Raw genomic sequence first — 53,553 nt, 5'->3', positions numbered from 1 at the left:
CCGACGACCAGGTGTTACTGCAACGGTGCTTCCCCCTAAACAGGCAACTACAGCTACTTTGAGCGGGGGAACTTCCGTTCTCTTTTTCTTACGGAAAAAAATATAACCATTCTCTGAAATCTCGTCAAATCGTCTTTGGGCGCTCTGAGTAGGTCGCCTTTTTGCGGTTGGCCTAGGGCCCTGCCTTGCAGGACACCCTGGCGGCAGGCGGGCCGCAGCCACTATAGAGCCGGCTTACAAACGTCCGGTGAGGGATCCACTAGCGGGCATGCCTCAGTCAGATTCGTCGTTCGCAGTTGTCTCGATCCAATCGAGCGCCTCGTCGGAGAGGTAGAAGCCTTCAGGTCCCGACTCCCCAATCCACGGCTCGCCCGACGTGACAAGGCCGCCGGCAGCCGCGATCTTGTTCAGCACCTCCGGGGTGACCGCTTCACCATTGTGTGCAATAAGCCACGCCTGCGCATCAGGGTCCAACTTTGGCCACCACTCGATCGTCTCCATGCTGCAAATTCTTCCACCGGGGAAAACAGACCGAAACCGGTCACCGGTGTTGAAGCTACCTGCTCTCACTTGGCGTCGCAGGGAATGACCGAGGGGAACGCCCAGGTCATCTTCACCGTGCCCGTAAAGCGATCCCCTCGCTGGGACGCTGTCTAGTTTGGGGCCGTCAGAAGGAAAACATCGCTTCGGCACGGCATTACCGCTAAATTTGGCGCCGCTAAGCCGCTGGTACTCTGACGTTTTGTGCAGGCGACTCCTGACCAAAGTGACGCTTTGTGCAGAGGACTTCGAACACCCAGATGTCCATACCCGACTGCACAACTCCCGTAATCTCGGGGCAGTTTGTGCAGACGACTTCGGAAAATGACAGTTGGACCAGTCAGCGGACACGCTCGGCCCGGCTGAACCGGGTCCGGGCGCCGGCACCGATATGGATCAGCACGGGGGTCCTTTTGCCCAGCACCGTGTCCAATGCGGTCACCAAGGCGGCGACCTCTGCCGCAAGGAGGTGCGGCGCAACCCCCTGCCGCGGCTGGAGCTTGACCTTCACGGCAGGACGGCCGTGGACATCGTAGGTAACCACGGTGGCCCCTGCCAGGTCAGGCCGTTCGCCGAGGGCATGCTTGAGGGCCTGCTCAGCGACGCCTCCACCGATCCTGACATCTCCGTCCACGCTGCCGGGGTCATATTCCACCACCAGCAGGTTGCTTCGGCCCTTCCCTTGCTGGGCGATCCAGGCCACCATCAGCCCGATCAGCACCAGCAGGGCAACCGCTATCACGATCCAAAGCCAGCTTTCGGGGCGGCCCGGGAACCGCGTGTCGTTGAAAGCCTGGTTGATTCCCCTCCAGACCGAACCGGCCCACGAATGCCACCAGGTGGCCACGGCCGGAACAGTTGCCAGCAGCATCAGCAGCAGGCCCACAGCCAGCAGTTTGACGCCCAGGATGCCGATCAGTATGCGGTTAAGGAGCGTCGGGGTGCTGTTCACGCGCCAATCACCCCGGACGTTGACACATTGATCCGAACCTGCGGCGCGGGGATCAGAGCCATCTCGTCGAGCTCTTCCTGGACCGCGGCCAGCACTGATGTTTCGTCCACCGGCACTCCTGAGGTTGGACGGACATTCACGATGACCTGGCGTTGGGAAACCACCACCATGACCTGCTCCGGCGTGACGTTGGCGGCGAGCCGGGCACTGCGTGCCAGTGCGGATGCGATGACCTCATCGTCCACCACTACCGAGGGCCCGTTTCCCGGCCCTGCCGGTAGGTCTTCTGTTCCCGGGCCTGCTCCGGATGCCTGTCCCCCGTACTGGCCATTGAGCAGGTGCCGGGCACGCCGGCCGGGAAGGACCGCATTAAGAACAAAAAAGAGCCCGGCCATGGCCAGCACAGCTCCGATGACCCCTAGCAGGACAGGGGATATTCCGCTGGGCAGCGCCGCCATGCGTTCGGCTGCCACCTGGGGCTCGATCAGCCAGGCGGGCTGGCCAATGGCGTGCACGCCCGCTTCCAGGAGTCCATAAGCTGCCAACACCATGACAAGGACGGCCGCCACCGTCGCGACGGCGGCACGCGGGGAGTGGGTCTCCCGGTAAATAATCCTGCGCATGTCCGGTCCGTTGGCCGCTGAACGTTTGCCCACTGGTGCACTGCTCACTGCACTCTGCCTCCTTCGCTGATCCTGACACCGCTGATCCGGATGTCCACCCTGCTGAGGTTGGCACCGCTGAGGGTGGAAACCGTCGCGAGGATCTGGGCCTTAGCGGCAACTGTCCGGTCCCAGACCGATCCCCCGATCGCCGCCACGCGGCTGGCGTCCCGCGCCACTGCCTTCAGAGAGGGAGTTTTGATCGGCGCCACGAGGGACAGTGCCAGCAGGCCGTCGTCGTCCGACCAGTCGGCCCGGACATCCTGGGCTTCAACGCCCAACGCCTCGGCCGCCGCCGCCTTGGCAAGGCTGGTGAGGGCCTGTGTGCTGATACGGTTGTGGCCGCTCAGTACCCTCCCCCGCAGGGCCGGTGCAGGCGAGCTCATGAGGAGGAGCGCCTACCGATGATGGCGTCCAGGACGCCGCGAAGGTCCAGTTTCCCTTCAGCAGCACGGCCCAGCATTGCACCGATGGCCATGAAAAGAAGTGATCCCAGGAAGGCCCAGAGCCCGAACTGGAAGGACATAAAGGCCACAAAGGCGCCCACGGCGATTCCCACTACGGTCAGGTTCACAGCAATCCTTCCCTTTCGCTGGTGCCCCCGGCGCCCACAACGGTGTGCTTCACTGGCGGCGCCACGTATACATCGGTGATTTCAACGTTAACCTCGATGACCTGAAGGCCAACGAGCTCCTCGACCGCCCGGAAAACAGCGGCTCTGACCTGGTCTGCCAGGGAATGGAGGGGAGTGCCGTACGTGGCCACCAGATTGATGTCCACGGCCACTTGGGTCTCCCCGACCTCGGCGTGCACCCCTGCGGCATGCTCGGAACTGCCTACCGCGTCCCTGATGGCTCCGAGGGTGCGGGAAGAACCGGTGCCCAGGGAGTGGACTCCTGGCACCGCCCGGGCCGCGATGCCCGCAACCTTGGCCACAGCAGCTTCAGAGATGACTGTCCGGCCCTGCCCTGGAACCGGCAACTCTGCCTGATAGGCGGCAATGTGGTTACGGGCACCCGGATCGGGTTGTGGGTCCTGGTATTCCATCTGGCACTCCCCCTTCTGTTGATCCCAACCCTATCGCCTGCCTGTAACAACGCGCTGGAATCGAGGGCAGTCAGCCAGGGATATTCCGCCCGGTCACAGTGAACCGGGCATTTCCGCCCTCGCTGAACACCGAGGCGCCCGTATCGGCCCATGCGGGGAGAAACAGGTCCGTAATGACAGTGCCGCTGTCTGGTGCGAACACCTCCACTGATGATGAATCCAGCAAGATGCGCAACTTGAGTTTTCCATCCGTCAGCGGCACACTCACCTGCTGGTAGGGGCTGAACTTGTCCGAAAAATTGGAGGTCCCTGCCGCGGACCGGTCAATGGTGAGGCTGCCCGACTGCGCTCGGTAGCTGATCCTCAGGCCCTGCTGGCCTTCTGCCGAACCATCAGCTGAAGGGCTCTCTGCACCCCGCAGCACGATGCCGGCTTCCGTCGCGGTGTCCGGTGTGAGCTCGACGTCCAGGAGCTGGGAGCGGGACGAGAAATCCTGTCCCAGTGGCTGGCTGCCATCGTTGAGCTGCATGCGCTGCTCGTAGGGACGTCCGCCTGACAGCTCAGCCGCCGGAACGGCGGCGATGGACGAGCGCAAGGCCGCCCTGCCGCCGTCGGCGCTGGTGATGGAAGTGTTGCTGGAGAGCGTCAGTTCGCGGGGAACAGCCATGGTGCCACGCCACGGAGTGGTGGGGATCTTTTGGGCGTAGTCCCAGTTTCCCATCCAGCCGAAAAGGACGGGCTTGCCGCCGGGGGCACCGGAAATGGTGGTGGCCGCGTAAAAGTCGGCGCCGTAATCCACCCATTGGTGGTCCTGGAGCGGAGCCTCCGGACCGGCCGCTCCCTCCGCACGGAAAGTCACGCCGTCGAAATCGCCGGAGAAGTACTGCATCCCGGAGCCGCCCGCGATCCCACCGGGATTGATGCTGAGGAGCATGACCCAGCGCCGCTCATTTGTCCCCTCTACCGGGACTTCCAGGAGTTCGGGCATCTCCCACAGCCCTCCTTGTGCCCCCACGCCGGAAAAGTCGCTGAGGAAATCCCAGTGCAGGAGGTCGGTGGACTTATAGAGCTTCACCACATGCGCGTCCGCTACAACAGTGGTCATGACCCAGTATTGGCCCGGCTCGTACCAGGTGACCTTGGGGTCACGGAAGTTCGGTGAGGCCGGTTCAAGGTTCACCACGGGGTTGCCCTGGTGCTTCTTCCAGGTGTGACCGTGGTCCAGGCTGTACGCGAGCGACTGGGCCTGCGAACCCTTCGGGAGCGGGGCGTTGTCCTTGTAGGCGCTGGTATAAAGGGCCACCATGGCGGGCGCCTCCTTACTGCCCAGCCCGGACCTGTCTTCCGTGTCCATCACGATGGAACCGGAGAAGATTTCCTCCATGTCCGTAGCTTCCATGGCGACGGGCTCCTCCGTCCAGTGCACCAGATCGGTGCTGGTGGAATGGCCCCAGGACATGTTGCCCCAGTCGTTGCCCTTGGGGTTGTACTGGTAAAAGGCGTGGTACGTCCCGTTTTCGTACACCAGGCCGTTGGGGTCGTTCATCCAGTTTCTGGACGTCGTCAGGTGCGCGGCCGGCCGCCATGGTTCGCTGGCCGACGGCGACGGGGCACCCGGGCCAGGGCTTGCGGATGAGCGGTCAGGGGCGTCCGGGGTCTCCTTGGCCGGGGTGCAGCCGGCGCCGATCACCGCCAGAAGCAGGGCGACGACGGCGGACAGCACCGGTCTGCGCGGCCTGCGCTTGTCCGGGCCGCAGCTGTATGGCCGGGGAGCGGCGGAGAAGAACATGGGGGATCCTTAAATTTGAAGGCGGGGACGCCCGTGAATGCCACGGACGCCCCCGCTTACTGCTGGCAGCTCCGGGGACGGAGCCGCGCTGCCTGCTTGAGGCCGCTTGCTACTTGTACAGACCCTCGCCGCCGACGCGGACGTTGGTGGGCAGGTAGCCGAACGGGCCAAGGCCGTTCTGGCCGAAGGAACGGTCAACCGTCGAGACGCCGTTGCGGAAGTTGATCTTTACGGTGGGTGACAGGGACCCGCCGCGGACGCCGTTCACGTTGTCGATGAAGGACTGCACCAGGCCGCCCGGCTGCACGTAGTGCGAGTACGCCTGGAACTGCCGGCCGTTCTGGCGGGGATCCGGCCCTTCAGGCGCATTGGCCTGCATGTTCAGATCGGTGGGGGATCCCAGGGTCAGGCCGCTGTTGTTCATCGGCTGGTAGTCGGAACGGACACCGTTGCCCACAAAGCCATAGACGCCGTCGGGACCCCGCATGCCATCCGCGTAAGTGAACTGGTGGCTGATCGTGAACAGGTAGTACTTGTTCTTGCCGCCTTCGTTCTGGATGAAGATCTGCGGACGCTCAGTCTGGTCGTTGACGCAGTTGGCGGAAAGGACCGGAGGCAGGAAGGACCACTTGGTGAGGTCCTTGTTGTCCGCCACGGCAAGTCCCACGTTGGCCGTCTGGTACCAGGAGCCGGTGCTGTTGACCTGGGAAAGGCTCTCGGCGTTCGGATCGCCCGGCCGGTAGCCCAAGTCCTCCTGCTTGCACTTGTATTCGCCGCGGGTGCCGCCGGTGTTGCCTTCAAAGACCATGAATGTCTTTCCGGGGTGTGCCGGGTCGGCGAAGGTGTAAGGATCGCGGAAGGCGAAGCCCGGGTTCTGCGCCTTGTTCTGGTACATCTTGCCGTCCGGTTCAAGCAGTTTGGTGTGCTCGAAGCCGTCGAACGTGACGCCGTTCTGGTCTGCGTGGATGTTGCCCAGCGCCTTGGCGATGGCAGCATCCGGGGCGATTCCGCCGCCGCCGGCATTGCGCTCAGCCACATCGTAGAAAGTGGTAGCCGTGTAGAAGACGTTGACGTGGTTGCCCTGCATCAGGCGGGTGGAGCCTGACCACTCGGTGTTCCCGATGGACGTGTTGTCCAGGAACAGGTGTCCGCCGTAGTTCCACTTGTCCTTGGCAGGATCAGCGTTGGTCTTGCGGAAGAAGTAGCCGATGCGTGCGTTCCAGTGGCGCTGGTCGAAGCCATAGCCGGCATGGCGGTCCGCCACCAGGGAGAAGATGACGTCGTAGCCCTTGTAGCTGATCTGGTTGGCGTTTTCGTCCGTGAGGGACCAGGTGTCCCAGACCCAAACGTCGTCGTTCATGGCGGGGAAATCCTGGGGGATTTCCGGCATGGTGACGTCGGGGCTCATGGAGTTCTGGCCGGGAGTCACGGTGGAATCGCTTTGGGCCATGATCTGCTTGGCGTCCGCGCGGGTCCACTTTGAGGTGAAGTCCGACGCCGGGTCATACGCCTGCTGCGTGTGCTGGGTGGGGAGCGGGAAACCGGGAGTCGGAGCCGGCATCTGCTGCGTGGTCGGCGGATCCGACGGTTCGTTGGCCTGCGCCGACGGAACGGCCAGGAAGGCCGAGGCCGCAATGGCCGCCGCCAGTGCTGCGGCGGCAGGGCGCCACCGCAGCAACCGGGGTGAATTGGGGTGCTTGTGCATGTTTGCTCTTCTCGCGGAGTTGAAACTATTCGTGGAAGACGGGCAGGTGCCCTGGTTCCCGATACTCCGGCGACCCGACAACACCACAGGCGTCATCGAGGACGCCATCGTGTCGGGGGGGGGGGGAAACGCGGGCTTGGGTAGGGCCAACGAGGTGGCACAGGAGAATCGTGATCCTGGCCGTCTTCTACGCTAAGTGGCTTGGCGAGGGCATATCAAACCGTGTTTCCGGAGGCCAAAAACTATGTGAGCGATAACAAATGCAAGCGCTTACATTTCTGATTGCGCGCGCGTGCCATAAGGGCTTGCAGATCGTCAAATGTTGCAGTTTAAATCTGATTTAGTGAGAATATTCACGTTCTGGCTACCGGGATTTTGCCTAACCAAGCATCCCTCTTAATGGCCGGCGGCGGCGCTTACGCATTCAACATGCGTCACACATGCCCCGGTCAGGACAAGGCTGTGACCCTGACGTCCTGGTAGGCAGCGCGCCCGTCGAAGACATTCAACCCCACCCTGCCCGAAGCCGGGCCTGGGTCCTGCACGTCGATCAGTTTGGTGCCATCCAGCGTCACGGTGAGCCGGTCGCCGTCGGCCTGGGCCTCTAGCCTGTAGCTGACAGCGTGTGAAAGCAGCAGCGGGACACTGGCCAGGATGCTGGTGGCCGGGTTGAAGGAGCCGTTCTCAAGCTTGAAAATTCGCGCCAACCGCAGGTTTGGATCCAGATTGACGTAGTAGGCGGTAGATCCGTCAGCCGAAGCCCGTAGCAGCACCGAACCTGCACCGCCATACCCGCGATCGGCCGCCAGGTCACCGTTGAGCATGGCCCCCGCATAAGGCCCACCGCCGAACCGCACCGTCGCCTCAACCTTCACGTTCGCGTATGTTCCGGCGCTCAGTGCCGTTGAATCCTTGTCGAATGATCCGGCCAGCCCCGCTCCCGAGCTCTCCCACCGGCCGCCGGGCACAACGGCGTAGGCGCCCAAGTTGTGCCGGGCGGTGCCCGTTTCCGGCGGCAGAACGGCCGACGGCGGTGCGCTGGTCAGGCGGGAGGTGTCCGCCAACTGATGGACCTTGACGGTCACCAGCCGGACATTCCCGCCCTCGGCACTGAATGACAACCCGGTGGAGTCCGGTCCGGGAAAGATCAGCGAGGTAATGGCGGCCGTGCCGTCACCTCCAAAGAGTTCCACTGACGATGCATCCACCAGCACCCGCACGTTAATCCGGCGTTCCGTGCCACCGCCTGCCGCGGCAACGGTCGAGGAACTCCACGGCGTACTGGAGTTGTCCGACGGATCACCGGCAAAATACCTCGTGAAATCCTCGCGGCCGGACCGGCTGCGGTCCACGCCCAGTGTTCCGGCAACGCCGTCATAGCGGACCAGGGTCTCCTGACTGGCACCGCCAGCAGAGCCCTTCCGGAGCCCGAAGGAAAAAGCCGACGCGCCGCCGGGTGATGGGATGGCCACTTCGGCTTCCAGCTCAAAGGACCTCCCTGTGACCGCAGCCAGCGGATTGGCGGAGTCCGGGCCGACCAGGACCTCCGTGGCCTGCCACGTGGAGTTCCGTAGGCTGGCGAGTTCGCGGACGGGTTCCTGGGCAAGCCTGAGTCCGGCGCCTGGAACCTCCTTGAGGCTCATCTCACGCGGAACGCTTAACTGCCCGTTCCACCTGCCAGTGGGCGCGCTGAAGGCGTAGTCCCAGTTGCTCATCCATCCCAGCATGATGCGGCGCCCGTCCGGAGCGCCAAAGAAGCTCATTGCAGCGTAGTAGTCCCTGCCGGCATCCGCCTGCAGCAGCTGCTCAGGACCTGAATCGGGGCTGAACGCCGTCCCGTTCCAAGTGCCGGTGACGTATTGGGCGGCCGAGCCGTTGGTGGACCGCACTGCTCCGGTGCTCCACCAGAGTACCCAGCGCTTCACCCCGGGCTGGCCCTCGACGGGAAGTTCGAAAAAGTCGGGGCATTCCAGCACTCCGCCGCGTACCCAATTGCCATAGCCGAAAGTGCTCGCAAAGCTCCATTGCAACAGGTTCGTGGAGGTATAGAACCGCAGATGGTCCCCCGCGGCCACCACCATGATCCATGTCCCGGCCGCGGCATCCCACGTGATTTTTGGGTCCCGGAAGTCCCAGGCACCGCTTGGTCCTCCGGGGTTTTCCACTACGGGCGGGGCCTGGGCCAACTGCCAGGTGCGGCCATGGTCGGCGCTGTAGGCGGCCCGCACAGACTGGTTTCCGTTCGGTGCGTCGTGGTTAAAGCTGGTGTAGAAGGCCACCAGGCCCCGGCCGCCACCAAAGAGCCCGCTGGCGTCCGTGGCGTCCACCACCGCGGACCCGGACCACGACTCCCCTGCGGCAAGGTGCGGCAGGGCGATGGGCAACTGCTTCCAGTGGAGCAGGTCGGTACTCACGGCGTGGGCCCACCGTCCGCGGTCCTGGTGGAACAGGTGGTATTCACCGTCCAAATAGACCAGCCCGTTGGGGTCCGAGCTGTTGCCGGAGTTCTGGCTGTAGTGGTAGCCGGGCTGGTAAAGGCCATTCATGTAAATGGCCACATCATCGGCGCGGACGTTCTGGAAGTGGGCCCCTCCGCCGCTGACGAGCAGCCCGAAGCCTTTTCCTGATGCGGTCCCGGCCGGTCCGCTGAGGGCTTGGATCCCGTTGATCAGGGCGGTGGCCTGCGTTCCCCGGACGGTGAGCTGGACCCGGTTCAACTGGCCGACGGCCAAGCTGTCCGGCGGTACGGCGCTGTTCGCGAGGTCGGTTCCGGCGGCCCGGTCCCTCAGGACCACAGTCCCGGCGCCGGGATCGATCCTCAGCTCAGTGCCGCCGCTGCCGTCTTCATTGCAGCGGACCACGACGGCGGCTGTCGCCGGTGCCGCAACGTCCAGGTCAAGTGATACGACGACGTCCGATGCCACAGCAGGGATGAAACGCGAAGCTTCCCCGCCAACGGGCATGCCATCCGCTGCGCCGCGCAGCCCCCTGACGTCCGGTTCCCAGCTTCCGGAGGCGCTACGCCAGCCCTGGAGAGAACTTTCCAGGCCCTTGAGCGTCAGGCCCTGGAAGGCTGAGTCCCCATTGAAGGACCGAAGTCCCACGTGGCCGGAGCCATGGGCGGCATCCTGGGCTGTGATGACCGGAGCATAGCCGTCCGGGTCAAGGAAGTCCGTCTGCCAATGAACTGCAAGCTGACCGCCGTCGGCCGTCACCCGGAGCCGATAGACGCCGTTGACCGTGATAGCCGTGTTGTAGGTCCCAAGAGTGGTGTTGTCCTCGATCCGATACAGACGCAGCCGCCCGGCGTTCGGGTCCACCTCCGCGGCGTAACCCGCGCTGCCCGCAGCGTTGCTGCGGAACAGGACCGCTCCAACGGCATAGGCAGAATGGATCTGGACGTCGGCGGTGAAATCGGTGACCTGCGGGATCTGCCCGGTGGCAACGGCCCGGAGATTAGCGCCGGTAGCCGCCGTGCCACGCAAGCCGGTGGCGGACGCCTGCCAGCCAGCCCCGGAGGTCGTCCAGCCGGTGACATTTGCCTCGACCGAGCGGGCGGACAGCTGTCCGAAGTGTATCCGGCCGTTGTAGGCGAGCAGGCCCAGATGCCCGCTTTGATACCGCTGGTCCACGGCGTCCAGGCGTTCAATGCCGTCGACCTCAACGTAAATGCGGGGGCCGTCCACGTGTACGTCCACGGAATACTGGTGGCCGGTATCCAGCGGAACGGCCGCCGAAGGAACCACGTCTTCACCGGTGGCGAGGTCAAAGAGCCTGACGCGGTCGAGGTTGGGGTCGAGAGCCACCGCATAGCCGCCGCTCCCGTCTGCGGCGGCCCTGAAGAGCAGGGTCCCCACACCGTAGGGCGTCTCGGGGTCAACAGACACCTCTGCTGTGTACCGGGCAGTGCCGCTGACGAGCTGTTCGCTCATGGCGGCGCCGTTCTCGCCAGGCGGCACGACGGCGGTGTAAGCGCCTTCAGCGGTCCGGGTCCAGGTGCCGCTGTTGGGGAGGGCTACGGCGTCGGGAATGGGACTGGTTGTGCTGTTCAGCGTGATCGGCGCCTGGCCGGCTGCCTGAGCGGGCCCGGCGAGGATTGCCGGGGCAAGCACGGCCCCCGCGCTGAGCGTGCCGAGCCCAAGGGCGGCGGCCGCGATTCCTGCAACAAGTCTCTTCGACATTCAGATCACCTTTGATCTTTGGGAATGTGGGCAGCGGTTTGCTCCCTGCCCGCCCCTCGTGAGCTTCACAACGGGGAGCGTCAAAGGGAAGGCAGGGAGTAACCGCCGGTGTTCAGGGAAAGAGCGGGCGGGGCCCGTCGAAAACGTCTTCCATCCGCCAGGCGTCGAGTTGCCGCAGCCGCACAATCCCGGCTGCGGAAATCCGCACGCTGCCGCCGCCAAGGGTGGGGTATGCACGAGCGGTCAGGGGTTTGCCGTTGGCGAAGACCTCCAGCGCGGAGTGGTCCACGATGACTCGAAGCCGTAGCCCGCCGCCGGGGAGGGCAACCGGACCTGCCAGTTCCCCGGTATCCACCGACGTATCCAGGCTGCTGCGGGTGCGGTCCAGCAGCACATAGGAGCCTTCCGCACCCCCGCCGCCCACGTGGTAACCCACCTCTACGACAGTTTCCTCTGCCATATCCCGGGTTCCGGAGGGCGTGCCAAGAACACCGAGCCTGAAGACGCTCCCGGGTTCCAGCTCGAGGTCCAGTTCCAGGTCCAGTTGGTTTCCCTCGACGCCGTCGACTACTTTGAAGCCGCTTACGGCCTGCGGGCCCAGCCGGATGTGGCCGTGCCGCAAGGATTCGACTTCTGGTACAGGAGCAAACTCCAGCTCCCCCGCCGGGTTAAGGGTGGCCACGCGTGGCAGGCTCATCACGCCTGACCAGCCGGACGCCACCACGGCCTCCTCCGTCCGGCCCTCCTGGAGCCAACCGAACATCACCCGCCGGCAGGAATCGTCGGCGAATGATTGGGGTGCGTAGAAGTACCGGCCGCCGTAATCCAGTCTGTGCAATGCTTGCGGTGTGAACGAATCCCCGCTGTAGCGGCCGGTCCAGTAGAGCGGATGCCGGGTGGCGCCGTCGTCCCAGGCGGAGAACACCAGCGCATCCAGGCTTTGCCCGCCGCCGCCGTCGGCCCCGTCCCCCAGCGTTCCCGTGCCGGCCCGGAAGAGGTCCACGCACTCCCACATGGTGCCCTCCCAGCTGCTGTCTGCCGGATCGCTGGCGGAGGCGTCGCCAATGAGCAGCGGCCCCACATACCTCCACGCCCGCAGGTCCTCGGACTCATAGAGGAAGGCGGTGCCCCCGCGCCCCCGGATTCCGGAGCCCACCACCTGCCGCCAGCGGGAACCTTCGCGCCAGACGCAGTGGTCACGGTAGGCCGTGATCTCGACGCCGGCGGGCGGGCCTGGAATGACCGGATTCGCGTCAGACTTGGTCCAGGCCAGGAGGTCCGGGGAGCCGGTCGCCACGCAGGGAAGTTCGCGTTCACCATGCCGGCCTGAGTAGACCAGGGTGGGCGTCCCGCGGTCGTTCACCAGCACGCCTGACCAGCATCCGTCGGCGTCCGGACCGGGAGTGGGTTCCAAAGCCACCGGCTGGTCCGTCCAGCGCACCAGGTCCTGACTGGTGGCGTGGCCCCACAGGATGCGGTGGTGGAAGGCTCCCTCCGGGTTGTACTGGTAGAAGAGATGGTAGGTCCCGTTCCATTGGCCGACCCCGTTAGGGTCATTGAGCCACCCTGCGGGAGAGACGAAGTGGAAACGCGGCCGGTGCGGGTCTGCCTCGGCACGGGCCACGAGCTCGTCCCGCGGGACTGTGGCCAAGGGATGGGTCAGTTCAGTCATGCGGAAGCCTTGGATTCTGTGAGGGAGCCGTCCGCCGCAATGGAGGCTGACGGGTCGGAGGAAAGTGCGTGGCCGGCCGCGGCAGCTGTCGGCCGGTACAGGTGGCAGCGCACCCAGTGGCGGTTGGCGGCATTGCCCACCAAATGCCGCACGGGCTCGGTGACAGAGCAGCGCTGCTGCCTATCGCCGTCGAAGACACATGACGCCGATTCCATCACCGCAGCCCGCAGCGCAGCCCGATCAGCAGGATCGTAGGAGCCTGTGCGCGCAGGGTCCGGCACCGCCGACACCAGGAGCCGCGTGTAGGGGTGGGCCGGGTTGGCCAGCACATCAAGGGATTCGCCTTCCTCCACGACTTCCCCGGCGAACATCACGGCGATGCGGTCTGCCAAATAGCGGGCGGATGCCAGATCGTGCGTGATGTAAAGCATGGAAATTCCTTGGCGGTCCCGCAGCTGGCGCATCAGGTTGAGGATTCCGATCCGAACGGACACGTCGAGCATCGACGTAGGTTCGTCAGCCAGGATCACGTCTGGCTCCACGGCGAGCGCCCGGGCAATGGCTACCCGCTGCCGTTGCCCGCCAGACAGCTCGTGCGGGTAGGAGTTGAGCATGTCAGGGGTGAGGCCCACGGTAGTCATCAGCTGATCCAGGCGTATCCGCAGCTCATCCGCGGTTCCGGCTTTTCCGTGGAGGGTCAGGGAGCGGGTGAGGAAGTGCTCCACCCGGTGGACCGGATTGAGCGAACCGAATGGATCCTGAAACACCATCTGGAGTTGCGACCGGTATTCCTTGGAGGCCTGGAAGCGGTCCCGTTTCAGGACGTTGATGCCGTTCACCAGGATCTGGCCGGCGGTGGGCTTCTCAAGCCGGGCAACACAGCGTGCCAGGGTGCTCTTTCCGGAGCCGGACTCGCCTACCAGCGCCACGATCTGGCCCTTTCCGATAGTGAGATCCACGCCGCCCAGAGCCCGCACGGATGCCCGGGAGAACAGTCCGCCGCTGTGGAAGTCCTTGACCAGGCCGCGGACTTCCAAGGCTGGAATCTGCTTTGCTGGAACCTTCCGGGCGGGCGGCATCTGCACGGAGCTCTCCTGTACCGGCGCTTCCGGGGCCGGGTTGTTTGTGCTCATGGCTGTGCTCCTTGCAGGACGGGAAGGGGTGACACGAAGTGCCCCGGCGAGACCTCCCGGAGATCGGCGATGTTGCTGAACTTCACGCCGTCGGGCAGGCCTGTAAGCGGAACGCGCGGCCCTGTCAGCGGGGGGAAGGCCCCCATGAGTGCCTGGGTGTAAGGGTGCTGCGGAGCCGTGTGGATGTGTTTGGCCCTCGCCGTTTCCACGATCCGGCCGCCGTACATAACGGCCATCCGGTGCGAGAGCTCCACCATCAGGGACATATCGTGGGTGATGAACAGGACAGAGAAGCCCAGTTCGTGCTGCAGCTCCTTGATCTGGGCCAAGATCTCCTGCTGCACCACCACGTCCAGGGCGGTGGTTGGCTCGTCCAGGATCAGCAGCGAGGGCTTCAGCGCCACCGCCATGGCGATGACCGCCCGCTGGCGCATCCCCCCTGAAAGCTGGTGCGGATAGGACTTGAGCCGGGCAGGGTCGATCCGGACCAATTCAAGCAGTTCGGCGGCCCGCCGCAGCGACTCCTTGCGGGAGTAGCCCGCATGCGTGGTATAGATATCCACAATCTGATCCCCGATAGTCATGACCGGGTTCAGCGAGTTCATGGCCGACTGGAACACCATGGCTACGTCCTGCCAGCGGAAACGCCGCAGCTCTTCGCTTCCCATGGACAGGACATCCCTGCCGCCAAAGCGGATGCTGCCGCCGGAGATCTCCGCCGGGTCGCGCAACAAGCGCATGATGGCGTTGGCGATGGTGGACTTGCCGCAGCCGGATTCGCCGGCCAGGCCGAAGATTTCGCCGACGCCGATGCTGAAGGAGACGCGGTCGACGGCGGTGGTGGACCGTGTGTCACCGCGGTACTTCACAGTGAGGTCCTTGATTTCAAGCACCGGCTCGTGCGAACCGAAGGAGGTTTGGGAAACGGTCATGCTGCCCCTCGCTTTCCGGCGGCGACCGGCTTGGTCGTTTGAATTTTCCGCCGCGCAATTTTCCGCAGGCGCGGGTTGGTAACCTCATCCACCGCGTAGTTGATAAGCGACAGTGAGAAAGCCACCAGGGCGATGCAGAGGCCTGACGGGACGAATACCCACCAACTGCCCGTCAGCAGGGCGCCTTCGTTGCCGGCCCAGTAGAGGTTGTTTCCCCAGGAGACCGTGCTGACGTCGCCCAGGCCAAGGAACTCCAGGCCGGCCTGGGCTCCGATTCCGTAAATGATGCAGGCCAGGAGGGTGCCCATAACGATGGAGGCCATGTTGGGCAGAATCTCCCGGAACATGATCCGCATTGGACGTTCACCGGTCACCACGGCCGCGGCAACAAAGTCCTTGGAACGGATGGACAGGGCCTGCGAGCGCAACACCCGCGCTGAGCCCGCCCAGCCGGTGACCACCAGGACCAGGATGACGGTGCCAAGGCCCGGCGGCAGGAACGCGGCCAGGATCACCAGCAGCGGCAGGCCCGGCAGCAGCAGGAACACGTTGGTAGTGAGGGACAGGGCTTCGTCGATGAACTTGCCGAAGTACGCCGAAGCCAGCCCGACGAGGATGCCGATGAAGGTGGAGGCAAAGCCGACGGTCAGGCCTACCAGCAGGGAGCTGCGGGCCCCGTGGATGGTCAGGGCCAGGACATCTTGGCCTTTAGCCGTGGTGCCCAACCAAAATTCGGCATCGGGTTCCTGGGATGCCATGCCCGTGATCTTGGAGGGGTTGTCCGGGAACAGCAGAGGGGCGAACAGCGCCAGGGCAATGAAGGTGAGCAGGATGGCGGTGCCGGCCATGGCTTTCTTGTTGGTGAGCAGCCCGTGCAGGAGGGTTCTGTTGGGTTGCCGGACGGAACCTTGGGGCGGAAGTGCGCCGCCGCCGTCGGGCATCAATCCTACTGGGTTGCCGGGACGGGAACCGGCCAGGGTCTCCCCTGAAACGGTGGAGGCAGTGGTTGCGATGGAACTTGTCATAGTCCGTTCTTCCTAGTTACTGCGGACACGCGGATCGAGGCGGACGTAGAGGATATCCACCAGGAAGTTGGCCAGCAGCACGGCGGCCGTGATGGTCAGAAAGAGTCCCTGCATGAGCGGGTAGTCCAGGCCCTGCACGGCGTTGAGGAGCTGGTAGCCCACTCCAGGGTAGGCAAACACGACCTCCGTCAGGAGCGCGCCGCCCACCACAAAACCCAGGCTCATGCCGAAGCTCGTGACAGATGGCAGCATGGCGTTGCGGGCAGCGTACCGGAACATAATGCGCCCCGGCCGGAGTCCTTTTGCCTCGGCCATGGTGATGTAGTCCTCGGCGTTCGTGGCGATCATGGTGTTGCGCATCCCCAGCATCCAGCCGCCCACTGAGACCAGGACGATGGTGAGGGCCGGCAGCACCAGGTGCATGCCGACGTCGGACATAAACTCCCAGCTGAAGCTGGGCTCGATGGTGTCGCTGAAGGCGTGCCGGATGGGGAACCAGCCCAGCGTGACGCCGAACAGGTACAGGGCGCCCATGGCCAGCCAGAAGTAGGGGAAGGATCCGATGAAGATCAGGATCGGCGGGAGGGCGGAGTCGATGGCCCCGCCCCGCCGCCAGGCTGCGAGGATTCCCAGCAGGTTACCCAGGACAGCGGCAATCACCAGTGCGGTCCCGCCCAGCAGGAGCGTCCAGCCCACCTGGGATGCGATCACCTCTGTCACCGGAGTGGGGAACCGGGAGATGGACACACCCATCTGCCCGGTGAGCATGTTGTGCAGGTAGCCGATGTACTGCTCCCACAGGGGGCGGTCGTCGACGCCGAGGAGCCTGCGGAGCGCCTCGATCTGTTCGGGCTGCATACGGTCCTGGGTGCGGGCAAACATGCGGGAGACGGGATCACCGGGCATAAAGCGCGGGAGCAGGAAATTCAAGGTGATGGACACCCAGAAGGCGATCAGGTAGAAACCCAGGCGGCGCAGGATGAAGCGCAAGGTTTCCCTCCGTTCGGGAAGTGCGGAAGATGGGCGGCGTGCCCGGTGCCCGTTACTGGCGTCCGGGCACGCCGATGGTCATGCGGTGGCGGTGGGGACTACTTGACCGGTTCCAGCGAGGTCAGGACCAGCACTGTGGTGGGTGCCCGCACTGACAGGGTGGCGTAGGGGTTCTCTTCCGTGGGCCAGCCGGTGAAGCGGGTGGTGTTGTACGCGCCCCACTCCGGCCCCGCGAAGAGCGGGATGGCGGGGGCAACAGCGCTGAACTCCTCCTGGAGTCTGTCGGCGACGGTGTGCTGGACGGTCTCATCAGCGGAGGCTGCGAATTCGGTCAGGAGGGCGTCGGCCTTGGGGCTGCCAAAGCGATGGTAGTTCTCGAACGCCTTCCCACCCACAGGCTTGACCGTGGACGTGCCCATCATGCCTGCGAAGTACTTGTACGGGCTCGGATCGTTGGCGCTCCACACGATGCCGGAATCGAAGTCGCCGGTCTCAAAACCTGCCACCACGGCAGCCCAGTCAGGGGAATCAACCTTTACAGTGACGCCTACCTCTGCGAGGTTCTGCGCGATCACGTTAGCCACGGAAAGCCAATCGGAGGACGCCGCGCCTACTGAGATCTTGAACTCGAAGGGCTTGCCGTCCTTCAGGACACGTTTGCCATCTGCGCCCTTGGCATAGCCTGCCTGGTCCAGGAGCCTGTTGGCCGCGTCAACGTCCAGCTTGGTCCAGTCGCAGTCCTCCTGGACTTTCTCGTTCTTCCAGTTTTCGTAGCTCCCGGACAGGCCGGTGCAGTCAGCCGGCTTGGTGTAGCCGCTCATGCCGATCTTGGTTACCTGCTCTCGGTCCACGGCCATGCTGAGGGCCTTGCGGACGTTGGTGTTGTTGAACGGTTCCTTGGTGGTGTTGAGCTGCCAGTTGATCATGGAACCCGTGGGCGGAAACCAGTACCTGCGGTGGCCGGGGTCCTTGGAGATGAACGTTTTCTCGATGTTTGGCATGTATTGCGGAGCCCAGTCAACGTCGCCGTTCGCGGCGGCGAGGTTGGCGCCGTCGTTCCCTGCAAACGCGAGCATCTTGATGCCGGCGATCTTCTGCTTTTCCGGCTGCCAGTAGTTAGGGTTCTTCTTCAGCACAAAGGACTGCGCCTGGAACGAGTCCACCTCACTGTAGGGTCCGGTGCCCACGGGCTTTTCGTTGGCGTCCTTCTCAGGATCCGCAATCTTGGACCAGACGTGGTCGGGCAGGATGCTCAGTTGGCCGAGGTCGAACAGGGCCGGCGACCATGGAGTCTTGAAAGTGAACTTCACCTGGTTGGCGCCTTCGGCCGCCACCGTGTCCAGGTAGTCGTAGCCGCCCTTGATCTTCTTCTGCAGGGCGAAGGTGGTCACCACATCCGCGGGAACGAGCGGCTGGCCGTCGGACCATTTCACACCCTCACGGAGGGTGAAGACGACGGACTTGCCGTCCTCGGCCGCCTTCCAGTCACTGGCAAGCCACGGCGTGGTTTCACCCTTGGCCGGGTTGTAAATCAAGAGGGACTCGTAAATGGCCTGCTGGGTCATGGGGGCCACGGTCGGGGCAAACGGGTTGAAGTTCCGCACAAAAGTGCCCATGTCCTCACGGGGAATGGTGAGGAAGGCGCTGTCTGCTGAACCGCCGGCTTTTGACTGGCTGCCCTGGTTGGCTGAGCAGCCAGTGAGCAGGAGGGCACCTACTGCCAGGCTGGCCGCGGTGATGCGGGCAGACCTGAGGAATCGCGATTGTGTCATGATGGATATCTCTTTCCTCTCTTCATCGCTGAAGGTGAAGGTGTGGTTGGGGTTGCTCTTCAGTTGTTGATTTGCCGTCAGACTGAAAAGCGTTCTAGCAGCGGACAGTCGACCATTTGCTGGTGTGCGGTGATCGGCTGTCCGGCTGTAAGGCTTGCGAGTGTCTGGACACCCAGCGCACCCATCTCCTCGAAGGGCAGCGCAACCGTTGTCAGTTTCGGCCGGAGGTAGGCCGCAATGAGTTCCTGGTTGTCGAAGCCGATCACGGCGATGTCGTGGGGGATGGCCAGTCCGTGTTCCTTGATGGCGTCATAGGCACCCATGGCCATCCTGTCGTTTGCGCAGAACAGCGCGGTGGGCCGTCCTGCTTTTCCGCTGCGGTCCAGCAGTTCACGGGCGGCTGTGTAGCCGCCGTCCGCGGTCGCATGCCCGGACACGATGAGGCCCGGGTCAGGCGCGACGCCGGCAGTCGCCAGGGCGTCGTAGTAGCCTTCCAGCCTGCCCACCGCCGCCGGGATGTCGGGATCGAGGTTGATGAAGCCGATGCGCCGGTGACCTGCCGCGAGCAGACGCTCCGTGGCCCGGCGTCCGCCGCCCCGCTCGTCCGGGACAATGGACGGCAGGGTTCCTTCGGCGTCAAAGCAGTTGATCAAGACCGTGGGGATCTCCCGGATGATCTCCGGAACACTAACCGCCCGGTGCCAGGTGGCCGCGTAGAGAATCCCCGCGACCCGCTGCTCCAGCAGCTTTTCGACTGCTGCTTCTTCCATGCCTGCATGCTCGCTGTCCGGCCGCCCTCCACCCTGTTCCGTGGATGCAATGAGCAGGAAGCGCTTGTCCAGCCAGGCCTGGTCCTGTGCCCCCTTGATGATGTTCACCGCGAACGGTGCGGTGACAATCTCCGTGACCAACCCGTACCAGTCACTGCGCTGCGAAGCCAGGGCGCGGGCACCGGCGTTGGGCCGATAGCCCAGGGTCTGGACGGCTTCCAGGATGCGGTGCTTGGTGTCTTCGGAGATGCTGGCGGTTTCCCTGCTGCTGAGGACGAACGACACGGCCGTGCGTGACACCCCGGCGTGCCTGGCCACATCCGCCATGGTGACGCCGCGCTGGGCGGAGGCGGGTGTAGTGCGGTTCGCCATTGAATACTCCGAAATCTGCCTGGGACGGGCCCAACAGGTCATGACAAACCAGCTGTCCTCGCCCAACTAACGCGCGTTACCTGCCGCGTGTGATCTAAGTTACGCGCGTTAGTTGATTGCTGTCAACAGCCTTTCTGGAAGGACTTTCGCAAGGCCCAGCCTGACCGGGCTCCCGCCCCGCGCCGTCACGGACGTCGGTTGCTGCGCAACTGCCCTTTTGAGCCTGGAAAGATCATCTACGGAGGGGAGTCCTCGTCTGTTGGGGTTTGATCGTCGGTGGTTGTTCCTGGCTGAGGTCGGTCACGCTGCTGCGCCGAAGACGGTGCGCAGGGCATCCTGAGCATGGGCCGGGGCGCGGACTTCCAGGCGCAGCCCCGCGGCATTCACGGCGATGGTGAAGTCGAAGAATGAGCAGCACTGGTATTCCTCGGCGGCGAGCCGGGCAAGGCCAGCCGCCAGCTCGGGGTTGTTGGCAAAGTCCAGGGCAATACCGTCGTCGAGGGCGGTCCGGCCGGTGGCGTCTGCAACCAGGGCGGTCCATTCGTCCAGCCGGGCCGGAAGTGCGCTCCGTCCAAGGGTGCACGAAGCCCCCAGGATTTCCTCCGCTGCGGGCAGGAGCGGGATCAGCAAAGCGCCCGCCGGCGGCGCCTGCCGAGGTGTCTGGTCGATGCCAACGCAGGCGCAGTCATCGGTGCACGCACCTTCCTAGGGTTTTCCCGTGAGCCTTGCGCGGGCCTGTTCGAGCTGATCGGCCAGGCCGGTCAGCTCGGCAATGCTCTCCCGGGTCTCCCGTAGCCGGGTGGCGACGATTCCGCTCAGGCGGTGCTGGACGGTCCCGCATTCATCGCTTTCCCAGGCTGCCACGAGGTCGCGCACGTCTTCGAGGCTGATGTCCAGCTTCTTCGCACGGGTGATGACTGCCAGGCGTTCCAGGTCCCGTTCGTCATAGGTCCGGTAGCCGTTAGCTGAACGGACAGCCGGGCCAATCAGCCCGATGTCTTCGTAGTAGCGCAAGGTAGTCGCCGGCACTCCAGTGCGTGCGGCGACCTCAGAAATCCGCAAGGTCTTCATGGCCCCTACCGTAAACCTTCAACCCGGCTCGAAGGTCAAGCCCGTCGGTTGGTTCTGTTTCTGGAAGTCGCGCTTGGTGCGTTTAGGCGAGCTGCCAGTTGGGTTCCGCGCGGACATCCATGGGGATGACCGTCCACCAAGCCCGAGAGGACCAAATCCTGCGCGAACTGCACGCCACCGGCGGCGACCTTCTCTGGGAGTGTCCCACAAGGACCACACTCGGATACGGGATCAGTTCGATGCGCCCAACCTGTCCATTATCGCGACAAGGCGCCCAAGGGTGTCGTCGCCGCCGCTGTGCGCGTCGGCCTCAACGATGTCGAGCGTGGAGTGGGGAAGCTGCTGTGCAATCTCATAGGCAGACCGCAACGGCGAGGCAATATCCAGGCGCCCACGAACGAAGTAGGCCGGAATGTGCGCAATGCGGTCGAGACGACTGGTGATTGCATCGTCAGCCTGGAACGCAGCGTTGGCAAAGTAGTGGGTCACAATTCGGGAGAACCCAAGCCGCGCCAGGGGATCCTGCGCACTTCGCCGCGGGACGATCGGGCCACTCGGCGTGGAAAGCCGATCTTCCCAAAAACACCAGGCCAGTGCGGCTGCATCCCGCACCGCCGGTTCAGAGGAACGGAGCATCGTGTGGACTGCCCTGGCAATGTTTCTGCCGCGCTCCTGGGCGGAGATGACGTTCAGGAGCTGGTCGAATTCCTGCGGGTAGATCTCTCCCATCACATGTGTAAGTCAGTGGACGTCCTTGGCGCGTGTCGTGACAAGGGCCCACAGCACAAGCTCCGAGACCCGCTCTGGATGCTCGACGGCATAGCTGAGGCCCAGTGTTGATCCCCAAGAAGCACCGAACAACAACCATTTCTCGACGCCCAGGAGTTCCCGTAACGCTTCCATATCGTTGACCAGATGCGCGGTCGTGTTGTTCTCCAGCGCTGCCAGGTCTTCAGCGGCGTTCGGGAGGCTGTGCCCACATCCTCGCTGGTCGAAGAGCACCACCCGGTAACGACGAGGGTCGAAAAACTGCCGCCACCAAGGAGCCGCCCCCGATCCGGGACCGCCGTGCAGGACGACGGCTGGCTTCCCATCGGGATCCCGCAGACCTCCCAGTAGATGTGGTGGCCGTCATCCGTTGACATCAGCCCAGATTCATACGGTTCGTCCGCTGGGTAGCTCACGGGAGTATTGACCCGGAAGGAAACCAGTGCTGCCTGCCGCCGCTCACAACGCCCATATACATGTTTATTCCCTTAGGCGTCAAGACTGTGCTCGTCCCAGTTCAGGACCGTTGAGCCGCTTTTTGAAGAACGAGGCCGAGTCCTCATAGCCCAGCCGGAGGTAGAACGCTCCTGCCCTGCCGCTGGCCAGTGACGAATAGGATGCGCCCCGTTCGCGTCCCCATCGTTCGGCTTCGGTCATTAGCGCGCGACCGATTCCACCCCGGCGGTAGTGCCCGTCGACCATCACTTCCTCGACCCAGGCCACGGGTCCGTTGGCAAGGAACGTCTCGTGCGTATGGGCCAACAGATATCCCGAGATTCGATCCTGCAGAACAGCAACGAGGACGAGCGCGCTGGTGGTTCCGAGCAGGACTCGGAATGTCCGCTCAAACGGCTCATGCTCGGGACTGAAGGACGTGGCGAAATCGCGAGCGAGCGGCCAAACGCCCGCCAAGTCCTCAGCCACTGCCCGCCGCACCTGCAACTTAGTCATCAGGCAATACTAGGGGGCCCCTGACCATTGGGGCTGGGCATCCATGATGATGTTCTGTTTCCAAGAGGTGGACCGCCCGCGGGTCTGGTCCTTCCGAATGTGGTGTGAATTGCGGTGCTAACTGGCCGGCTTTTCGCAGCCGTAAATATAGCCACCCACCGGCGCTGACTGTGGCGGGAACCAGCGGATCAGGTTTCGGCAAGATCTGATCGGGATTTGGCGTAGTGGGAAACGAAGATACTCCGGGCGACCTTCAAATGCTCACGGAGGCATCCTGGGTCGGAGATGGAGGGAAGGAGGAAAGTCCACATATGGGTTACCCGTTCGATCAGATCGGTGCGGCTCGTCAGCACGTCCGAGACAAATTGCACTCCGATGAAGGATGCCACCACATATCGGGCCAAGTCTTCGAAATTAATGCCTGGCCGAAGCTCTTCCGCGCTGGCGGCCTGGCGGAAAAGCACCTCGAACGCCTGCATAACCTCCAGATAGGGTTTGGTCACCCGAGCAGCAAAGGCGGACTCCTCCATGGAAAGACGGTATGCGGCACCAACAAACGGTTCTTCTGTAAGTTGGCGTGCGACTAGCGCGGAGAGTTCCATCGCGGCAGTAAGGGTACCCCCGCGCTGATTCGATATGGCAGCCGAGGCGGGGGCGAATTCCCGCTCGTATTGCGCGATGACGGCCTGGGCGAGCTTTTCCTTGGTCTGAAGGTGAAACTGCATCGCTCCCTTGGTCACCGCAGCCTCCCTGATGATGTCAGCAGCAGTAGCGCCGGCAAAACCCTCGCGGTTGAACACCACAGCTCCCGCCCGTAGGACTGCGGATCGCGTCGCTTGGGCACGGCCCTGAACCATCGTTGATCTTCCTCTCATAGGCAGAGCTGACATGGAGGCCGGTATCCAAAAAAGTATAGAGGGATTGTTTTCGTTGACCGCGTCCGGCCCGCCTCGCAGTCTTGGTTGACCGCACCAGCGGAATTCGCATCACCGACTTCGGATGCCCCGCTCTCCGACAATCACCTCTAAGGATTCATCGTTTCCAATCACCTCTTCACGCCCATAGGAATCGCCACCTCTTTCGGCGGAATGCTCCTCATCGGGGCTCTCGAAGCACTCTACGGGCCATCTCTGATCCGGCTCATCGAGCGCTTCGGGGTCGACCCCTCCACAGTAGGCATCGTCATCAGCGCCCACTTCATCGGGGGACTTCTCGGTGTTATCGCCAGCCAAAGTCTCCATGGGCTGATCGGCAACAGAATCCTGCTGGCGGCCGGCTACCTGCTCTTGCTCGTAGGAAGCATTGGTTTCGCTTGGGCACCCACCCTCACTCTTGTTGTCACGGCTTCGGCCACAGCCGGCGTCGGATTCGGGGCCCTTGATTACGCCTTCAGCCATCTGTTTGCGGTGGCGTTCGGCTCCGGTTCGGGAAAGATGCTGAACCTTCTCCACGGATTCTTCGGCATGGGAGCCATCCTCGCTCCTCTGGTCGTTGCCCTCTTCGGGCCGGAACATTACCCGGCCTACTTCACCGCGTTTGCTGTTCTTACCCTCATCACCGCCCTGGGAGTTTACGGAGTGCGGTCACACCCCACTCAAGGTCCAGCGGCACCCGGGACACACGCTGTGGTGTCAGCTGGAGGGACGCCGGACGTTGCAGGCAAACAGTTCTACTTATTCAGCGGATTCGCAGCAATGGTCTGCATTTTCGTTCTCCATGTCGCAGTGGGTAGCGGCATCGGGACCTGGGAAGCGACCTACCTGACTCTCACCGGAATCGGCGTCGAGCAAGCAGCCGCGGCAACATCTCTGTTCTGGTTCAGCATGACCGCCAGTCGTTTCGTCCTGGCCGCAGCGATCCAGCGACTGCATCCGGGAACAGTCGTCACCCTCGGCTGTTCACTTATGATCATCGGTTCGGTTCTCGTCTTGATCCCAGGCTTCGCAGTCTCAGGCCTGGCCATTGTGGGGTTCGCGATCGGGCCGGTTTTTCCCTCTGCGCTGGCATGGGCAACCCAGCTCCTCGGAGGACAATCGTGGGTAAGCGGTTCATTGATCGGCATATCAATGATCGGAGGGATCGCCTTTCCTCCGCTACTCGGTGCCACAGTTACAACCGGAGCGGGCGCGGCCCTCTTCCCCCTGGCCCTTGCGGTACTCTCAACGCTCTGTCTCTTCGCATGTACAGCCATAGGCATTCTGCGACTCATTCAGCGCCATCCCCACGCGAAGAGCAAAGACCGCATGCACGATGAATCAACACTGTCGCATCGATGATGAAGCCCCGGCCGGCGAGGCGAATCACGTTAACGATTGGCGACGGCGTCGTTGCCGCATCCCTGAACGACACCGACGCGGCCAGGGACCTGGCCTCGCTGCTCCCGACGGCCTCCTCGTTCACACTGAACCAATCTGCAGTCCACTTCGCCGCTGATGAGTTCAACGGTCGGCTGCGGGTCCCTTTTGGGGACTGGTTGTGTTTGGCGGATTGATACAGTCTTTGGGAGGGCGTGTTCCCTCTCGTTTCTGCGGCGCACTCAAGTGCAGGCGCGTAGGTTGAATCGGGCGCATATATCCCGGTGGCCTGCGGGACCCGGCCGCAATGGAAAGCGATTACGGCTATGACCGTTCTTCCGCGTTTGCTTCGTCAGCCTTTCTCTACCGGGTTCTCTTCGTACAAATCCATCCTGATGCTGCCCGGCTCCCTCCAATTTTTCGTCCCGTCAGTCATTGCCCGATTTGGTGTCTCGATGATCGGGCTCAGCATGCTCTGGTCAGTTGAAGCCCTGACGGGCTCGTTCGCCGTTGCTGGCTCGGTCACCGGCGCTTTCGCGATATCCGAGGCGGTCGTCGGTCCTCAGATCGCGCGCCTGATCGACCGTGCCGGGCAGGGACGAATTCTGCCTGGGTTGATCGCCCTCAATATTGTGGCGATCACTCTGCTGCTCTCGGCTGCGTCGCAAGTCTGGCCGATGCCTGTTGTGCTCGTCTTGGCTGCCTTCGCTGGCGCGAGCACCCCTCAGCCGGGCGCCCTGTCGGCGGCCCGATGGAGTGTTGTCGCAGCGACGCCAGAGGATCTCCGGACAGCCTATTCGCTTGAAGCGGTCGTGAATGACGTCGGCTTTCTTGTGGGGCCGATCCTCGTCACGGTTCTCAGCGTTAGCATCGCGCCGCTGGCGGGTGTCATCTTCGCGACAGTATGTGTTGCAACTGGATGTTTGTTCCTCTCCACTCGTCGAGAGACGGAACCGTCGACCGAGGATACCCGTTCGGCGGGTGCTGTCAATCGCGGGCTTTACTCGCCGGCGTTCTGTGGCCTTCTCGCCGTCAATCTGAGCCTTGGCTTCTTCTTCGGCAGCGTTCCGATCACCATTACCGCCCTCGCGGCCGAGTCCCACGTTTCGCAACTGACCGGGCTGATGCTGGCTGCTACGAGTGTGATCAGCTTGATCAGTGGGCTGGTCTACGGCAGCAGAACGTGGCCAGGATCTCCGGAAAGGGTGCTCGTGATAGTTTCACTTTTCCTCTCGATCATGGTCGGCATAGCCGCGGTATCCCACCTCGCTTTGGTGGCATCCATCGCCATCGCAGCAGCTGGTGCGGCTATCGCCCCGATCGTCGCCACCAGCAACCTATTGATCCAACGAACTGTCCCACCGAACAGGCTTACGCAATCGTTCACGTGGATCAATTCAGCCAGCGCTGCAGGGATCGCGCTTGCCGCGGCGCTGGTCGGGGCGGCCATCGATAGCGGAGGATCCTCTAACGGGTTCATGCTGGCAGCACTCCTAGTGGCCGCGACACCGGCATCTGCAATCCTGACAGCGGTTACCGCCGCGCGGCGGGGCCAAGTGCCCGAGTCCGCAGATCAGGAAACAGTGCAGGAAGCATAGGTGCGCTTAGTCGGGGACGGTCCGGCGGGTGGGCAACGAAAAAGAAGCCAGTGGCCGCGAGGACCATTCCCCTTTCCCCGCCGGGATCCCGGCCCATTTCCTGCGCTTTTCCCGCTCCGGGACGGGACGGCATTCGCCTTACAGCCGCCGCAAATTTGCTCAGACCATCCAGCGCCACCAGCGGGACCGCTCCGGTTCCGGCGTCGGTTCCGGCTCCGGCTCCTCGCCCAAGGCCAGCGCGGCCTCGACGATGTCGTCCGCGGTGAGCGTCATGACGGCCTCACGATCGAGCGCGTCGAGACTTCGTTGCTCGTCGAGCGACAGCCGCAGCGCCTGACGGTTGAGCGCCTGCTCGAACAGCGTGCGGGCGAACCGTGCGTTGCCGGAGTCCTCGCCCGCGTGGAGCCCGGTGAAGATGCGGCGCAGCATCTGGTCCGCACCCGGCTCCAGCGTGTACTCGTGCTGGGCCAGCATCTGGTGGAAGATCGTCTGGAGGGCGTCGACGGAGTAGTCGGGGAACGTGATCTCACGGGCGAACCGGGAGCGCAGTCCGGGGTTCGAGAGCAAGAAGGACTCCATCAGCCGCGGGTACCCGGCCACGATCACGACCAGGCGGTGGCGGTGGTCCTCCATCCGCTTGAGCAGGACCTCGATCGCCTCGGGGCCGAAGTCCATCCGGCCGTCCTCCGGTGCCAGCGCGTAGGCCTCGTCGATGAACAGGACGCCGTCCAGCGCACGCCGGATCACCCGGTCCGTCTTGATGGCGGTCGCGCCGACGTACTGCCCCACCAGGCCCGAACGGTCGACCTCGACCAAGTGGCCTTTCTGCAGCAGACCGACCGCGCGGTACATCTCGGCCAGGAGCCGCGCCACGGTGGTCTTGCCCGTGCCCGGGTTTCCCAGGAACACCAGATGCTGTGATGTGGCCACCTCCGGCAGGCCGTGCGCCTTACGGCGGGCCTGGACCTGGAGCAGTGCGACGAGGGCCCGCACCTGTTCCTTCACGGTCTCCAGTCCCACCAGCGCGTCGAGCTCGGCCTGCACCTCGGACAGCGGCCGGGCCGGACCGGGCCTCGCACCGATGAGATCGCCGACCAGGTCGTCGACGCGCTCCGAACCGCGGGGCAGCTTGAGCTGATCGGCCAGATGGCCGATGGTTTCGCGCAGGTCGTCGAGCGGATTGCGGCTGGCAGCCATGCATCCACTGTAGTACTCGATTCCCGACCCGGGGTTGCACCAAGTCGGAAAGCGGGTCCCTCGTCCCTCCCTACCAAGGGAATACCAAGGGTCTGTGCCAGAACATGGCTGATTTGAGCTGATCGATGCAGAACCGCTCGTTCACCAGAAACGAAAGAACCCCGCAGTTCCCGTGTAAACACTGGGACCGCGGGGTTCTAGCTGGTGGCTCCGACCGGCGTCGATCCGGTGACCTTTCGATTTTCAGTCGAACGCTCTACCAACTGAGCTACAGAGCCTAGGTGACTAGTCACCACGACAGCCGGAATTTCTTCTGGCAATCAGAGCGACCCTGACGGGACTTGAACCCGCGACCTCCGCCGTGACAGGGCGGCGCGCTAACCAACTGCGCTACAGGGCCTTGCTTTTCTTGCTTCCGCAGTATCGCTACCGCGTTTTTTCAAGGCTTCCAGCCTACCAGACATTTGCAGCCTGCCAGACCAGTCCTTGCGTACCCCCAACGGGATTCGAACCCGTGCCGCCGCCGTGAAAGGGCGGTGTCCTAGGCCGCTAGACGATGGGGGCCAGAACCCGTTCGGAACAAAAATAAAAGGCTTCGAGCCGGGGCTTTCAGTCTTTGTCCTTATGCTGTTTCTCCGAACTGGACTCTAAAACTATAGGGCTTCCGCAGGAATTATCCAAAATCGGTCAGCAGCCCCGTGAACAAACCACCGAGAGCGGCGAAGATGGACAGATGGATGCCGTTGACGCGCTCAATGAGATTGCCTACTGGCTGGAACGCGGACGCGCCGCCACCTTCAAGGTGCAGGCCTTCCGAAAGGCCGCTGACATCATCAGCCGCCTGGAACCTGGCGAAGTGGAGGCGCGGGCCCGGGACGGCCGGCTCAAAAGCATGAAGGGAATCGGGGACAGGACCTACCAGGTGATCTGCCAGGCAGTGGACGGCGCAGTGCCCGAGTACCTCGAAGACCTGCGCCAGCGAAACGTCGAACCGCTCGCCGAAGGCGGCGGGGAACTCCGCGCCGCACTCCGTGGTGACCTTCACAGCCACAGCGACTGGTCCGACGGCGGCTCACCCATTTCCCTGATGGCTGACACTGCCCGCCTCCTGGGGCACGAGTACCTTGCCCTGACAGATCACTCGCCAAACCTGAAAATCGCCAACGGGCTCAGTGCGGAGCGGCTGACCGAACAGCTTGACGTTGTGGCCGCCATCAATTCGGACGGTCAGCACGGCAACGGAAAGAGGAACGGCAACGGCTTCCGGCTCCTGACCGGAATCGAGGTGGACATCCTGGAGTCCGGGAAGTTGGACCAGGAGCCGGAAATGCTGGACCGGCTGGACATTGTGGTGGCGAGTGTCCATTCCAAGCTGCGCTCGGACCGGACCACCATGACGGAGCGGATGCTCAAGGGCATCCAGGATCCGCACACGAACGTGCTGGGCCACTGCACCGGCCGCCTGGTGGAGGGATCGCGCGGCACCCGTCCGCCGTCGGAATTCGATGCCAAGAAGGTGTTTGCCGCCTGCGCCGAACTCAACGTGGCTGTAGAGATCAATTCACGCCCCGAGCGGCAGGATCCACCCGATGACCTGATCCAGCTGGCCCTCGAAGCCGGCTGCTTGTTCTCGATTGACAGCGACGCCCATGCGCCGGGCCAGCTGGACTTTCTCCAGTACGGAGCAGAGAGGGCTGCCCTGAACCACGTCCCCGCCGAGCGAATCGTCACCACGTGGCCCCTTGAGAAGCTCCTGGAGTGGTCCTCCGGAAGCTGACCGAGCACTCATGGGCAGCTTCAGGCCCACCACCCGTTCTTTGGCAGAAACTCGACTAGACGTGGCCGATTTCCGCCAGCCCAGGGCGCCGGACCCGGACTAGATTGGCTGCATGGCAACCACCCACACCCGGTCCGAAGAGTCAGCTGCCGTCCTGCCGGAGGGCCGTTCCACCAGTGCCCTGGGCATCGTGGCCGTAGTGGTCACCGTGGTGCTCTGGGCTTCCGCCTTTGTCGGCATCCGGGCCATCGGCCCCACGTTCTCCCCCGGCTCCCTGACGCTGGGCAGGCTGGCCGTTGCCGCCGTCGTGCTCGGTGCCCTGGTGCTGCCGCAGCTGTGGAAAAGCAGGAACTTTCCACAAGGCCACGAATGGTGGCCCATCTTGGCGTACGGCGTGATGTGGTTCGGCGGATACAACGTGGCATTGAATGCTGCGGAACACCTGCTGGACGCCGGAACCAGCGCGATGCTGATCAACGTCGCCCCCATTCTCGTTGCCGCTATGGCCGGCATCTTCCTCAAGGAGGGCTTCCCCCGCTGGCTTGTCATCGGCAGCCTGGTAGCGTTCGGCGGCGTCGCACTGATCGCGCTGGGATCGGCTTCCGGTTCAGGCCCCGTCTCCGGAAAAGGTCCGACGGCGGATGTTGCCGGCGTGCTGCTCTGCCTCCTTGCCGCCGTGCTGGCCGCCGTCAGCGTCATCATCCAGAAGCCCGTCCTGCGAAAGTTCCCGGCAGGCCAGGCCACATGGTTCGGCATCATGGTGGGCGCCCTCTGCTGCTTGCCTTTTACCGGTCAGCTGGTTTCCGAGTTGCAGGCTGCCCCATTGCCTGCAACTCTGGGGCTCGGCTACCTTGGTGTTTTCCCAACTGCCATCGCCTTCACGACGTGGGCCTATGCCCTGTCCCTGGTTGACGCCGGCAAACTGGCCGCGACCACCTATCTGGTGCCAGGGACCACCATCCTGATCTCCTGGCTGCTGCTGGGCGAGATCCCGTCTGTCTGGGGGCTTGTGGGAGGCGCCGTCTGCCTGGTGGGCGTGGGCCTCACCCGGCGCCGGTCCCGCGAGCGGTCGGCGTCGTAACGGACAGATGACCTGAGCAGGTCCGGACGTCACCGCTTCCCGCTAGAGTCAGGGATATGCCCGCCAACCTGCCGCCAGGACTTCCCATCATCCCGGATGGTCCACAGGACTGCGCCCCGTTTGACATGTCGGCCGACGACTTCGAGTCCGCGGTCGCCGACGCCTTGAACCGAATCCCGGCCAAGATTGCCAGCGCCATGGACAACGTGGCTGTGTTCATCGAGGACGACTATGTGCCGGGACCAGGCGAAGACCCGAACACAGTGCTGCTGGGACTGTACGAGGGCGTGCCGCTGACCGAACGTGACTCCTGGTGGGACGCGGGCTCGCTCCCGGACCGCATCACCATCTACCGCCGGCCCATCCTCGAAATCTGCGCATCCCGTGATGAGGTGATCCACGAAGTGGCCGTCACGGTGATCCATGAGGTGGCGCACCACTTCGGCATCGGCGACGCGCGGCTGCATGAGCTCGGCTGGGACTAGCCTTGTAGGCATGGGACACGACCACAGCCACACCCACGGAATCACGGCAACGGGCCGCCACCGCAAACGGCTCATCGCCGTCCTGTCCATTACCCTGGCCGTGGTGGTGGTCCAGGTGGCGGGCGCCCTCCTCTCCGGTTCGCTTGCCCTGCTGGCGGACGCCGGCCATATGCTCTCTGACGCGGCGGGCGTGACCATTGCCCTCCTGGCGTCGTGGATCGCGGGCCGGCCGGCCAGCGACCTGCGGACGTATGGCTACCAGCGCGCCGAGGTGCTGGCGGCGCTGGCAAACGCATTGATCCTGGTCGTGATATCGGTCGTGATCTTCACGGAGGCCATCAGGCGCATCGGATCTGCGCCCGAAGTCCACACGGACGTCATGCTCTTCGCCGCAATCCTGGGCGCCGTGGCAAACCTGGTATCGCTGATGATCCTGCGGGGCGCACATGAGGACAGCCTCAACGTCCGCGGCGCCTATCTCGAGGTGCTCGGCGACCTGCTCGGCTCCTTCGCCGTCATCGTCGCGGCCGTGGTCATCCTCATCACCGGATACCAGGCAGCGGACACCATTGCGTCCGTCCTGATAGCCCTGATGATTCTGCCGCGGGCGTGGAGTCTGCTGCGCGATGTGGTGGACGTACTGCTTGAGGCCAGCCCGAAGGGGGTGGAGGTGCAGATGATCCGCGAACATATCCTCTCCGTAGGCGGGGTTGTCGACGTCCACGACATCCATATCTGGACAATCACCTCTGGGGTGCCGGTGTTTTCCGCGCATGTGGTGGTGGAAGACGGAGTGCTCAACGCCCGCGGCGCCGACCAGGTCCTGGACAAACTCACTACCTGCCTCGGATCCCACTTCGACACCGAGCACTGCACCTTCCAGTTGGAGCCCGCCAGCCACTCGGAGCACGAGTCCCACCAGCACGCCTAGTCGCGACAAGGCGGGAAGGGCTAAGGCGAAGGGCCGACTTCCCGACACGCCGAGGCTAGATGTGCCCTCATTTCACAGTTGTTGTTTATGTTATTGATGTGACTCTTGTTGCCAAAGTGCAAGCGGTCACGTAGCCTCGGACTGCTGGGCGATCAGCAGAGGGGCATCTTTGTGCCGCACACCAAACCCTCGCTGCCCCGGCCTTACTATGCTGCGAGGTTCTGCGAATGGGATTGACCCGATCCGGCCGGAAGGCCGCTGTACTGTGCACCGCCGTCGTACTTTTCGGAGCCCCCGCCTTACCCGCCCAGGCAGCCCCGGCGCCCGCCATTCAGCGTCCGGCGTCGCCGGACATGCCGTCTCCGGAAGACATCGCCGCAGCAAAATCAAATGAGACCGCGACGGCGGAAGAGGTCACCGCAATCGAGCGCATCCTGGCGGATGCAGCCAGCGCCCAGGAGGCCACTTTTGCGCAGGCCCTGCGGGCAAACAACTCGTACAGCGACGCCCTGGTGGAGCTGCAGGCGCGCCAGACGGCCGCCACGGCTGCCATGGCAAAGGCGGAGGCGGCGGGGCAGGAGCAGGACAAGACGCGTAAGCAGATCGGCCAGCTCGCCGGGGATCTGTACCGCAACGGCGGGATGAACCCGGCGCTTAGCACGTTCATGAGCGGCAGCGGAGAAGTCCTGGAGCAGGCTGCAACCCTGGAGGCAATTTCGGCCAGCCGCAGCCGCGCTTTCGAATCCGCTGAGACGGCGGCTGCCGCGGCCCGGTCCCTGACCGCTGCGGCCGAGGACGCCAACCGCGCCGCAGATGACGCGGCAAGGAACGCCGAAGCCCGCAAGACGGAGGCCGAACAGGCCAATGCAGCGCAGGCCAAGGCGGTGGCCGACGCCAAGGCGCAAAGGACAGTCCTCGTAGACCAACTGGCGCAGCTGCGGAACACCACGGTTGCCCTGGAATCAGCGCGAGTCGATGCCCTCGACCGGCAGCGCGAGGAAGCCCGCCTAGCAGCCGTGTCTGCGGCCGCGGACAAGGCCGCAGCGGACCAGGGCGCTGCCGGACGAAGGGCTGGCTCGAGCGGAGGAAGTCCCATCCCTGCGGTCCCGCCGCAGGTGGTACCGGCTCCATTACCCGCACCCGCCCCGCCCGCACCCGCTGCCCCGGCGCCCGGCCCGCCGCCGGTTGCTCCGGCACCGGTAGCCCCCGTTCCTGCTCCTGCACCCGTCGCTCCGGCACCGTCACCGGGCGGAAGCAACGAGACCGCCATCTCGGTCGCCATGACCAAAGTAGGGGCACCGTACTTCTACCAGTACGGGGGCACCGGGCCGTACGGTTTTGACTGCTCGGGACTGGTGCAGGCCGCGTTCGCCGCCGCCGGCAAATACCTCCCCCGCACTGCCGCGCAGCAGTATGCCGCCGCCCCGGTCCACGTACCCCTCTCGCAGGCGCAGCGCGGCGACCTCCTGGTGTGGGGCTCGGCGCCGGACTTCTACCATGTAGCGATCTATCTGGGGAACGGCCAGGTGGTCCAGGCGTTGAATCCGGAGGAAGGCATCGCAGTCACCCAGCTGAGCCGGATGGCGGGGATGCAGCTGTACCCGTACGCTGCGCGCTACTAACCGTTCCTGCAGCAACGCTGCAGGGCCGCGCCCACACTAGGAGGATTGGCTTGGATGCAGATGTGATCATCATCGGAGGCGGCCTTGCCGGCCTGGTGGCCTCCAACGAGCTGGTCCGGGCAGGCAAACGGGTCGCGATCATCGACCAGGAGAATGAAGCCAACCTCGGCGGCCAGGCCTTCTGGTCGTTCGGCGGCATCTTTATGGTCAACACCCCGATGCAGCGCCGCTTCGGAGTCAAGGACTCATTCGACCTTGCCTGGCAGGACTGGCAAGGCAGCGCCGGATGGGACCGCTTCTCCGGAAATCTCCCCGAAGATGTGTGGGCGCAGAAGTGGGGCCGCGCCTACGTTGAGTTTGCGGCCGGCGACAAGCGGCAGTGGCTGCAGGAGCAAGGCGTGAAATTCACCCCGCTCGTGGGCTGGGCCGAGCGTGGGGACGGCAGGGCCGGGGGTCACGGCAACTCAGTGCCCCGCTTCCACGTCCCCTGGGGAACAGGCACAGGAATCTCGGAACCATTCGCTGACAAGGCCCGCGCGGCTGCAGCAGACCGGCGGGTCACCTTCTATTTCCGCCACCAGGTTGACGGCCTAATCCGCACGGGAAACACGGTCACTGGCGTGCATGGCACAGTGCTCGCGCCCGACTCAGCAATGCGTGGGGCCACGTCGAACCGGGACAAAGCCGGCGAGTTCGAGCTGACTGCCCAGGCAGTGGTGATCGCAACCGGCGGCATTGGCGGCAATCATGAGCAGGTGCGCAAGTGGTGGCCCGAACGCCTGGGGACGCCGCCCGCGACCATGATCACCGGCGTGCCCAAACACGTCGACGGGCGGATGCTCGACATCGCTGACGCCGCCGGCGTACGTCTGGTCAACCGCGACCGGATGTGGCACTACACCGAAGGGATCCGGAACTGGAACCCGATCTGGCCCGATCACGCGATCCGGATCCTGCCCGGCCCCTCCTCCCTCTGGTTCGATGCTCTGGGGCGGCGCCTCCCGGCGCCCGGATTTCCCGGATACGACACCCTCGGCACGCTCAAGCTCCTGCGCGCGACTCCCGACATCGCGCAGTACGACCACTCCTGGTTCATCCTCACCCAGAAGATCATCGAGCGGGAGTTTGCCCTCTCCGGATCCGAGCAAAACCCTGACATCACCAACCGCGACTTCATGCTCATGCTCAGGAGCCGCCTCGGGCACGGGGCGCCGCCCCCCGTCGAAGCGTTTAAAACCAAAGGGGCGGACTTCGTCGTCGCCGAAAACCTCGGCGACCTCGTCGCGGGGATGAACCGTCTCACCGTTGAGTCCCTGCTGGATTACGGGCACATCGAACGGCAGATCCTGCAACGGGATGCGGAAATGACCAACCGGTACTCCAAAGACGCTCAGGTCATGGGCATCCAGAACAGCCGGCGATACCTCGGAGACAAGTTGTTCCGGACAGCCAAGCCCCACAGGATCCTCGACCCGGCGGCCGGCCCGCTCATCGCCGTGAAGCTGCATATCGTCACCCGCAAGACCCTCGGTGGGATCCAGACCGACCTCAATGGCCAGGCCTTCGCCAGGGACGGCAGCCTCATGCCAGGCCTCTACGCCGCGGGTGAAGCCGCCGGCTTCGGCGGGGGCGGCGCGCACGGTTACAACGCTTTGGAAGGTACATTCCTGGGCGGCTGCATCTTCACGGGACGGACGGTGGGACGCTCCCTCGCCCGGCAGCTCTGAAGCAGCCGGCAGCTCTGCAATCAGGACAACACATCTTTGGTGACAAACCTCCCGTACGCGAGCGCGCCGAAAACAGCCACATAGCCTGCCTGCAGGATGGCGTTGCTGGCGAACGAGTCCCACAGCACAGGCTGGCGCAGGACGTCGGCGAAGCCAAACCAGTAGTGGCTGAACAGCCACGGGTGCAGCCACTCCAGCTGCGGAAGCTGGTCCAGGACCTGTGACACCACGGACGCCACCACAGTTGCTGCCATCGCGCCGACCGGTACAACGGTGAGGGTGGATAGGAAGAGGCCGATGGCTGAGAGCCCGGCAAGGGACAACGAAAGGTAGGCTGCGATCAGAACCAGCCGGAGCGCCGCTTCCGGCGGCTGGACCACATCGCCGGACAACAGCGTCACCGGGCCGATCGGGAAAAACAGTCCTCCGATAGCTGCACCGGCCAGCGCTACTGTTACCGGTGCCGCCACACAGAAAACAAGGGCCCCGGCATACTTGACCAGCAGCAGCCGCACGCGCCCGGCCGGTGCCACCAGCAGGTACCGCAGGGTGCCCAGGCTTGCCTCGCCCGCAATGGTGTCGCCGGCCACCACCCCAATGGTGAGGGGCAGGAACAGGGGAACGGAAACCAACATTGCCGTAACCGCCACGAAGAGTCCGTTTTGCGTGATCCTGTCCAGGAACGCGGGCCCCCTGCCCGCCGGGACGCTTGAGGAAAGCCTGACGGCGACGGCGATCAGCACAGGTATGGCGGCCAGTGCCAACAGCATCGCCCAGGTCCGGCGGCGCTGGAACAGGACCTTGAGTTCGGATGCCAGCAGGGACAGGCTCGACACCGTTTCCGGTGCAGCCGCGCTGCTTGAGAGGGCACCGGGGACGCGGGCAGGCAGGCTACTGTGCAACGTCGAACCCCTCCCCCGTCAAGGCAACAAAACGGTCCTCAAGGCTCTCCCGCTCCACGGAAAAGCCCCGGACGCGGACCCCCGCCCCCACCAGCCGCGCCACGATGTCCTCCGGCGCCACCATGTCCTGCGCTGCCGGATCACCGCCGGGTCCGGCGCCCGCGCTGGACCCGGCGGCTACAGCGGTAACCACCTCACCGTCCGGCTCGGGCGTTCCTGCCACCGGAGCCATGCCCAGCCGCAGCAGGACACCAAAGGCCCTCCTGGCGTCGGGCGTTATCAGGCGGATCTGCGCTTCTCCGGACTGGCGCAGTTCTGCCAGCGGGCCCTGCGCCACGAGCCGGCCGGCACTCATGATGGCAGCGTGCGTGCAGATCTGCTCCACTTCCGCCAGCAGGTGGCTGGAGACGAACACTGTGGCGCCGTCGGCGGCCAGGGAGCGGACCAGGCTCCGCACCTCCCGGGTTCCCTGCGGATCCAGCCCGTTGGTGGGCTCGTCCAGGACCAGCAGCTCCCGCGGGGAGAGCAGGGCGTTGGCGATCCCCAGCCGCTGCTTCATGCCGAGGGAATACGCGTGGACCCGCTTGCCGGCGGCGTGCGCCAGGCCCACCCGTTCCAGGGCCTCACCCACCCGTGCCTTCCGGGTGGCGGGCGGTGCGTGGCGGCTGGCGGCGTCGAGGCGGTGCAGGTTGGCGGCGCCGGACAGGAACGGATAGAACGCCGGGCCCTCCACGAGTGCCCCCACACGGGGCAGGACTTCATGGAGCCGGCGCGGCATCTCCAGCCCCAGGACGCTAACCGTCCCGGCCGACGCCGCGGCAAGGCCCAGCATCATGCGGATGGTGGTGGTCTTTCCAGAGCCGTTGGGGCCCAGAAATCCGAACACCGAACCGTGCGGCACTGCCAGATCCACGCTGTCCACGGCCAGCTGATGGCCGAACCGTTTGCTCAGGCTCCTGGTCTCAATCGTCAGCCCCGACGTCCCGTTCACGGAGCCACTGCGGTGGCGGCAGCCTGCAGCCGCTCCGGCGGGACCATCCCCACGAAGATGCGTCCATCGTCGGTGAACAGGACGTTGACGAGTGCCGTGGAGAGCAGCCGTCCACCGGGGACGACGACGGCGGCCTGGGCCAGGAGCGGATCCTTCAGCAGCGATCCACTCAGCAGGGATCCCTGCCCGGCTTCCGCTGCCTGGATGCTGATGACCGTTTCCCAGCCGCTGCCCGTCACCGATGGCTTGGCCGCCTTGTCACCAGGCGTGGCCGGGACTCCCCGTGGCACCGCGTCGCCGGGCACGTTGTCGGGCGTGACCTGCCGATGCGGGATCGGCGGCAGCTGCACTTCCTTGACCGTGGCGCCGGGCGGGGGAACGAAGCTGAACAGCGAGTCCTCCGGCACACCCAGCGACAGGCTGGTGAAACCCGACTGGAAGGCCGGCTGAGCCTGGCCTCGCGCAGTGACCGACACCCTGAGCGGCAAGCCGGTCTGGCCGTCGACGGCGATGGCGGCCCGTCCCACGAGGGTCCCCTGGGTCCGCGGCTCAAGGACCAGGTTGTAGGCCGTCCGCCCGGCAACTTCAACATCCGGCCCTACGGTAACCTCCGTGGAGCTGTCCAGCGCTGCCAGCAACCGGTTGGCCAGGGCTTCCGGTGTGGGGTAGGCCGGCGTGGGGTAGGCCGGTGTTTGCGGCTGGGAAAGGGGCAGGTCGCGGGCCATCGCCGGGAGCGTGAGGTGGGCTGCACTGTTGTCCTTGGATGTGTAGAACCACAGGTCGCTGTCCCGCCGGATGATGTCCCGTTCAGCCAGGCGGTCCACCACCTGGATGCGCACCTTGGCCGGCCCGTCCATGAAGACCCGGGCAGTGTGCTGGCTGGTCAGGAGCTCGACTATTGACGCTGCCCCGCCAGCTGCCCCGCCCGCGGATGCCGGCCCGGATGTTGCTCCGGCGGCCGGGAGTTCGGGCAGTCCAAGCTCGGAGGTCTGCTCAAGGGTGCCGGAGAAGGATTTCGTCTCGTGGGCGCCCAGCAGGGCGAGGATCTGTGCGGGGGTCTTTTCGGGAAGGGGATCACCGGCCCAGACCGGGATGGACCCCGCCAGCACCCCGGCGGCGATCACTGCAGGTACGGCCGCGGCGGGCATCCACCGCAGCCAGGGGCGGCTCATGCCAGCCCCGCTCCGTCGTCGTTGGCTCCCATAGATTCAGGTTACGCCTGCCGGCCGCCGTCCACACCCCTCCCGGGACAGCCCCGGGACCTACGCCGGCACTATGGTTCCGGCGCCGCCGTCGACGGTGATCCTCTGGCCTGAGGAAAGCAGGAGCGTGGCGTCCGGGACACCTACCACCGCGGGAATGCCATACTCCCTCGCCACCACTGCGCCATGGGAATTGGGTCCGCCCATTTCCATGACCAGGCCGCCTGCCGTGAGGAACAAAGGCGTCCAGCCGGGGTCGGTTGAGGGCGCCACCAGGATCTCGCCGGGTTCCAGGTGGGCGCCCACCGGATCCAGGATGACGCGGGCGGACGCCGTCACGGTACCGGACGACGCCGGGCTCCCGGCGAGTGCGCCCGGTATAGCCGCTGGAGCCCCAACTGGCTGCACCGCTTCCGGTTCCGTGCCGTCGGACAGCAGCACGCGGGGCACATGACGCCGTTCGAGCTCCGTGGCATAGGCTTCCCGGCGCTGCGCCACGAGCGGGCATAGGTCCATTCCCTTCGCAAGCCCCCGGCGGGCTTCGACGATGTCCAGGAAAAAGACGTCGTCCGGATGTTCAATGCTGCCCGCGGCCGCCAGCGTCTCCCCCACGTGGAGCAACTGCTTCCGCACCTCGGCAAGCCCCACCACAAGCTGGTACTTGGGCAGCTCTCGCAACCCGGCGAAGAGCCGGGCCCGTCGCAACGCGGCCCGCACGACGGCGCCGCGGACGCGGCCTCGGCGTATCGCCTCCGCCACCACCCGCTCAACGTGGGCCTCCGACTCTTCAGCGGCCTTGTTGAACTGAACGTCGGGAGCCAGTGCAGGGTTCTCCAGCCGGAGGTAGTTGGCCAGGACACCAAGGATGTGGGTGGGATCATCGGACCAGCGCGGCATCCCCACATCGATCTCGGCCACCGCCCGGTGTCCATACCGTTGCATAAAGCGCTCCAGCCCCGCCTGAAGGACCCGGGGCAGCTGCTGCGCGTTGAACCGGGCCGCCAGCGCGGCGGTTTCCTGGCCGGTCACGGCGCTGAGGGACTCGCCATCGTCCTTGATCACGGTGGCGAGGTGCCACAGTTCAAGGTCCATCTCGGTGGTGACGTTGTTGGGCAGCCCCCGGAGCACCTGCTGGAGGTCGTCCCACCGGCTGCGGCCGGGGCCCAGCAGTTTCCCGGCCAGCGCCAGCATGCCGAATCCCAAGGCGGCGAGCGGGAGGGTGGCGGGCACAACGGCAAAGAGACGGGCGCCCAGGAGGTGCTCGGCATGGTCGAGGCGTGCGGCCGGGGTGGCATCCGCCGGCAGCTGCAGTGAGCTGCCGAATTCATTGGAAAACCGATTCAGCCGTCGCAGCGCTGCGTCCGGCCTGAACAGTGCACGGAGAAGCGTTTCGGGAACATGGGCCCGCGCTGCTGCGGGGACTACGTGCCGGAGCAGGCCCAGCGGGGTCCTACGCGTTACGGAGAACCTCGGATCGTCGAAGACCCGGCGCAACACCGTGGCGGACCGTGCCTCCATCACGTCAAACACCCGCGGGACAATCCGCCGCCCGGTGCTGCTGCGGACCACAGTGGTCAGGTCGATGTAGATGCGCTGGCCGGCTTCGGCATAAGGGGATGGCCCCTGGCGTGGCTCAGGGACGTTGAACCGCGCTGTCCGGGCCACGGACGAGCCAATGAGCCGGAGGGCGGCCAGGCCCATGGGTGTGATGGGCCTGGTCAGGCCCTGGGCAAGGCTGAAGCACAGGTAAACTCGGGGGCCATCCCCTGCGGAAGCCCGCTCCGGAACAGGATACAAAGTGGTGATGGGCCGTGACTGCGTCAGCCACAACCCGCCGTCACGGCTTACGGCCCATTCCGTGTCCTGCGGCGCCCCGAAAAGCTTCTCGGCCCGCAAGCCAAGGGCAGCCAGCTCAGCCACCTGGCCGTCAGTCAGGCAGGGGCTTGCGCCGGCGTCGGGGACTTCGACGGCCTCCGTTCCGCCGCCAGGCAGCGGCCGGACCATCATCCGCTTGTCTCCGAGACGCCGCTCAATAACCCGTCCCGTGACCGGGTCCGCCACAAAGTGGTCCGGGTTGACGGCTCCGGAGACCACTGCCTCGCCCAGCCCCGGACTGGCATCGATGACGGCCTCCTGCCGGCGACCGGTGATCGGGTTGGCGGTAAACATCACGCCGGCCGCCGCGGCGTCCACCATCCGTTGGACGACGACGGCGAGGGCCACGGCCGCGGGATCGATACCCCGGTTTGCCCGGTAACTGACGGCCCGGTCGGTCCAGAGGGACGCCCAGCAGTCCTTCACGGCCTCCAGGACGGCGTCGGCACCCACGACGTTGAGGTAAGTATCCTGCTGACCGGCGAAGCTGGCGAACGGAAGGTCCTCGGCCGTGGCTGAGGACCTCACGGCCACCGGAACGCCCTGCCCCAGCGCCGCATAAGCCTCCGTCACGGCAGCAGCGATCCCGGGCGGGATGTCACCGCCCTGGATGATGGCTCGTGCCCGGCCGGCCAGGGCGGACAGTTCCAACAATCGGTCGCCGGGCGTGGACGCCAGCGCACGGAGCACCTCGCCGAGGGGCCCGGCCAGGGGTAGGTTTTCGGAGGCGGTGGCCAGCCGGTAGGCGTCGGTAGTCAGGCAGAAGCCATCCGGCACAGGCAGCCCGCCGATCACCAGCTCGCCAAGGTTCGCAGCTTTACCGCCCGCAAGCAGCACCATCCCGGCGTGGATCTGGGCCAAAGGCAAGACGAGCTTCCGTTCCGGGGCCTCGACTCCCGGTGCTTCTCCCGTTTCCCGTGGGAAATTGTCAGGTGCTGCAGGGGACCCGGGCATCGCACGCCTCCTGTGGATGACGCGGACGGTTAAGCGGCGCCCAGGATGGGGCCGAAACTGGCTCTGTCCGCGAGCCGCGGGTCCTCGTGGTCCGGAACCACCAGGACCGGCCCCTTGGCATGGTGAAGCACGCCATCTGAAGTGGATCCGAGAAGCATGCCTGTGAATCCGCCACGGCCGCGGGTGCCCACCACCACCAGCTCCACGTGCCGGCTGGCCTCCACCAGCACTTCGACAGGGGAGCCGTCCTTCAACTCGGACTCCATGGGAAGGTTGGGATAGTGGCTCTTGAGCCAGGTCATACCGGCATCCAGCTGCATGCGGATATCGGCGAACAGTGCCTTCCGGTCCATGGGCGCGGGAACCCAGGCCAGCGAACCGCTGTACTGCGGGACGGCGCAGACCACGCGCAGGGTTGCACCCATCCGCTCCGCCTGCGATGCCGCCTCCAGGACAGCCACCCGCGCCTGCTCGGAACCGTCCACACCCACAACCACCACGTTCTCCACGCGCTGGCGCCCGAATTTTGCCTGCTCGGCCTTGATCCGCTTATCCTCGGTAGTTTCCCCCAGCCTGTCGGCGCAGATGAGCGGGACAGTCACGGTGGGACACTTTGCATGGGCAGGCAGTGCGCTGCTCACGGAGCCCAGCAGGCGTCCCACGAAGCCGCCCCGGCCGCGCGTGCCGAAGACCAGCAACTCCGCCGTTTCGGACATCTCCAGCAGCACCCCTGAGGCATCACCATTCTCAACGGAGGCATCGACGTCGATGCTGTAGCCGGATACCTTCTCCGAAGCTTGCCTGATGATCGCCTCAGCGCCTTCGCGGATCACGGAGTCATCCACGGTGGCGTAGCCGCCGTCCAGTCCTGACGCGGCAAAGATGGGCACCGAATATGCCGTCACAATATGCAACGGGCGGCGGCGGCGCTCGGCCTCACGGGCCGCCCAGACGAGGGCGCACTGGCCATGGTCCGAACCGTCCACGCCGACAACGATCCCCCGGGGGGCGGCAGAATTGCCGCTGCCGTCCCGTTCCGGGTCCCGATGCGTCTCCTGTGCGCCCATTGGGTCGCCTCCTCGCGATACTGCCTGATGTTGCGGCTATTCTGCCAGAAGCGGACCCGTTCCCCGTGCACCCGCCTCGCAGCACGTACCCGGTCAGGAAGGCCCGCCTCCACTTCTCACTATTCTCGGTCCGCAGGCAGTTAGCAAGAAGTTATCCACAGGCGCTCGCCGTCAAGGATGAGAGCGCGAACATTGCTTGGCAAGAATGTTTGGGTTTGGGGTATCCATGTCAGTAAATGTTCTGTAGTCTTCGAGGCATCGCTGGTCCGGGATGTTCAGGGTTAGGACATGCTCGGACCAGGTACTGCGGCCGCACTTTGGGGGTAACGGAACGTGTGCAGGGGGACGATGCCTGCTAGCCGACTGTTTCAAAGGAGGAAAACTGTGGTGTCAAGCATGCCCATGAACGGCGGAACCGAGCAGACCACCACTGTGGTCATTGGTACGGGCCTTTCCGGCCTGGCCGTCGCCGCAGAACTGCGCCGGCGCGGCGTGGACTCAATCGTGGTGGATGGACTCGACATCCTGGGAGCCGGGCAACCGGCCAACACAGCTTCACTCCAGCGCTGCGATGCAGCCGACTCCGACTCCCTCCGGGAGAGGAACGAAATCCTCCGCCACCTTCGCATCTACGCGGCCAGCCATGGCATGGATGTCCGCAACACCACCCGGGCGGTCCAGCTAACGATGGTGGGCGGGGCACCGGGCGAACATTCGGACGAGCCCCCAGCCTGCCAGTGGGAAGTGCACACTCCCACCGGCATCCTCCTGGCTGACCACATTGTGCTGACCCGGTGCGCGCACAGCCAGCTGCGGCGCATGCTCAACGACTTCGGTATCACGGTGGGCCGCAACCTGGCGGCCGCGATGCGGGCCATCGGCATTTACCTCGTGGGGGTAGGTGAGCTCATTACGCCCTCTCCCAAGGAAGTGCTTCGCCAGGCAAAAACAGTGGGCCAGGCGATCTCCGCGAAGGTCAATCCGGAGAACGAACCCAGCATCCTCACCGGAAGCTTCGCTGTCCTGCCCGCCTAATTCAGCGGGCCGGCTCAGCGGCCTGGTTCAGCCGACTTCTTCGTCTGTGTCTTCGTTGCCGGCCGTCAGCCGGCGCTTCGCCAGGATCCCGATGGCCACCAGCAAACCGATGGCCACGGCCGCAAACACCACCAGGCTCCAAGGGAACGGCTGCGACGCGTCCGCGACCGGGGCAGGGGTCTCGATGGTTCCCGGCTCGGCGGTGCCCATGCTCGGGACTACAGCGGGCGCCTTCGGACTGCCCGGAGGTGTTGCGCCAGATGTTCCCTCTGCCGCGGCGGTTGCCGTGAAGCTGAATGTCCCCTCAATGGGATGGGAATCCGAGCTGGCCACCCGCCACGTGACGTTGTACTTCCCGGCGGGCGCGCCGTCCTTGAGTTTCTGGGAGGCCATGTTGTCCACGATTTCGACGGGGCCGTCCGCCCATTCCGTGCCGGTGGCATCCTTGACAGAGAACTGCGCCCCGATGCCAAGCGGGTCGTTGCTGAAGGTGACAGACACCTTGTCCGGCGCGGTGGCCACCGTGGCACCCTGCGCGGGGCTGCTGGACTCGGCAGAGTCATGGGCGGAAGCCGGACCTGCCATACCCAGAATTGCGGCGGCGAAAACGGCTGTTCCGAGCACAACGCTCAGCAACTGGCGGCGGATGGAACGCATGCGTGGACTGCTCCTTGTGTTGACTTCCTTACAGAGTAGGCGAATTAGCCGAGTTGCTCCCGTGGCGCCCCATAGGATTCAGGTACCCCTAACGACTCCCCGGAGGATTCATGCTTAAGCAAGGCTCTGTGCTGGACCGGTACTTCAAGGTCACCGAACGGGGGTCCAACCTGTCCCGCGAGGTCCGCGGCGGGTTCGCCACCTTCTTTGCCATGAGCTACATCGTGGTGCTCAACCCGCTCATCCTCTCCGGCGCTGACTCCAACGGCACCACCCTTGGCTTCACCGCGGTGGCCGCCGTCACCGCGCTCGTGGCCGGCGTCCTCACTATCCTCATGGGCGCGTGGGGAAGGCACCCCTTCGCGCTGGCGACCGGGCTGGGCGTCAACGCTTTCGTGGCCGTAACGGTGGCAACCAACCCAGGACTGAGCTGGCCGGACATGATGGGCCTGGTGGTGATATCGGGCGTCACCATGCTGATCCTGGTCCTCACCGGGTTCCGGACCGCCGTCTTCAAGGCAGTCCCTGACGGGCTCAAGACCGCAATCGTGGTGGGGATAGGCCTGTTCATCGCCCTGATCGGTTTGGTGAACGCCGGCTTTGTCCGCCGCATCCCGGATGCTGCCGGCACCACAGTGCCGGTGGGCCTGGGCTTCGACGGCAAGCTCCTGGGCTGGCCCACCGCGGTGTTCGTGTTCGGCCTGGCGCTCACCATCGCCTTGGTGGTCCGTAAGGTCAAGGGTGCGATCCTGATCGGCATCATCACCTCCACCGTCATCGCCGTGATCCTGGAAATGACGCTGCACATCGGCCCCAGCGTCCAAAAGGATAAGCCTTTCAACCCCCAGGGCTGGTCGTTGGTGGCGCCGCAGTTCACTGACTGGGCCGCACCGGACCTGTCCCTGATCGGCAAGGCCAACCCCTTCGGAGCCTTCGGGCACCTGGGCTTCGTTGCTGCCACGCTGCTCGCTTTTGTGATCCTGCTGAGCATCTTCTTTGACGCGATGGGCACCATGGTCGGCCTTGCCAATGAGGCCGGAACGGTGGACAAGCACGGCAACATCCCGGACGTTGACCGCGTGCTTCAGGTGGACGCCCTGGGCGCCATCCTGGGTGGCGGGGCTTCGGTCTCCTCGAACCAGATCTACGTTGAGGCGGGTGCCGGAATCGGCGAGGGCGCCCGGACCGGCGTGGCGTCCATCGTCACCGGCCTGCTGTTCCTCGTGGCCATGTTCTTCACCCCGCTCATCAACCTCGTCCCGTTCGAAGCAGTGGCTCCCGCCCTGGTGGTGGTGGGCTTCATGATGGTGTCCCAGGTGGGAAGGATCGACTGGCAGGACTGGGGAATCGCCATCCCGGCGTTCCTGACCTTCACGTTGATGCCATTCACCTACTCCATCGCCAATGGCCTGGGTGCCGGTTTCATCGCCTACGTCCTGATCCGCACGGTCCAGGGCCGGGTCCGCGACATCCACCCGCTGATGTGGGCCGTGGCCGCCGCGTTCCTGCTGTTCTTCTCGGTGGGTACCATCGAGGCCGCGATGGGTATGCACTAAGCGCATCCGGGCATCCTTTTGCCGCTTAACGGCAGGTTTCCGGAATTCCAGACAGGACGACGGCGCCGCTGCTGGCATTCGCCGCAGCCATGCGGTGAGCTTGGAACATGGTTCTTCCCTTGCTCACCATTGATGTCCCGCCCCAGCCCTGGACGGGGAGGTTCGACGGCGACGGCCGCGAGCACCAGCGCTGGTGGCAGGCGGTGTCGCGCTACACACCGGGCACGTCCGGCGCCGGGTCCACTGCGCCGGCACGCTCCGCAACGCCCGGTTCATCGCGGCCGGCGGTGCTCCTGGGTTTCGCGAGCGACGAAGGGGTCCGCCGGAACAAGGGGCGGCCCGGCGCGGCCCTGGCGCCGGCGGCCCTCCGTGCGGCCTTAGGGCCGCTCGCGTTCCACCTTGACAGGACCGTGTCCGACGCCGGGGACGTCGTGGTGTCCGACGGGGCTTTGGAGGCAGGCCAGGCACGTGCGGGCCTCGCCATTGCCGCGATGCTCGACGCCGGCCGGCTCACCGTAGTGCTGGGCGGCGGGCACGAGACCGCGTTTGCCAGCTATCTGGGACTCGCCGGTTCCGAGGCGGTCCGTGGCGGGCACCGGCTGGGCGTCCTGAATCTGGACGCCCACTTTGACCTCCGTGAGGCACCAGTACCGAGTTCCGGCACGCCGTTCCTCCAGATGGCGGAAGCGGAAGCCGCCGCGGGGCGCGAATTCCGGTACGCCGTCGTCGGGATTTCCGAGCCGAACAACACCCGGGCTCTCTTCGGCACTGCGCGGCAGCTGGGCGTGAAATTCCTGCTGGATGAGGACTGCACGGCGGAGCGGGTGCGGACGTTTGTGGCGGAGTTCATCGACGGCGTGGACGTGCTGTACCTGACCATCGATCTCGACGTGCTGCCGGCCTCGGAGGCTCCCGGGGTGAGCGCGCCCGCTGCCTACGGCGTGCCGCTGCCGGTCATCAGTGCTGTCTGCCGGCAGGTTGCCGCGAGCGGGAAGCTGCTGCACGTGGATGTGGCTGAGTTGAACCCGGGCTTCGACATTGACGGCCGGACCGCCAAGGTCGCGGCGCGGCTGGTGAACACCCTGCTGCAGTAGGCTCCCGCCGCCCAAGCCGCACTTGCTCAGCCGCCCTTGAGGACATAGCGCCGCTCGGGCCGGCCCACGCCGTACTTGAGCCGGACCTCCAGCGCCCCCTCGTCGTGGAGATACTCGAGGTAGCGGCGCGCGCTCACCCGCGATGTGCCCAGCTGGACGGCCACTTCGGCAGCGGACAGGTCGCCGTCGGCCGCCTTCAGGGCTTCCTCCACCAGCTTCAGTGTTTCGATGCTGCAGCCCTTTGGCAGGGGCCGCTCGGTCCGGTCCAGGCCGAAGACCCGGTTGACGTCCGACTGCTCCGCCACGTCCTTGGACGAGTCCAGGCTCTGGTAGGTATTGCGGTAATGCTCCAGCCGTTCCTGGAGGTCCGTCTGTGAGAACGGCTTGATGAGGTAATGGACAATCCCGCCGCGGAGGGCCTTGCGGACCGTTTCCACCTCACGGGCGGCGCTGATCACCAGGACATCCAGCTCCGGGGCAACCTCGCGCAGTCTCTGCATCAGATCCAGGCCGTTGATGTCCGGCAGGTGGATGTCCAGCAGGACCAGGTCCGGCTGGAGACGCTCGGTCTCGGTCACGGCCTGTGCTCCCGTATGCGCCACTCCGACGACGGCGAATCCAGGAGTGCGCTGGATGAAGCCGGCGTGGACCTTGGCCACCATGAAGTCGTCGTCGACGATCAGGACCTTGATCATGGCTGTGGCCTTCCTCGTTTCAGCCGTGCGGTAAAGACCGCCCCGTTGTCATTAGCCACGGTAAGGTCACCCCCGTCTCGCCGGCAGACCACCCGGGAGAGCGCCAACCCGAAGCCGCGGCTGCCACCTGGTCCTGGTTCCTTGGTGGTGAAACCCTGCCGGAAGATCTCTTCGGCTTCACCCTGGACGATGCCCGATCCGGTATCCCTGACCGTGACAGTGACGCCGTGGTCCGCATCCTCCACCTGGACCCGGACGGCTGCCTCCGGAAGGCCGGCAACGGCGTCGAACGCGTTGTCCACCAGGTTTCCGACCACCGTGGTCAGGTCCCGGGAGAGCTCATCGTCAACGCGGCCCAGCGCGGACTCCGGATCAAGCTGCAGCGTGACCCCGCGCTCGGTGGCGAGGCTGGACTTGGCGATCAGGAGGGCGGCCAGTGCGGGGTCCTGGATGCGGCTGGTGACGTCGTCGTTGAGCCGCGTCCTGTCCAGGGTGGCGCCATTCACAAACTGGACCACGGAATCGTACTCCCCGATCTGGATCAGCCCCGAGATCACGTGCAGCTGGTTGGCGAACTCATGGGCCTGGGCGCGCAGGGTGTCTGTCGCGGTCCGGGTGGTGCCCAGTTCGCGCTCAAGGGACGACAGTTCCGTGCGGTCGCGCAGGGTGGTCACGGAACCGATGTCCCGGCCGCGGGAACGGATGGGAACCCTGTTCAGCACCACCATCCGGTCCCCGACCAGCGCCAGTTGGTCCGGACCGGGCTGCTCGCGGGTGAGGACGTCCTTCAGGGCCGGCTCCACGGCCAGGCTGGCAAGATTCTTGCCCACACAGTCCGCGGGCAGCCCCAGTAATTCCCGGGCGCTGTCATTGGCCACTGTGATGCGTTCGTGCGGATCGAGTGCCACCACGCCTTCCTTCAGTCCGTGCAGCATGGCCTCGCGGTTCTCCACCAGCCCGGTGATTTCGCTGGGTTCCATACCCAGTGTCTGCCGCTTGACCCGGCGGGCCAGCAGCAAGGAACCTGCCACGCCCAGCACGCTGGCCACCCCCACGTACGTGAGGAGATTCGGTACAGCGTCCCCCAGGCGTTCCAGCGTGGACGGGTAGCTCCGGCTGATGGCCGCAATGCCGATCATTTTGCCCTCGTCGTCCAGGACTGGAACGTGGGCGGACAGGGCTGCCTCGCCGGATCCGCCCACAACGCCCGTCCAGGCCCGGCCCTCCAACACCCGGCTCGGCCCAAGTTCCATGGGGCGGCCCAGCATGCTCGGATCGGAGGACGCCACTACCGTCCGATCAAGCTTCGCGATCGCCACGTTGGACGATCCGGAAACTATCCGTACCGACTCCGCCACGGCGGGAAGGGCGGAGCCGCCCCGTGGTTCGGCGGTCGGCAGGAGTGCGCGCACTGTGGGGTTGGCTCCCAGTGCCTCGGCGGCGGACAGCGCACGGCGGCCCTCGATCCTTTCAAAGGCCGCGGCCGACTGCGCCAGCGAAATGGCCACTACGGCAACCAGCACCGCCAGGACAATGAGCAACTGCAGAACAAGGTACTGCCCTGCGAGGGACATTCCTCTTCGTCGAGTCACTGTGGTTCTTTCTATGGTGTGGTCCATGCCCCCGCAGGGTATCGGAACTATACCCCACTCCGCCCGTGCCATCTTGCCCTCACTGCCTTGGATCCGGACGCATGCTATCCCCAGGGTGGGGCGCCGGAAACGTGAACGCAATGAACTTAACTTTCTCTGCGTACACAAGAGTGATGTCCGTCACTGTGGCGCCTAGCATCAGATCACCAGTCAGTTTTGCTGACTAGCTTTATCGCTGACTTTACTGAGAAGAGGAACACCATGCGCCAGATCCGCGCATTGCGAATCGCCGCCGTCGCCGCCGGCATCGCCCTGATGGCCACCGGCTGCGGTGCCACCGGCAAGAACTCCACCCCATCCAGCTCCGGCGCCGCCGCCGGCCCGCTGACCGGGCTCCAGATCCTGGTCCCCAACACCGCGGGTGGAGGATACGACACCACCGCCCGTGTCGCCGCGAAGGTTCTCGAAGACGAGAAGATCGCCACCAACACCGAAGTCTTTAACCTCGCCGGCGCAGGCGGAACCGTGGGCCTGGCCCGCGTCGTCAACGAAAAGGGCAACGGCGACCTCGCCATGCTGATGGGCCTTGGCGTGGTGGGCGCAAGCTACACCAACAAGTCCCAGTCCAAACTGACGGACACCACCCCGCTGGCCAAGCTCATCGAAGAGCCAGGCGCCATCATGGTCAGCAAGGATTCGCCCTATAAGACCATCGGTGACCTGGTCAAGGCCTGGAAGGCCGATCCCGGGTCCATCGCCGTGGGCGGCGGATCATCTCCCGGCGGTCCTGACCACCTGCTGCCCATGCAGCTTGCCGGAGCCGTCGGCATCGACGCCACCAAGGTCAACTACGTTGCCTACGACGGCGGCGGTGACCTCCTCCCGGCCATCCTGGGAAACAAGCTGGGCTTCGCGGCCTCCGGTGCCGGTGAGTACTTGAAGCAGATCGAATCAGGCGCGGTGCGTGTCCTGGCCACCAGTGGTGAAAAGCGCCTGGACGGAGTGGATGCACCGACGCTGAAGGAATCCGGCATCGACCTGGTGTTCAGCAACTGGCGCGGCATGGTAGCTCCTCCGGGAATCAGCGACGGAGACAAGGCCTCCCTGATTGCAGCCATCGAAAAGATGCACGGCACTGCAGCGTGGAAGGAAGCCCTGAAGACCCACAGCTGGACCGACGCGTTTGTCACGGGTGACGACTTCAAGACCTTCCTTACCGAGCAGGACAAGCGGGTGGCGGACGTCCTCACGAAGCTTGGCCTGGCGTGAGCTCCTCAACCTCTTTGACCTCACGGCTCAAAGGCCGCTCCGAGCTGGGGGTTGCCCTCCTGCTCGGGGCGGCCGGGGCCCTGGTCCTCTGGGACGCACTTGGCCTGGCTACCCCGTACTCCAACTCGGATCCAGTGGGCCCGAAGACCCTCCCCTATATCGTGGCCGGACTGCTCATTGTCTGCGCTGTCCTGCTGGCCGTGAACGTACTCCGCGGCGGTAAAGGCGAGGCGGAGGAGGGTGAGGACGTGGATCTCACCCACCCCGCCGACTGGAGGACCGTCCTGCCCCTGGCTGGCGCCTTCATCGCCAACATCCTCCTGATCGACTGGGCCGGATGGGTGATCTCGGGAACCATCCTGTTCTGGGGCAGCGTGTGGGCCCTGGGAAGCCGGCACTACGTCCGTGACGGGCTCGTTTCCCTGGCCATGTCGCTGCTCACCTTTTACGGCTTCTACCTTGGCCTCGGCATCGCGCTGCCCGCCGGGCTCCTGGAAGGGATTCTCTGATGGATGTCTTTTCCTCCCTTATGGACGGCTTTGCCACGGCCCTGACCCCCATGAATTTCCTCTATGCCGTGATCGGCGTGGTCCTGGGTACCGCCGTCGGCGTGCTCCCGGGAATCGGGCCGGCCATGTCTATTGCCTTGCTGCTCCCGGTCACCTACGCCCTCGAGCCCACCAGCGCTTTCATTATGTTCGCCGGCATTTATTACGGCGGCATGTACGGCGGTTCCACGACGTCCATCCTGCTTAACACTCCGGGGGAATCGTCGTCGGTGGTTACGGCCATCGAAGGCAACAAGATGGCGAAAGCCGGCAGAGCTGCCCAAGCACTGGCGACGGCGGCCATCGGCTCGTTCGTTGCCGGCACCATCGGCACCGCGCTGCTGGCCGTCTGCGCACCAATTGTGGTGACGTTCGCCGTCAGCCTTGGTTCGCCCAGCTACTTCGCCATCATGGTGCTTGCGCTCCTGGCGGTCACGGCCGTCCTGGGATCGTCCCGCCTCCGCGGCTTCGCCTCGCTGGGGCTCGGACTCGCAATCGGCCTGGTGGGCCTGGACTCCGTCACCGGGCAGGCACGCCTCACGTTCGGCCAGCCCCTGCTGGCTGACGGACTCGATATTGTCGTGGTGGCCGTGGCCATCTTCGCCGTCGGTGAGGCGCTCTGGGTGGCCGCTCACCTGCGCCGCACGCCGTTGAACATCATCCCCGTAGGCCAGCCGTGGATGGGCAAACAGGACTGGAAGCGGTCCTGGAAGCCCTGGCTGCGCGGAACCGCGTTCGGCTTTCCGTTCGGAGCTCTTCCGGCCGGCGGTGCCGAGATCCCCACGTTCCTCTCCTACGTCACGGAGAAGCGGCTCAGCAAGCACCCTGAAGAGTTCGGCAAGGGCGCAATCGAGGGCGTGGCCGGGCCGGAAGCCGCCAACAATGCGGCGGCCGCAGGCACACTGACCCCCATGCTGGCCCTGGGCCTGCCCACCAACGCCACGGCAGCCGTGATGCTGGCGGCCTTCACCTCGTACGGCATCCAGCCTGGCCCGCAACTGTTCGAGAGCCAGGGACCCCTGGTCTGGGCCCTGATTGCTAGCCTCTTCATCGGCAATTTCCTGCTCCTGGTCATCAACCTGCCCCTGGCGCCGCTGTGGGCCAGGCTCCTGCAGCTCCCTCGTCCTTACCTGTATGCGGGAATCCTGTTCTTCGCCACGCTGGGCGCCTATTCGGTGAATCTGCAGGCCTTCGACCTGGTAATCCTGCTGGTGCTGGGTGCGCTCGGGTTCATGATGCGGCGCTTCGGACTCCCCGTGCTGCCACTCATCCTCGGCGTGATCCTGGGCCCACGCATTGAAGGCCAGCTCCGCAAGACCTTGAAGCTGAGCGCCGGTGACCCCTCCGGGCTCTTCAGCGAACCGATCGCCGTCGTTATTTACATCATTGTGGCGATCATCCTCGTCTGGCCGCTGCTGCTGAAGCTGTGGCGGCGAAACCGTCCGGTCACCAGCTTCCTGCCTGCAAACGCCAGCCGCGGATCCGAACCGACAGATGTGACGCGCGGCTCCGTCAGCCATGGGAGCCACCGCGCCGACGGACCGGCCGACGGAGACGTCGGCCGCGACGGCGACGGCGACGGCGACGGCTAGGACCACGGCGACGGCTAGGACCACGGCGACGGCTAGTACGTCCACGCCGTCACTTCGCAGGCAGCGGTAGAACACCACACATACAGGCAACGGACCACAAGGAGCAACCATGACGATCGTGGTGGGATACGTCCCCACACCAGAGGGCGAAGCGGCGCTCACCCGGGCCATCTCGGAGGCCCGCAAGAGCAACAACACCTTGCTGGTCATCAACTCGTCCAAGGGTGATGCCCTGGTGGACAACAGATATGCCCAGGAGCCGGAGATCCAGAGTATCGAGGTTCGGCTGGCAACCCAGGGAATTGACCACGTGATCAAGCAGCCGGTCCGTGGGCATGACGCGGCAGCGGAGGTCCTCGATGCCGCAGAGGAGCACGATGCCGAGCTGATTGTGATCGGGCTGCGCCGCAGGACGCCGGTGGGCAAGCTGATCATGGGCAGCACCGCCCAGCGCATTCTGCTCGAAGCGTCCTGCCCGGTATTGGCGGTTAAGGCTGGCATGGCTGGCTGAGCTCCGCCTTAACAAACGAATCCGAGGTTTGTCCGCGGTTCCCGCCCTTCACGGCGCGGTTCCGCGGACAAGCCTCGGATTTTCGCGTGTGGGCTGCGGGATGCCGCCGGATACCGGTGTCATTCGGTCAGGTAGGATAACGTTTTCCTACTCGAATGGCGAGTTCCCGCCCCAGGGAAAAGAAATGCGCCCCCGGGGGCTTGAATGTGGGGCCCCTCACATGGCATCATCAAAACCGGGGATAACGTTTTCCTCATCGATGCCAGGATGCTTCGAATGGTCCACGGTATCCCACAGACAGTTACCTGTCCTGCAGCGCCCCGGCTGCAGGACAACGACATCCCCGACAAAGTCTCCCGACGCATGAACCACCACAAGGAAGTGAACAGATGAGCACGAAAATCATCAAGAGGAAAGCGCTGTCTATATCCGCCGCGGTCGCAGCACTCGGTCTCTTGGCTGGCTGCGGAAGCGCCACGGCGCCCGCCCCGGCAGCAGACGCGGGTCCCGTCACGATCGATGTCTGGGGCTGGGATGCCGAGTCAACACAGCACGTTGTTGACGCCTTCAATGCGAGCCACGACAAGATCAAGGTCAACTACGTCCTGCAGGCAAGCAACACAGCCACCCAGACAAACTTCAGAAATGTCATGGAATCGAAGAAGGACATTCCCTGCTTCATGCCCGGGATCGCCCCGATCACCACGACACTCGTCAACGGCTGGGCCCAGGACATCACCCAATACGTGGAGCCGATCAAGGACGCCTACAGCACAGGCGCCCAGGCCGCTGCACAGGTTGACGGTAAGTTCTTCGGCTTCCCGGCGGGACCCTCGGCAACCTTCATGATGGCCAACAAAGCCGTCTACGACAAGTTCGGACTGGCTGTTCCAAAGACCTGGGAGGACTTCGTCACCGTCGGCAAGGAACTCAAGACCCATGGCGTTACCGTCATCAACCTGGCCGGAG

The 53,553-nt window shown here is 64.8% G+C and carries 48 protein-coding genes and 3 tRNA genes (1 of these 51 cut by a window edge); 17 read left to right on the top strand and 34 right to left on the bottom strand.

Annotation, left to right across the window (positions count from 1 at the left end; genetic code table 11):
- Window positions 1-273: 273 nt before the first annotated feature.
- The 22 genes from J7E83_RS03090 to J7E83_RS02985 form a co-directional block, all read right to left on the bottom strand.
- On the bottom strand, window positions 274-501 hold the full coding sequence (locus tag J7E83_RS03090; RefSeq protein ID WP_214958962.1) for a hypothetical protein: 228 nt from the start codon (window positions 499-501) through the stop codon (window positions 274-276).
- Window positions 502-880: 379 nt separating this feature from the next.
- Window positions 881-1,492 (bottom strand): hypothetical protein, encoded by a 612-nt coding sequence (locus tag J7E83_RS03085; protein WP_214958961.1) that lies wholly within the window; start codon window positions 1,490-1,492, stop codon window positions 881-883.
- Window positions 1,489-2,115 carry a DUF6286 domain-containing protein gene (locus tag J7E83_RS03080; RefSeq protein WP_251043412.1) on the bottom strand — a complete coding sequence of 209 codons (627 nt, stop codon included), beginning with the start codon at window positions 2,113-2,115 and terminating at the stop codon, window positions 1,489-1,491. The genes J7E83_RS03085 and J7E83_RS03080 overlap by 4 nt, the downstream gene beginning before the upstream one ends.
- A 44-nt stretch (window positions 2,116-2,159) precedes the next feature.
- On the bottom strand, window positions 2,160-2,540 hold the full coding sequence (locus tag J7E83_RS03075; RefSeq protein ID WP_214958959.1) for a hypothetical protein: 381 nt from the start codon (window positions 2,538-2,540) through the stop codon (window positions 2,160-2,162).
- Window positions 2,537-2,728, bottom strand: a complete 192-nt coding sequence (locus tag J7E83_RS03070) for a hypothetical protein (RefSeq protein ID WP_214958958.1) — start codon at window positions 2,726-2,728, stop codon at window positions 2,537-2,539. Before J7E83_RS03070 ends, J7E83_RS03075 begins: the two co-directional genes overlap by 4 nt.
- Window positions 2,725-3,201 (bottom strand): Asp23/Gls24 family envelope stress response protein, encoded by a 477-nt coding sequence (locus tag J7E83_RS03065; protein ID WP_214958957.1) that lies wholly within the window; start codon window positions 3,199-3,201, stop codon window positions 2,725-2,727. The genes J7E83_RS03070 and J7E83_RS03065 overlap by 4 nt, the downstream gene beginning before the upstream one ends.
- 70 nt (window positions 3,202-3,271) lie before the next feature.
- Entirely contained in the window at window positions 3,272-4,990 is a 1,719-nt protein-coding gene (locus J7E83_RS03060; protein WP_214958956.1) for a glycoside hydrolase family 32 protein, read from the bottom strand.
- A gap of 109 nt (window positions 4,991-5,099) precedes the next feature.
- The gene (locus tag J7E83_RS03055; protein WP_214958955.1) at window positions 5,100-6,695 is read right to left on the bottom strand and encodes a glycoside hydrolase family 68 protein; all 1,596 of its coding nucleotides are present in this window, start codon (window positions 6,693-6,695) and stop codon (window positions 5,100-5,102) included.
- A gap of 449 nt (window positions 6,696-7,144) precedes the next feature.
- Entirely contained in the window at window positions 7,145-10,876 is a 3,732-nt protein-coding gene (locus tag J7E83_RS03050) for a glycoside hydrolase family 32 protein (protein WP_214958954.1), read from the bottom strand.
- 112 nt (window positions 10,877-10,988) lie between these two features.
- A complete protein-coding gene (locus tag J7E83_RS03045) occupies window positions 10,989-12,548 on the bottom strand; it encodes a glycoside hydrolase family 32 protein (protein WP_214958953.1) in 1,560 nt (519 codons plus the stop codon).
- A complete protein-coding gene (locus J7E83_RS03040) occupies window positions 12,545-13,627 on the bottom strand; it encodes an ABC transporter ATP-binding protein (RefSeq protein ID WP_214959187.1) in 1,083 nt (360 codons plus the stop codon). Before J7E83_RS03040 ends, J7E83_RS03045 begins: the two co-directional genes overlap by 4 nt.
- Before the next feature lie 50 nt (window positions 13,628-13,677).
- Complete coding sequence (locus J7E83_RS03035) at window positions 13,678-14,613, bottom strand: ABC transporter ATP-binding protein (RefSeq protein WP_214958952.1); 936 nt, start codon at window positions 14,611-14,613, stop codon at window positions 13,678-13,680.
- Window positions 14,610-15,554, bottom strand: a complete 945-nt coding sequence (locus J7E83_RS03030; protein ID WP_214959185.1) for an ABC transporter permease — start codon at window positions 15,552-15,554, stop codon at window positions 14,610-14,612. Before J7E83_RS03030 ends, J7E83_RS03035 begins: the two co-directional genes overlap by 4 nt.
- A gap of 96 nt (window positions 15,555-15,650) precedes the next feature.
- Window positions 15,651-16,628, bottom strand: a complete 978-nt coding sequence (locus J7E83_RS03025) for an ABC transporter permease (RefSeq protein ID WP_214958951.1) — start codon at window positions 16,626-16,628, stop codon at window positions 15,651-15,653.
- A gap of 98 nt (window positions 16,629-16,726) precedes the next feature.
- Complete coding sequence (locus J7E83_RS03020) at window positions 16,727-18,400, bottom strand: ABC transporter substrate-binding protein (RefSeq protein ID WP_214958950.1); 1,674 nt, start codon at window positions 18,398-18,400, stop codon at window positions 16,727-16,729.
- A gap of 77 nt (window positions 18,401-18,477) precedes the next feature.
- The gene (locus J7E83_RS03015) at window positions 18,478-19,542 is read right to left on the bottom strand and encodes a LacI family DNA-binding transcriptional regulator (RefSeq protein ID WP_214958949.1); all 1,065 of its coding nucleotides are present in this window, start codon (window positions 19,540-19,542) and stop codon (window positions 18,478-18,480) included.
- Window positions 19,543-19,842: 300 nt separating this feature from the next.
- Window positions 19,843-20,172, bottom strand: a complete 330-nt coding sequence (locus J7E83_RS03010) for a hypothetical protein (RefSeq protein ID WP_214958948.1) — start codon at window positions 20,170-20,172, stop codon at window positions 19,843-19,845.
- Window positions 20,173-20,247: 75 nt separating this feature from the next.
- The gene (locus J7E83_RS03005) at window positions 20,248-20,613 is read right to left on the bottom strand and encodes a MerR family transcriptional regulator (protein ID WP_214958947.1); all 366 of its coding nucleotides are present in this window, start codon (window positions 20,611-20,613) and stop codon (window positions 20,248-20,250) included.
- A 231-nt stretch (window positions 20,614-20,844) separates the two neighbouring features.
- Entirely contained in the window at window positions 20,845-21,342 is a 498-nt protein-coding gene (locus J7E83_RS03000; RefSeq protein WP_214958946.1) for a hypothetical protein, read from the bottom strand.
- Window positions 21,343-21,354: 12 nt separating this feature from the next.
- Entirely contained in the window at window positions 21,355-21,687 is a 333-nt protein-coding gene (locus tag J7E83_RS02995) for an alpha/beta fold hydrolase (RefSeq protein WP_251043410.1), read from the bottom strand.
- A 189-nt stretch (window positions 21,688-21,876) separates the two neighbouring features.
- Window positions 21,877-22,332, bottom strand: a complete 456-nt coding sequence (locus J7E83_RS02990; protein WP_214958945.1) for a GNAT family N-acetyltransferase — start codon at window positions 22,330-22,332, stop codon at window positions 21,877-21,879.
- A gap of 188 nt (window positions 22,333-22,520) precedes the next feature.
- A complete protein-coding gene (locus J7E83_RS02985; RefSeq protein WP_251043392.1) occupies window positions 22,521-23,189 on the bottom strand; it encodes a ScbR family autoregulator-binding transcription factor in 669 nt (222 codons plus the stop codon).
- A gap of 231 nt (window positions 23,190-23,420) precedes the next feature.
- On the opposite strand from J7E83_RS02985, the gene J7E83_RS02980 reads away from it, so the two are divergent.
- The 3 genes from J7E83_RS02980 to J7E83_RS02970 all read left to right on the top strand — a co-directional run bounded on the left by J7E83_RS02980 (window position 23,421) and on the right by J7E83_RS02970 (window position 26,224).
- The gene (locus tag J7E83_RS02980; RefSeq protein ID WP_214958943.1) at window positions 23,421-24,608 is read left to right on the top strand and encodes a sugar MFS transporter; all 1,188 of its coding nucleotides are present in this window, start codon (window positions 23,421-23,423) and stop codon (window positions 24,606-24,608) included.
- The gene (locus J7E83_RS02975) at window positions 24,605-24,823 is read left to right on the top strand and encodes a cyclophilin-like fold protein (RefSeq protein ID WP_214958942.1); all 219 of its coding nucleotides are present in this window, start codon (window positions 24,605-24,607) and stop codon (window positions 24,821-24,823) included. Before J7E83_RS02980 ends, J7E83_RS02975 begins: the two co-directional genes overlap by 4 nt.
- Before the next feature lie 129 nt (window positions 24,824-24,952).
- Window positions 24,953-26,224: an MFS transporter gene (locus tag J7E83_RS02970; RefSeq protein ID WP_214958941.1), complete on the top strand. Its 1,272-nt coding sequence runs from the start codon at window positions 24,953-24,955 to the stop codon at window positions 26,222-26,224.
- Window positions 26,225-26,383: 159 nt separating this feature from the next.
- Here the strand turns inward: J7E83_RS02970 and J7E83_RS02965 are convergent, their stop codons facing one another.
- From J7E83_RS02965 to J7E83_RS02950, 4 genes are all read right to left on the bottom strand, one after another.
- Window positions 26,384-27,421 carry an AAA family ATPase gene (locus tag J7E83_RS02965; protein ID WP_214958940.1) on the bottom strand — a complete coding sequence of 346 codons (1,038 nt, stop codon included), beginning with the start codon at window positions 27,419-27,421 and terminating at the stop codon, window positions 26,384-26,386.
- A gap of 202 nt (window positions 27,422-27,623) precedes the next feature.
- Window positions 27,624-27,699, bottom strand: a tRNA-Phe gene (locus J7E83_RS02960).
- Window positions 27,700-27,747: 48 nt separating this feature from the next.
- Window positions 27,748-27,821 (bottom strand) — tRNA-Asp (locus tag J7E83_RS02955).
- Window positions 27,822-27,912: 91 nt separating this feature from the next.
- A tRNA-Glu gene (locus tag J7E83_RS02950) sits at window positions 27,913-27,985 on the bottom strand.
- Between the two features lie 169 nt (window positions 27,986-28,154).
- On the opposite strand from J7E83_RS02950, the gene J7E83_RS02945 reads away from it, so the two are divergent.
- The 6 genes from J7E83_RS02945 (at window position 28,155) to J7E83_RS02920 (ending at window position 35,044) form a co-directional block, all read left to right on the top strand.
- Window positions 28,155-29,198 (top strand): PHP domain-containing protein, encoded by a 1,044-nt coding sequence (locus J7E83_RS02945; protein WP_214958939.1) that lies wholly within the window; start codon window positions 28,155-28,157, stop codon window positions 29,196-29,198.
- Window positions 29,199-29,310: 112 nt separating this feature from the next.
- Window positions 29,311-30,279 carry a DMT family transporter gene (locus J7E83_RS02940; RefSeq protein ID WP_214958938.1) on the top strand — a complete coding sequence of 323 codons (969 nt, stop codon included), beginning with the start codon at window positions 29,311-29,313 and terminating at the stop codon, window positions 30,277-30,279.
- A gap of 56 nt (window positions 30,280-30,335) precedes the next feature.
- Window positions 30,336-30,764, top strand: a complete 429-nt coding sequence (locus J7E83_RS02935; RefSeq protein WP_214958937.1) for a metallopeptidase family protein — start codon at window positions 30,336-30,338, stop codon at window positions 30,762-30,764.
- A 10-nt stretch (window positions 30,765-30,774) separates the two neighbouring features.
- Window positions 30,775-31,695 carry a cation diffusion facilitator family transporter gene (locus J7E83_RS02930; RefSeq protein WP_214958936.1) on the top strand — a complete coding sequence of 307 codons (921 nt, stop codon included), beginning with the start codon at window positions 30,775-30,777 and terminating at the stop codon, window positions 31,693-31,695.
- A gap of 227 nt (window positions 31,696-31,922) precedes the next feature.
- On the top strand, window positions 31,923-33,317 hold the full coding sequence (locus J7E83_RS02925; RefSeq protein ID WP_214958935.1) for a C40 family peptidase: 1,395 nt from the start codon (window positions 31,923-31,925) through the stop codon (window positions 33,315-33,317).
- A 50-nt stretch (window positions 33,318-33,367) separates the two neighbouring features.
- Window positions 33,368-35,044, top strand: coding sequence for an FAD-binding dehydrogenase (locus J7E83_RS02920; RefSeq protein ID WP_214958934.1), 1,677 nt, complete (start codon window positions 33,368-33,370; stop codon window positions 35,042-35,044).
- A 20-nt stretch (window positions 35,045-35,064) separates the two neighbouring features.
- On the opposite strand, the gene J7E83_RS02915 is transcribed toward J7E83_RS02920, so the two are convergent.
- From J7E83_RS02915 to J7E83_RS02895, 5 genes are all read right to left on the bottom strand, one after another.
- Window positions 35,065-35,946 carry an ABC transporter permease gene (locus J7E83_RS02915; RefSeq protein ID WP_214958933.1) on the bottom strand — a complete coding sequence of 294 codons (882 nt, stop codon included), beginning with the start codon at window positions 35,944-35,946 and terminating at the stop codon, window positions 35,065-35,067.
- On the bottom strand, window positions 35,936-36,937 hold the full coding sequence (locus J7E83_RS02910) for an ATP-binding cassette domain-containing protein (RefSeq protein WP_311379566.1): 1,002 nt from the start codon (window positions 36,935-36,937) through the stop codon (window positions 35,936-35,938). The genes J7E83_RS02915 and J7E83_RS02910 overlap by 11 nt, the downstream gene beginning before the upstream one ends.
- The gene (locus J7E83_RS02905; RefSeq protein ID WP_214958932.1) at window positions 36,934-38,109 is read right to left on the bottom strand and encodes a hypothetical protein; all 1,176 of its coding nucleotides are present in this window, start codon (window positions 38,107-38,109) and stop codon (window positions 36,934-36,936) included. The genes J7E83_RS02910 and J7E83_RS02905 overlap by 4 nt, the downstream gene beginning before the upstream one ends.
- Before the next feature lie 90 nt (window positions 38,110-38,199).
- Window positions 38,200-40,968 carry a PEP/pyruvate-binding domain-containing protein gene (locus J7E83_RS02900; RefSeq protein ID WP_214958931.1) on the bottom strand — a complete coding sequence of 923 codons (2,769 nt, stop codon included), beginning with the start codon at window positions 40,966-40,968 and terminating at the stop codon, window positions 38,200-38,202.
- Window positions 40,969-40,997: 29 nt separating this feature from the next.
- The gene (locus J7E83_RS02895) at window positions 40,998-42,035 is read right to left on the bottom strand and encodes a universal stress protein (protein ID WP_214958930.1); all 1,038 of its coding nucleotides are present in this window, start codon (window positions 42,033-42,035) and stop codon (window positions 40,998-41,000) included.
- Between the two features lie 396 nt (window positions 42,036-42,431).
- On the opposite strand from J7E83_RS02895, the gene J7E83_RS02890 reads away from it, so the two are divergent.
- Window positions 42,432-43,070 (top strand): NAD(P)-binding protein, encoded by a 639-nt coding sequence (locus tag J7E83_RS02890; RefSeq protein ID WP_214959178.1) that lies wholly within the window; start codon window positions 42,432-42,434, stop codon window positions 43,068-43,070.
- A 27-nt stretch (window positions 43,071-43,097) separates the two neighbouring features.
- Here the strand turns inward: J7E83_RS02890 and J7E83_RS02885 are convergent, their stop codons facing one another.
- Complete coding sequence (locus J7E83_RS02885; RefSeq protein WP_214958929.1) at window positions 43,098-43,727, bottom strand: copper resistance CopC family protein; 630 nt, start codon at window positions 43,725-43,727, stop codon at window positions 43,098-43,100.
- Between the two features lie 110 nt (window positions 43,728-43,837).
- Here J7E83_RS02885 and J7E83_RS02880 point away from each other — a divergent pair, with 110 nt between their 5' ends.
- Together J7E83_RS02880 and hutG are read left to right on the top strand one after the other, a co-directional pair.
- Entirely contained in the window at window positions 43,838-45,283 is a 1,446-nt protein-coding gene (locus J7E83_RS02880; protein ID WP_214958928.1) for an NCS2 family permease, read from the top strand.
- 107 nt (window positions 45,284-45,390) lie between these two features.
- A complete protein-coding gene (gene hutG, locus J7E83_RS02875) occupies window positions 45,391-46,377 on the top strand; it encodes a formimidoylglutamase (RefSeq protein WP_214958927.1) in 987 nt (328 codons plus the stop codon).
- A 26-nt stretch (window positions 46,378-46,403) separates the two neighbouring features.
- Here the strand turns inward: hutG and J7E83_RS02870 are convergent, their stop codons facing one another.
- Window positions 46,404-47,072 carry a response regulator gene (locus J7E83_RS02870; protein ID WP_214958926.1) on the bottom strand — a complete coding sequence of 223 codons (669 nt, stop codon included), beginning with the start codon at window positions 47,070-47,072 and terminating at the stop codon, window positions 46,404-46,406.
- Complete coding sequence (locus J7E83_RS02865; protein ID WP_214959177.1) at window positions 47,069-48,646, bottom strand: sensor histidine kinase; 1,578 nt, start codon at window positions 48,644-48,646, stop codon at window positions 47,069-47,071. The genes J7E83_RS02870 and J7E83_RS02865 overlap by 4 nt, the downstream gene beginning before the upstream one ends.
- A 279-nt stretch (window positions 48,647-48,925) precedes the next feature.
- Between J7E83_RS02865 and J7E83_RS02860 the strand changes: the two genes are divergently transcribed.
- The 5 genes from J7E83_RS02860 to J7E83_RS02840 all read left to right on the top strand — a co-directional run.
- Window positions 48,926-49,933 carry a tripartite tricarboxylate transporter substrate binding protein gene (locus J7E83_RS02860; RefSeq protein WP_214958925.1) on the top strand — a complete coding sequence of 336 codons (1,008 nt, stop codon included), beginning with the start codon at window positions 48,926-48,928 and terminating at the stop codon, window positions 49,931-49,933.
- A complete protein-coding gene (locus tag J7E83_RS02855; RefSeq protein WP_214958924.1) occupies window positions 49,930-50,442 on the top strand; it encodes a tripartite tricarboxylate transporter TctB family protein in 513 nt (170 codons plus the stop codon). The genes J7E83_RS02860 and J7E83_RS02855 overlap by 4 nt, the downstream gene beginning before the upstream one ends.
- On the top strand, window positions 50,442-52,073 hold the full coding sequence (locus tag J7E83_RS02850) for a tripartite tricarboxylate transporter permease (RefSeq protein WP_214958923.1): 1,632 nt from the start codon (window positions 50,442-50,444) through the stop codon (window positions 52,071-52,073). Before J7E83_RS02855 ends, J7E83_RS02850 begins: the two co-directional genes overlap by 1 nt.
- 109 nt (window positions 52,074-52,182) lie before the next feature.
- Window positions 52,183-52,584, top strand: a complete 402-nt coding sequence (locus J7E83_RS02845) for a universal stress protein (protein WP_214958922.1) — start codon at window positions 52,183-52,185, stop codon at window positions 52,582-52,584.
- Between the two features lie 389 nt (window positions 52,585-52,973).
- On the top strand, window positions 52,974-53,553 hold the 5' end (the start) of the coding sequence (locus tag J7E83_RS02840; RefSeq protein WP_214958921.1) for an ABC transporter substrate-binding protein. The gene runs 758 nt beyond the window's last position; the window shows 580 of its 1,338 coding nt (coding positions 1-580); it begins with the start codon at window positions 52,974-52,976; its stop codon lies beyond the right edge, outside the window.

Source organism: Arthrobacter sp. ISL-48 (genome assembly GCF_018613805.1).
Classification (GTDB): Bacteria; Actinomycetota; Actinomycetes; order Actinomycetales; family Micrococcaceae; genus Arthrobacter.
Note: the sequence above shows the minus strand (reverse complement) of the source record. Positions and strands in the feature narration are given on the sequence as shown.

Coding starts and splice junctions, on each gene's coding strand:
- J7E83_RS03090 (WP_214958962.1), bottom strand. CDS start 501: ATGGAGACGATCGAGTGGTGGCCAAAGTTGGACCCTGATGCGCAGGCG.
- J7E83_RS03080 (WP_251043412.1), bottom strand. CDS start 2,115: ATGCGCAGGATTATTTACCGGGAGACCCACTCCCCGCGTGCCGCCGTC.
- J7E83_RS03075 (WP_214958959.1), bottom strand. CDS start 2,540: ATGAGCTCGCCTGCACCGGCCCTGCGGGGGAGGGTACTGAGCGGCCAC.
- J7E83_RS03065 (WP_214958957.1), bottom strand. CDS start 3,201: ATGGAATACCAGGACCCACAACCCGATCCGGGTGCCCGTAACCACATT.
- J7E83_RS03060 (WP_214958956.1), bottom strand. CDS start 4,990: ATGTTCTTCTCCGCCGCTCCCCGGCCATACAGCTGCGGCCCGGACAAG.
- J7E83_RS03055 (WP_214958955.1), bottom strand. CDS start 6,695: ATGCACAAGCACCCCAATTCACCCCGGTTGCTGCGGTGGCGCCCTGCC.
- J7E83_RS03050 (WP_214958954.1), bottom strand. CDS start 10,876: ATGTCGAAGAGACTTGTTGCAGGAATCGCGGCCGCCGCCCTTGGGCTC.
- J7E83_RS03045 (WP_214958953.1), bottom strand. CDS start 12,548: ATGACTGAACTGACCCATCCCTTGGCCACAGTCCCGCGGGACGAGCTC.
- J7E83_RS03040 (WP_214959187.1), bottom strand. CDS start 13,627: ATGCCGCCCGCCCGGAAGGTTCCAGCAAAGCAGATTCCAGCCTTGGAA.
- J7E83_RS03035 (WP_214958952.1), bottom strand. CDS start 14,613: ATGACCGTTTCCCAAACCTCCTTCGGTTCGCACGAGCCGGTGCTTGAA.
- J7E83_RS03030 (WP_214959185.1), bottom strand. CDS start 15,554: ATGCCCGACGGCGGCGGCGCACTTCCGCCCCAAGGTTCCGTCCGGCAA.
- J7E83_RS03020 (WP_214958950.1), bottom strand. CDS start 18,400: ATGACACAATCGCGATTCCTCAGGTCTGCCCGCATCACCGCGGCCAGC.
- J7E83_RS03015 (WP_214958949.1), bottom strand. CDS start 19,542: ATGGCGAACCGCACTACACCCGCCTCCGCCCAGCGCGGCGTCACCATG.
- J7E83_RS03005 (WP_214958947.1), bottom strand. CDS start 20,613: ATGAAGACCTTGCGGATTTCTGAGGTCGCCGCACGCACTGGAGTGCCG.
- J7E83_RS03000 (WP_214958946.1), bottom strand. CDS start 21,342: ATGGGAGAGATCTACCCGCAGGAATTCGACCAGCTCCTGAACGTCATC.
- J7E83_RS02990 (WP_214958945.1), bottom strand. CDS start 22,332: ATGACTAAGTTGCAGGTGCGGCGGGCAGTGGCTGAGGACTTGGCGGGC.
- J7E83_RS02985 (WP_251043392.1), bottom strand. CDS start 23,189: ATGGTTCAGGGCCGTGCCCAAGCGACGCGATCCGCAGTCCTACGGGCG.
- J7E83_RS02980 (WP_214958943.1), top strand. CDS start 23,421: ATGCTCCTCATCGGGGCTCTCGAAGCACTCTACGGGCCATCTCTGATC.
- J7E83_RS02975 (WP_214958942.1), top strand. CDS start 24,605: ATGATGAAGCCCCGGCCGGCGAGGCGAATCACGTTAACGATTGGCGAC.
- J7E83_RS02970 (WP_214958941.1), top strand. CDS start 24,953: ATGACCGTTCTTCCGCGTTTGCTTCGTCAGCCTTTCTCTACCGGGTTC.
- J7E83_RS02965 (WP_214958940.1), bottom strand. CDS start 27,421: ATGGCTGCCAGCCGCAATCCGCTCGACGACCTGCGCGAAACCATCGGC.
- J7E83_RS02945 (WP_214958939.1), top strand. CDS start 28,155: ATGGATGCCGTTGACGCGCTCAATGAGATTGCCTACTGGCTGGAACGC.
- J7E83_RS02940 (WP_214958938.1), top strand. CDS start 29,311: ATGGCAACCACCCACACCCGGTCCGAAGAGTCAGCTGCCGTCCTGCCG.
- J7E83_RS02935 (WP_214958937.1), top strand. CDS start 30,336: ATGCCCGCCAACCTGCCGCCAGGACTTCCCATCATCCCGGATGGTCCA.
- J7E83_RS02930 (WP_214958936.1), top strand. CDS start 30,775: ATGGGACACGACCACAGCCACACCCACGGAATCACGGCAACGGGCCGC.
- J7E83_RS02925 (WP_214958935.1), top strand. CDS start 31,923: ATGGGATTGACCCGATCCGGCCGGAAGGCCGCTGTACTGTGCACCGCC.
- J7E83_RS02905 (WP_214958932.1), bottom strand. CDS start 38,109: ATGAGCCGCCCCTGGCTGCGGTGGATGCCCGCCGCGGCCGTACCTGCA.
- J7E83_RS02900 (WP_214958931.1), bottom strand. CDS start 40,968: ATGCCCGGGTCCCCTGCAGCACCTGACAATTTCCCACGGGAAACGGGA.
- J7E83_RS02895 (WP_214958930.1), bottom strand. CDS start 42,035: ATGGGCGCACAGGAGACGCATCGGGACCCGGAACGGGACGGCAGCGGC.
- J7E83_RS02890 (WP_214959178.1), top strand. CDS start 42,432: ATGCCCATGAACGGCGGAACCGAGCAGACCACCACTGTGGTCATTGGT.
- J7E83_RS02885 (WP_214958929.1), bottom strand. CDS start 43,727: ATGCGTTCCATCCGCCGCCAGTTGCTGAGCGTTGTGCTCGGAACAGCC.
- J7E83_RS02880 (WP_214958928.1), top strand. CDS start 43,838: ATGCTTAAGCAAGGCTCTGTGCTGGACCGGTACTTCAAGGTCACCGAA.
- hutG (WP_214958927.1), top strand. CDS start 45,391: ATGGTTCTTCCCTTGCTCACCATTGATGTCCCGCCCCAGCCCTGGACG.
- J7E83_RS02870 (WP_214958926.1), bottom strand. CDS start 47,072: ATGATCAAGGTCCTGATCGTCGACGACGACTTCATGGTGGCCAAGGTC.
- J7E83_RS02865 (WP_214959177.1), bottom strand. CDS start 48,646: ATGTCCCTCGCAGGGCAGTACCTTGTTCTGCAGTTGCTCATTGTCCTG.
- J7E83_RS02860 (WP_214958925.1), top strand. CDS start 48,926: ATGCGCCAGATCCGCGCATTGCGAATCGCCGCCGTCGCCGCCGGCATC.
- J7E83_RS02850 (WP_214958923.1), top strand. CDS start 50,442: ATGGATGTCTTTTCCTCCCTTATGGACGGCTTTGCCACGGCCCTGACC.
- J7E83_RS02845 (WP_214958922.1), top strand. CDS start 52,183: ATGACGATCGTGGTGGGATACGTCCCCACACCAGAGGGCGAAGCGGCG.